Source organism: Pseudomonas sp. CNPSo 3701 (genome assembly GCF_028674975.1).
In the GTDB taxonomy this organism is placed as follows: domain Bacteria; phylum Pseudomonadota; class Gammaproteobacteria; order Pseudomonadales; family Pseudomonadaceae; genus Aquipseudomonas; species Aquipseudomonas straminea.
Map to the genome: position 1 here is coordinate 1 of NZ_JAQZSI010000005.1, position 56,293 is coordinate 56,293.

The following is a 56,293-nucleotide window of genomic DNA, read 5'->3' on the forward strand; positions in this document are numbered from 1 at the left end:
CGAGTGTTACTTGTGATGCTGATAATCTTGCGATCAGTCAGTCTTAACTCACAAGCACCCACACGAATTGCTTGATTCAGTTGTTAAAGAACGTTTGGCCGAGGCTTTCTTCTCAACCGAGGCGCGCATCTTACAGCACCCTCATTTGCTGTCAAGTTGTTTTTGAAGAATTTTTTCTTTCTTCTCAACACCTTGCAGCGCCCGACCAGATCATCTTCTCTCCAGCGGGAGGCGCATTCTACAGCGTTACAAACCGCTGTCAACACCCTCTTTTACCGCCTTCGATCAACCTGACCGAACCATCAACAGAACCACTCAAACCACCCTGTCAATGCCGGCGCATTCTACTCGAATTCGCCGCCCGTGCAACCTTTATTTTCGTCTAACTCGTTGATCTACAAGGAGTTTTCAGATCAGGCTGCGCCGGAAGTGGTGCGCATTATAGGCCCCCACAAACTCAGGTCAAGGGGTTATTTCATTTTCCCTGAACTTTCTGCCCTACCCCGCCGATGCGCGGGATTCTGCGCATCAAAGCGGGAATGCGCAGTAGCAGCAACAGCGCACCGATGACGGCGTAAACCGTCCACTCCTCCAGATCCGCGCGGACGATCCACAACATATGCAGCAGAGCGAGCGGCAGAATCAGGTAAACAAGGCGGTGCAGCTTCTTCCAGGACTTACCCAGGCGCCGCTGGCTATAACGGTTTGAAGTCAGAGCGAGGAGCAGCAAGCCGAACAACGCGATAGCCCCAACAATAATGTAAGGCCGCTTGCGCAGCTCCACGGCCAACTGTGACCAATCCAACCCCAGGATGAATACCGCATACGCCGCCAGGTGCAAAACTCCATAGGCGAAACACCACAGGCCAAGCTGCCGGCGCACCGCCATCCAACCCGACCAGCCACTGAGCTTCTGCAAAGGCGTCATGCTCAGGGTGATCAATAGAAGGATGAGCGCGCCCAACCCGAGGCGCTCGACCAACACCTTGCCTGGATCGGGCCCCAGGGCAAACGACCAGGCCTGATACAGCCAATACAGCGGCCATACGGCGACCAGCACGAAAACGAAAAGACGCCAGAACGGATGCCGCATCAATAGTTCTTCCGCAGATCGAGATTGCTATAAAGACTAGCGACCTCATCGGCATAGCCGTTGAACATCTGGGTCTCGCGCACGTTGGGGCTGAACAGCCCACTAGGCAGACGGCGCTCGCGCGCCTGGCTCCAGCGCGGATGGTCGACGGTGGGGTTTACGTTGGCATAGAAGCCGTACTCCTGGGCCGCAATGCTTTGCCAGGTGGTCTTCGGCTGTTCGCTGACCAGGCTGATGCGCACGATCGACTTGATGCTCTTGAAGCCGTACTTCCATGGCACCACTAGCCGCAGCGGCGCACCGTTCTGATTGGGCAGTTCGCGGCCGTACATACCAACGGCGAGGATTGCAAGCGGATGCATGGCCTCATCCAGACGCAGCCCCTCCACATATGGCCAGTCGATCAACGCGAAGTTCGAGCGCTGCCCCGGCATGCTCTCGGGATCCTTAAGGGTTTCGAAACGGATGTATTTGGCTGCCGAGGTCGGCTCGACCTTATCAAGCAGCGCAGAGATGGGAAAGCCGATCCACGGAATCACCATCGACCAAGCCTCGACACATCGCAGCCGGTAGATGCGCTCCTCGAGCTGATATGGTTTGAGGAAGTCCTCCAGCGCATAACGCCCCGGCTTACCAACCTCACCATCGATCACCACGGACCAGGGCTCGGTTTTCAAGCTGCCGGCGTTCGCCGCCGGATCGGACTTGTCGGCGCCGAACTCGTAGAAGTTGTTGTAGTGGGTCGCATCCTGGAATGGCGTGATCGCCTCATCCTTGACGGCGACCGCATTCCACTTGGTCGCAGCGATACGCTTGCCCAACCAGTCCGGCGCGTTGCCGACCTCGACTTCGGCATAACGCTCGCCGCCAGCAGATTGCGCCCAGGCGGGCATGCTGCTCAGCGCCACCCCGGCTACGGCAGCGCCCATAAAGGTGCGACGGGAGAGATAGATGGATTCGGGGGTGACATCCGATTCATTGCATTCGGATGACTGACGCAGCTTGATCAGCATAGTGACTCCGCAGTATCGGGACAGGCCTGCCCAATAGACTACGGAGTCTGCAGGAAATTACATCACTCCACTGGCTTGCGACGACGCAAACGCAGCAAATACTGAATCGGGCCCGAAGCGGCATAGGCCAGGAAGATCAGCAGCAGGATGCGCGGAGGATCGCTGAACACCACGGCGAACACCAGTACCACGGCCAGAATGGCCACGAATGGCACACGGCCTTTAAGATCGAGGTTCTTGAAGCTGTTGTACTTGATGTTGCTGACCATCAGCATGCCGGCAGCCGCAACCAGAATGGCGACCACGAACGACATGTTCGAGCCCTGAATACCGAAGTCGCTGAAGGCCCACACGGTACCTGCGACGACACCAGCAGCGGCCGGGCTGGCCAGGCCGATGAAGTAGCGCTTGTCGACACTGCCGATCTGCGTATTGAAGCGCGCCAGGCGCAGTGCTGCACCGGCCACATAGATGAAGGCGACCATCCAGCCGACCTTGCCCATGCTACCCAGCGCCCATTCGAACGCCAGCAGCGCCGGCGCGACACCGAAGGCAACCATGTCGGACAGCGAATCGTACTCGGCGCCAAAGGCGCTCTGGGTATTGGTCAGACGGGCGACGCGGCCGTCCAGACCATCCAGCACCATGGCCACGAACACCGTGGCAGCCGCCACGTAGAAGTTGCCGTTCATGGCATTGATGATGGAATAGAAGCCGGCGAACAGGTTCGCGGTGGTGAACAGATTGGGCAGCAGGTAGATACCGCGATGGCGCACCTTGCGCCCCTCGTCGTCATGCCCTTCCTCAATATGCTCGTCGATGGGCAGTAAGCTGTCATCGTCCCGGGACGAATTGGGCTCTTGCGGACGCTCGCTCATGAACAACACCTTGCATCGGATTTAAATTTTCGACCGGGCCACCGGGCAAGTGTTCGCCCTACATTGGCCTGGCTACAGGGCTTTATACCAGAAGCCCCGTTCCAGAACGAAAAAACGCGGCCAGGGCCGCGTTCTTCGTGGATCGATGCGACTCAGTTCTTGGCTTTGTCGACGATCTTGTTGGCAGCGATCCACGGCATCATGGAACGCAGTTGCTCACCGATCACTTCGATACCGTGGGCAGCGTTGTTACGACGCTTGGCGGTCATCGACGGATAGCCGGTGGCGCCTTCGCTGATGAACATCTTGGCGTACTCACCGTCCTGAATGCGCTTGAGGGCATTGCGCATGGCCTGACGGGATTCGGCGTTGATGACTTCCGGGCCGGTCACGTACTCGCCGTATTCGGCGTTGTTGGAGATCGAGTAGTTCATGTTGGCGATACCGCCTTCGTACATGAGGTCAACGATCAGCTTCAGTTCGTGCAGGCACTCGAAGTAGGCCATTTCCGGCGCGTAGCCCGCTTCGACCAAGGTTTCGAAACCGGCTTTGACCAGCTCGACGGTACCGCCACAGAGAACAGCCTGCTCGCCGAACAGGTCGGTTTCGGTCTCGTCCTTGAAGGTGGTTTCGATGATGCCGGTGCGGCCGCCGCCAACGCCCGAAGCGTAAGACAGGGCGACGTTCTTGGCATTGCCCGAAGCGTCTTGGTAAACGGCGATCAGGTCAGGGATGCCGCCGCCTTTGACGAACTCGGTGCGAACGGTGTGGCCCGGAGCCTTCGGCGCGATCATGATCACGTCGAGGTCGGCACGCGGAACGACTTGGTTGTAGTGGATCGAGAAGCCGTGGGAGAACGCCAGGGTGGCGCCCTTCTTGATGTTCGGCTCGATTTCGTTCTTGTACAGAGCGCCCTGGAATTCGTCCGGGGTCAGGATCATTACCAGGTCGGCAGCGGCGACGGCGGAAGCCACGTCGGCAACTTTCAGGCCGTGAGCTTCAGCCTTGGCAACGGTAGCAGAGCCTTTACGCAGACCGACGGTGACGTCGACACCGGAGTCCTTCAGGTTGCACGCCTGAGCGTGGCCCTGGGAGCCGTAACCGATGATGGCAACTTTCTTGCCTTGGATGATCGAGAGGTCACAGTCTTTGTCGTAATAAACTTTCATGTTCTTGGCTCTTGTGTATCGAAAGGGATGGGGTGCCAGAGCACCGCGACAGAGCCACCTTAAGTGATTCGCCCCATTGCGTAAAATGATATATTCGCAATACTGCATGCCGGTATATGAAACACAAATGGATACTCACGCACTCAGCCTTTTTCTCTCACTCGCTGACAACCTGCACTTCGGCAAGACCAGCCGCGAGCAGCATGTCAGCCCTTCTGCTCTGAGCCGCAGCATCAAACAGCTCGAGGATGAAGTCGGAGCACCGCTGTTCGTGCGCGACAACCGCTCGGTGCGCTTGACCCGCGAAGGCCAGCAATTTCGCGAATACGCCAGCGACGTCATGAATGGCTGGCAGGCCATCCGCCAGACCTTCAAGCAGGATCAGCTGGTGCTGCACGGTGAGCTGTCGCTGTACTGCTCGGTGACGGCGAGTTACAGCTTCCTTTATGAAATTCTCAGCAGTTTCCGCCAGGACTACCCGCGCATCGAAATGAAGCTGCACACCGGCGACCCGGCCAAGGCCGTCGAGCGAGTGCAGCAAGGCCTGGAAGACTTGGCCATCGGCGCCCGTCCGGACAATTTGCCTGCTGGCGTTGAATTCCAGTCGATCACCCGCTCGGCGCTGCGCTTCATCGGCCCGCAATCACCGCAGTTGCTCAGCGAAGAACAGCTGAAGAATCCCGGCGCAGACACCTGGCAGGACGTGCCACTGATTCTCTCGGAGGAAGGCCTGGCACGAACACGCACCGACCGCTGGCTGAAGCACCACAACATCAAGCCACGTATCTATGCCCAGGTCAGCGGCAACGAAGCCATCGTCAGCATGGTCAGTCTGGGCTTCGGTATCGGCGTGGTGCCGCAAATCGTGTTGGACAACAGCCTACTGGCCGCACGCATCCGGCTCTACGACATCCAGCCGCCGCTGACCGAATACGACATCGGTCTGTTTGCCCTGCAAAAGCGCCTCAAAGATCCGCTGATCGCTGCCTTCTGGAACCGTCAGTAACGAAATCCAGGCATAAAAAACCCCGCACGTGGCGGGGTTCTTGGTTGGAGCGATGCGATCAGATGCTCAGCACCTTGTCGCCGCGGGCGATACCGGTGACACCACTGCGTACGGTTTCCAGGATCAACGCAGTGCCGATGGCCTGGATGAAGCTGTCCAGCTTGTCGCTGGTACCAGCCAGTTGGATGGTGTACACGCTCGGCGTCACGTCGACGATCTGCCCACGGAAGATGTCGGTGGTGCGCTTGACCTCGGCGCGCTGGGCGCCAGTGGCCTTGACCTTGACCAGCATCAGCTCGCGCTCGATGTGGGCGTTTTCCGACAGGTCCACCAGTTTGACCACCTCGATCAGCTTGTTGAGGTTCTTGGTGATCTGCTCGATGGTGTCGTCATGACCGATGGTGGTCAGCGTCAGACGCGACAGGGTCGGGTCCTCGGTTGGCGCCACGGTCAGGCTTTCGATGTTGTAGTTGCGTTGGGAGAACAGGCCGACCACGCGTGACAGGGCTCCCGGTTCGTTTTCCAGCAGCAGGGAAATGATATGACGCATGTCAGGTACGCTCCGTCTTGCTCAGCCACATGTCGCGCATCGCGCCACCACGAATCTGCATCGGGTAGACGTGCTCACTGGTATCCACGGCGATGTCGAGGAACACCAGGCGATCCTTGATCGCGAACGCCTCTTCCATCTTCGACTTGAGATCCTTGAGGTCGGTGATGCGCATGCCCACGTGACCATAGGACTCGGCCAGTTTGACGAAGTCAGGCAGCGATTCCATGTAGGAGTGCGAGTAACGGCTGCTGTACTGCATGTCCTGCCACTGGCGAACCATGCCCAGCGCGCCATTGTTAAGGTTGATGATCTTCACCGGCAGGTCGTACTGCAGGCAGGTCGACAGCTCCTGAATGTTCATCTGGATACTGCCCTCGCCGGTCACGCAGGCGACATCGGCATCCGGGAAGTTCAGCTTGACACCCATGGCGGCCGGGAAGCCGAAGCCCATGGTGCCCAGACCACCGGAGTTGATCCAGCGATTCGGTTTGTTGAAGCGATAGTACTGGGCTGCGAACATCTGGTGCTGGCCCACGTCGGAGCTGACGTACGCCTCGCCCTTGGTGACTTCGCACAGCGTCTCGATCACGGTCTGCGGCTTGATGATGCTGCCGTCGCCCTCGTTATAAGGGAACAGGCGGCCGCCACCGCGCCACTCGTCGATCTGCTTCCACCAAATGGCCTGGGATTCCTTGTCCGGTGCCTGTTCGATTTCCTTGAGGGCGGCGACCATTTCGGTCAACACGCTGTCCACCGGGCCAACGATCGGGATGTCGGCCTTGACGGTCTTGGAGATCGACGCCGGGTCGATGTCGATATGGATGATCTTGGCGTTCGGGCAGAACTTGGCAGCGGTCTCGCCGTTGATAACGCGGTCATCGAAGCGCGCGCCGACGGCCACGATCACATCGGCGTGATGCATGGCTAGGTTGGCGGTGTAGCTGCCGTGCATGCCGAGCATGCCGACGAACTGACGGTCATCGCCCGGGTAGGCACCCAGCCCCATAAGGGTATTGGTGACCGGCACGTTGAGGGCACGGGCCAGTTCGGTCAGTTGCGCCGACGCGCCGCCGAGGATCACGCCACCGCCGGAATAGATGATCGGGCGCTTGGCCGCAACGAGCATTTCCGCCGCCTTGCGAATCTGCCCCGAATGGCCACGCGCGGCCGGGCTGTAAGAGCGCAGCTTGACCTTCTTCGGGTAGCTGTATTCGAACTTCTGGGTCGGATCGCCCATGTCCTTGGGGATATCGACGACCACCGGGCCCGGACGGCCGGACTCGGCCAGGTAGAAGGCCTTCTTGATCACTTCGGGGATTTCCGAAGGATGCTTGATGATGAAGCTGTGCTTCACGATCGGGCGGGAGATGCCGACCATGTCGACTTCCTGGAAGGCGTCGGTGCCGACCACGGTGCTGGCCACCTGACCGGAGATGATCACCATCGGGATCGAATCCATGTAGGCGGTGGCGATACCGGTCACGGCGTTGGTCGCACCCGGGCCGGAGGTCACCAGTACCACGCCGGCCTTGCCGGTGGCACGGGCATAGCCGTCCGCCATATGAGTCGCAGCCTGCTCATGACGAACCAGGATGTGGGTCACTTCCGGCTCTTTGAACAAGGCATCATAGATGTGCAGGAGGGCACCGCCCGGGTACCCATAGATGTACTTAACGCCTTCGTCACGCAACGAGCGGACGACCATTTCAGCGCCGGATAAAAGCTCCACGTTGTTCACCTCTATTACGCCAGAAAACCGCCCTTTTGCAGGGTCGGCCCGAGTAGGTTTACTGCCAGCAGAGCATGAGCGACTGTGGTCGCCGACTACGTCAGCTACTACTGAGCAAGTATTGGGACTGCCCCAGATGTGTTGCGGGGCTTTCCCACCCAGCGCGAGGTAACGCGTTGCGGGTGTAACGAAAGGTCGGCGCGGGTAGCGCCTCATGTCTACTGAGCTGAAGCCAGCTTGCGGCTGGCCCCACTACAGCGAGCAGCCGATTGTTGATATTCGCTGACGGCAAGTCAAGCGATGCGTGCCGGAATATGCAATATCCGGCAACAACGCCGCCCGCGTGCACGCCGATGCGAAAGCGGCGCCGATGTGAAACAGACCAGACTGTGCCGAACACCGATTGGTTATAGTGGCGGCCTGCGTTGCATCTTCACGCTGCCCGCACTTCAATCAGTCGATGTACCCTGCATAAGGAAACGCCATGCGCCGCATGATTCTCACCAGCAGTCTGCTGCTCGCCCTGAGTGCGAGCGCCATGGCAGCACCGATCTACAAATGGGTCGACGCTCAGGGCGTTACCCACTTTGGCGAGCAGCCGCCACAGGGCCAGCAATCGACCACGGTCAATCCGTCGGCAGCGCCACCTGCCTCCGCCACGCCAGAAGCGAAACCGGCGCCGACCTTCGACGCTATCGCCGACCCCGAGCAGGCCGCGGCCGATGCCAAGGTGAAGCAGGAAGTGGCGGCTCAGGAAGCCCAGCGCAAGAAGTACTGCGAGACCCAGCGCAACAACCTGGCGCAGCTAGAGAATAACCCACGAGTGCGGGTGGAAGACGGCGGGGAAATGCGTCGCCTGGGCGAGGACGAGCGCCAGAAGCGCATCGCCAACGCCAAGCAGGCGATCAAGGATAATTGCCAGTAAACAGTAGCGGGCCCTAACGGCCCGCGCTGATCAGCCGGTCGAAGTCGCCCAGCGCCTTGAGCAGCGCGGCGGCCTCGTAATTGTCGGCACCATAGACCTGTTCGGCCATGGGCAGGATGCCCGACACGGCCGGCAGGTCAGCGCCCGCTTCGATGATGACCTTCATGCGGGGCAGGAATATCCACTGCAGCCACTGGGAAAAATCCAGGGTGTCGACGCAGAACGGCTGCTCGCTGGACAGCGCTTCCACGCTCGGCGCGCAAGCTTCCCACAAACCCTGAACTCGCAGCGCCCGCTCGATCAGCAACAGCTGATCGGCAACCAGGGCAGACGACGCAGCACTCACAGATTGACCCGAGCCCGCTCGCGAGCCTGGGAAGCACCAGCGGCGTCGCCTTGCTGCTCACGGGACTTGGCGATCAGCTGCCACAGGCTGGCTTGCAGCGCCGGGCGGCCATTGGCGTAGCTCAGGCCACGACGGGCGAACTGCTCGGCCTGGGCAGCGTCACCCTGGGCCAGACGCACTTCAGCCAACCGATACAGAACCTGCGGCTCACGTGGGGCGATACGCTGGGCGCGCTCCAGACTGGACGCGGCGCCATTGAGGTCACCACCGGTCTGTTGCTGCTGGGCGCTGGTCAGCAGCGCCAGCACAGGGCCATCGAGCTGCTCGTCGGCCGCCAGACCGCCACCAGCGTTACCGCTGGGAATGCCGCTTGGCGTCGATGACTGGGATGGTGCCGAGTTGCCGTAATTGGGCGAACCCAGCGGCTCGCTGCTCAGCGGTGGCTCGTCGAAGGTCAGGCCACCGCTGTTGGCAGGCGCACCGGCCGGGGCCGAGTAGGTGTCGATCGGCGCCGACGAAGGCGCGCCGCCGCCCGGCACCATCACCACCACGCCGGAATCCTCAGGCATGGACTGCGCCTGCTGCTGTTGCTGCGGCGCATTGTTGTAACCACCGCCTGGGCGGTCGTCCTGCTCGTAAGCCGAACTACCGGAATCCACAACCGGGATGGAACCACGCGGAACGCTGGCACAGCCACCCAGAACCACCGAGGCGGTCAAAACGGGAATCAACCACTTGCTCACGGCAAACCTCTCTTATTCCAACCAGCCTTTCACCCAGTCCATCACCGAGTCGACGGGCGCCTGAATACCACAACCTGTGCCCGGTGCCGGTTCGCTGCCGCGAATATACGGCATCTGTACGGCACCCGGACAATTCTGCGCCGAGCCCTGCCCGGTCGCTGCATCCACCCAAGCCATCACCACGTTATCCGGCACCGGCATGTCCAGCGGCAGCGGGTCAGCGCGCCGCATGAAACCGGTCCAAGCCTGCAGCGCGCCGGTCGCGCCGGTGAACGGCGTCGGGCCGTTGTCGTCACGGCCCATCCACACCACGGCCAGCAGATCCTGGCTGAAGCCAGCGAACCAGCTGTCACGCGAGTCATTACTGGTACCAGTCTTGCCTGCCAGGGTCAGCGAACTTGGCAATTGGCTGTAGACCGAGCGGCCGGTGCCTTCGCGCATGGTGCGCTGCATGGCGTTCTGCAGCAGGTAGATGGCACCAGCGTCGAAACGCTGTTGAATCTGATACGGATAACGCTTGAGCGGTTCGCCCTCGGCGGTCAGCACGCTGCGGATACCGCGCAGCGGCGTATTGAAGCCGCCACTGGCGATGGTCTGGTACATACCCGTGACTTCCATCGGGGTCAGCGCACCAGCACCCAGCAACATCGACGGATAAGCCGGCCACTGGCGAGACACGCCCAGGCGCTCGAGGGTTTTGAGCACATTTGGCACGCCCAGTTCCAGGCCGAGTTTGGCGGTGGAAAGGTTGTAGGAATGCGCCAGGCCCTGATACAGGTAAATGCTGCCGTGGGCCTTGCGATCGTAGTTCTGCGGCTTCCATACCTGGCCGTCCTGGCCCTTCACCGAGAAGGGTTCATCCTGCACGCGAGTGGTCAGGGTGTACTGGCTCGGACGCTCCAGGGCCGTCAGGTAGATGGCCGGTTTGATCAGCGAGCCAATCGGACGAACAGCGTCCAAAGCGCGGTTGAAGCCGGCGAAGCGTGCCTGACGGCTGCCGATCAGCGCCTGGATCTCGCCGGTTTCCGGATTGGTCACCACCATGCCGGCTTCCACCTCGTCGGCGCCCTTGCGGCCGGCCTGACGCTTGAAGGTATCGGCCAGGGCCTCTTCGGCCTTGATCTGCAGGATCGGATCGAAACTGGTGAAGATGCGCAGGCCTTCCTCGGTCAAGTCTTCGTCGCGGTAGTCCTGGCGCAGCTGACGTTTGACCAGATCCAGGAACGCCGGGAACGAGCCATTGGCCATGCTGCCGCGTTGGGTCACGCCCAATGGACGTGCCTTGGCGGCGGCCGCCTCTTCGGGCGATACCACACCCTGCTCGGCCAGCAGGTCGAGGATCATGTTACGGCGATTCAGCGCCCGCTCCGGGTTGCGGCGCGGGTTGTAGTAGGTCGGCCCCTTGACCATACCGACCAGCAGCGCCACCTGATCGAGCTTGAGCTCGGACAGCGGCTGGCTGAAGAAATACTGGCTGGCCAGACCGAAACCATGCACGGCGCGCTGGCCGTCCTGACCGAGGAACACCTCGTTTAGGTAGGCTTCGAGGATTTCGCGCTTGTCGTAGTGTAGCTCCAGCAGCACCGCCATCATCGCTTCGGTGATCTTGCGGGTCAGGCTGCGCTCGTTGGTCAGGTAGAAGTTCTTAACCAGTTGCTGGGTCAGGGTGCTGCCACCCTGACGCAGCTGGCCGGCCGAGGCGTTGATCCAGATGGCCCGGGCGATGCCCTTGGGCGATACGCCGAAGTGTTCGAAGAAGTCGCGGTCCTCGACCGCCACCAGGGTTTCCACCAGATAGGCCGGCACCTGATCGAGCTTGATCAGCACGCGGTCTTCCTGATGCGCCGGATACAGGCCGCCAATCAGCATGGGTTCCAGGCGTGCCACGGCCAGGTCCTTGCCGTCGGATTTGGTCAGCGAGGCGACGTAGTCACCGGAGAAGCGCACATTGACCTGTTGGGCCGGCTCGGCACTCTCGTAGAACTGGAAGCCGCGCGAATAAAGCGACACGTTATTGCCGGAAACGGCCACGCCGCCAGGACCATCCACGGCACTTTCACGGCGATAGCCCAAGGCGTCGACTTCCTTGAGCAGGTCGTCCTTGGCCAGCTTCTGGCCGACGAACAGCTCAAGTGGCCGGGCGTAGACCTTGGCCGGAACGGTCCAGCGTTTGCCGGAGAATTTCTCCTGGACGATGGCATCGAGGTAAACCGCAAAACCGGCGAACAGCACCAGGCCGACCAGGCCGAGCTTTACAGCCCAGCCCAGCAAGGGGCGCATGCCACGGGGGCGGCGTTTGGAACGGGAGCGGGAAGATCGGGTACGAGTCATGGCGCGGCATTATACGCACTTTGCGAAGCGCCGGCAGCGACCGCCAGCGGTTTGCAGTCCGCAAGCTAGGGCCCATAATGCGCGCCTGTTCCCACTTCTAGAAGCCAAGGATCGCCCGTGAGCCAAGCCCTCATTACCGCCTTGCAGAACCCGGCCCTTTATCCGCATCCGGTGAGCGGTTTCAGTGTCATCGAGACCCATATTTCCTGGGTCGTGCTGACCGGTCCCTTCGCCTACAAGATCAAGAAGCCGGTGAATTTCGGCTTTCTCGACTTCACCTCGCTCGAAGCACGCAAACACTTCTGCGAGGAGGAGCTGCGCCTCAATCAGCGTTTGACTCAGGACCTGTATCTGGAGGTTTTGCCGATCAGCGGTAGCGCCGAGGCCCCGCTGATGGGCGGCGCCGGCCCAGCATTCGAATACGCCCTGAAGATGCGCCAGTTCCCTCAGGAACAATTACTGGCCCAGGTGCAGGCGCGCGGCGAGCTCAATGAGTCGCATATCGACGCCCTGGCCAAGCAGATCGCCGACTTTCACGCTGACACCCCCGTGGTCGCGGCCGACCACGAGTTGTGCAACGCCACCGCCATCGTCGCCCCGCTGCGCCAGAACTTCGAGCAGATCCGCCCGATGCTCAGCGACAAAGCCGACCTGCAGCAGCTCGATGCCCTGGAAGCCTGGACCGAGAGCAGCCTGGAGCGCCTGTGGCCCGAGCTGGAAGCGCGGGCGCGTGACGGCTTCATCCGCGAGTGCCACGGCGACATCCACCTGGGTAACGCCACCCTGCTGGACGGTCGCGCCACGCTGTTCGACTGCATCGAGTTCAACGAGCCCTTCCGCTTCACCGACATCGCTCTGGACACTGCCTTCCTGGTCATGGACCTTGAAGACCGCGGCCTCAAATGCCTGGCCCGCCGCCTGCTCAATGGCTGGCTGGAGCACACCGGCGATTACGGTTCGCTCAAGCTATTCAACCTCTACAAGACCCACCGCGCCCTGGTGCGTGCCAAGGTCGCGCTGTTCCGCCTCGGCCAGGAGCAGGACGCCGTGCAGCGCGCGGTGATCCTGCGCCAGTACCGCGCCTACGCCAGCCTCGCCGAAAGCTACAGCGCCATCCCCTCGCGCCTGCTGGCGATCACACGTGGCGTCTCGGCTGTCGGCAAGAGCCAGGTGGCGCTGCGTTTGGTCGAGGCTCTGGGTGCGATTCGCATCCGCTCCGATGTCGAGCGCAAGCGCATGCTCGGTCAGCAAATCGGAAACGAGCTCAATGGCGGCATCTACAGCCAGGACGCCAGCGAGGCGGTATATCAACGCCTTAACGACTTGGCCGAACTGACCCTGCACGCCGGCTATCCGGTGGTGCTCGACGCCACCTTCCTGAAGCGCCCACAGCGCCAGGCGGCGCAGCGCATTGCAGATGAAACCGGCGTACCTTTCCTGATCGTCGACTGCCAGGCGCCGGATGCTGTGCTCGCCAGCTGGTTGCAGCAGCGTCAGGAGGAAGGCAGCGATCCGTCGGATGCCACCCTGGCGGTGATCGAGGCGCAACGCGCTAGTCAGGATCCACTGGAAGACGCCGAACTCCCCTACTGCAAGCGCGTCGACACGCCGGATGCCGCCAGCCTGGCGGAGCTGGTCAGCGCGGTGCGCCAGCGCTTTCCGAGCCTCTGACGGCCGGCCAGCGGCGCGGTAAAGCTCTTCTATACTGGCAGTAAGCCTCCCTCGGATGACTGCCACCATGAGCCAACCGCACCAGCTGGACACCCCGCTCTACCGCCTGCTGCACAACGACGACGTCGCCGCCTTCAACCAGCAACGCCCCCTGGGCGAGCCCATCGACCTGCGCGGCGGTGACTTCCGGGGCCTCGACCTGCGCACCCTCGACGCCACGGGCATCGACTTCACCGACGCCTATTTCCGCGGCGCCGACCTGCGCGGCGTGGACTTTCGCAACGCGCAGCTCGAAGGCGCCAGCATCGCCCATGCGCAGATCTCGGGGGCCTATTTCCCGATCGAACTCAGTGCGGACGAAATCCTCATGTCGATGAATTTCGGCACCCGGCTGCGCTACCGCACCCATCCCAACCATCAGTAGCAGCCTGTAACGCGCTGCCTGCGGCAGCACGGTCAGACAGCACTACACTTTGCGGGAGCGGCCAGCGACAGGCCGCCGAGGAGGCGGTGTGAACGACGAATTACAGACCCTCAAGAACCTCGGCAAGACTTCCTCGCAATGGTTGCATGCGGTGGGCATCCACAATGCCAGCGACCTGCGCCGCCACGGTGCGGTCGAGGCCTATCGGGCGGTGCGCGCCCGCGGCTTTCGGGCTTCCAAGGTGCTGCTGTATTCCATCGAGGGCGCGCTGCTCGACATTCACTGGAGCGAGCTGCCGATCACCCGCAAGGAAAGCCTCAATTTGCAACTGCAAGCTATCGCCAGCGATGGTTGAATCAATCGACTTCGCAGGGTCAACCTGCTCTGGAACAGGCGCTGGTTCACAAGCCCCAGCGAGACCGATTTACCTGGAACGCGGCGGGTATTATCGTTTCAGGGATTTTCGTGCGCACCCAGCATGAGCCGCCCAAGGAACCGTCATGTATCTACTCGGGGAACAACCGGCCTACGCCGACCAACTGATCAGCCGCTTGCAAAGCATCCCCGGAAAACTCCTCGACGGGCTCACCCCCTGCGGTGAGCCGCTGCAGATCGAGCGCAGCGAGAACCTGGCGGCGGACCTGCCTAGCAATCAACTGTTCATCATCGACAACGGCCTCCTGCATGCACTGGTTGACGAGCGCCCGCTGTTCTACCTCCAGGAGGGTGATCTGGTAGGGCTGCGTCAGGGCATCGACCTGCCGAGTTGCCGCTATACCAGCGACGAGCCGCTGACCTTGATCCCCTACTCGCGCAGTGACGTGTTCAAGCACATCTATGCCGAAGAAGCGCGCCAGGAGCTGTTCATCCAGTACCTGGTCGGGCATACCGCGCTGCTGTCCGATGCCCTGGCGCGCATCAAGCAGCCCGAGATCCGTCCGGCCACCGGCTTCAAGCATTTCGCCCAGGGCGACGCGCTAATCAATCAGGGCGACGAAGCCGACCACGTATTCATCATCATCGACGGCCATGCCGAGGCTTTCGTCGACGATGTGAAGGTCGGTGATGTACAGAAGGACGAGATCTTCGGCGCCATGGCGGTGTTCACCAACGAGAAACGCAGCGCCACCGTGCTGGCCAGCCAGCCCTGCACCGTGATGGTAATTCCCAAGGATCAGTTCCTCAGCCTCATGGAAAGCAACCCGCGCATCGCCCACAGCCTGGTGGAAAGCATGGCGCGGCGCATCGACCTGCTGAACAAGGAAATCACCGGGCTACGCCAGCCGAGCTGACAATCAATGCGTTTATCGAGAACCCGGCCATGCGCCGGGTTCTGTCTTTTGGAGCGCCGGAAACGCTATGGCGGTGATCGCCGAAAATAATTTCCAATCAGCGATTGACTATGTAATGAGAATTGCTATTATTTACATCAGCTGATCGCGAGATCGGCAGATAAGCTAAAGAGACCTTAGGTCGGACTCTTCAGGTTATCTCCTCATCAGGCTAATCACGGTTATTGACCCGGCACTTTGCCGGGTCTTTTTTTGCCTGGTGTTTTCTCAGGAATCTCATTGGCGGCAACCCGTCGCCTAATTGAGCGGCGACATGGCAACCACAGGAACACTGGCTAGACTGCTCCCACGCCCACTGGGAGGGGCATCCAGATTTGCACGATGCAAGGCCCGCTTGGCGCCTGCTGGCAGATGCGCCTGGGCAAACATCAGATCAGTTTTCGTAGCGAAGAAGAAGCGCGCCAGTTCGTGGCGACCTTGCAGGCGCGGGTGCAGGCGCCGCACCCGCTTCCGGCCGAACAGCGCCTGACGTGCCGGGCCTCAGCCGTTCGGGTGGCCGGCGCTTCGCTCCGCCCAACGGGTGAACAGCGAAGCACTGACCGCCAGCACGCCGCACCCCGAGATGACCAGGGCCATAGGCACTGCGCTGCCGTCATGCAGTGCGCCAACCAACGAGGCCGCGCTCGCCGCGATGGTGAACTGCAAACTGCCCATCAGCGCGGATGCGCTGCCAGCGTGACGGCCTTGCCCGGCCATCGCGCAGGCCGAGGTATTGGGCAGCAGAATGCCCAGCGAAGCGATGCAGCCGAACAGCGGGACCATCAATGGCCACAGCGCCTTTGGCCCGATCCACGCCAGCACCAGCAAAGTGGCGCCGCAGGCCAGGTAGAACCAGACGATCCGCCGCGCCCAGTAGGCAGGCCCGTGCCGCGCCACCAGCCAGGCATTCACCTGGGCGGCGAGAATGAAACCTGCGGCGTTGGTGCCGAACAGCCAGCCGTAATGCTCGGCCGGTACGCCATAAAGCTGGATGAACACGAAAGGCGAGCCGGCGATGTAAGCGAACATGCCGGCAATCGCCAGGCCGCCGGTCAGTGCATGACCGATAAAGGGCAGGTCGCCGAACAGCCGCCGGTACTCGCGCAGAGCGCCGCTCAACGGCGGCGGCTGAATGCTCGGGCTGAGGGTTTCCGGTAGCCAGCGGCCGAGGGCGAACAGGCAGGCGGCGCTGAACAATGTCAGGCAGATGAAGATCGACGGCCAGCCGAACAGGTTCAGTAACAGCCCACCGGCTACCGGCGCAAGGATCGGCGCCAGGCCCATCACCAGCATCAGTTGCGAGAACACCTTGGCGGAGCTGATCGGGTCGCACAGGTCGCGCACCACCGCGCGGGAAATCACCATCCCCGCGCAACCGCCCAGGGCCTGGACGAAACGTGCAGCGATCAGCCATTCAAGGCTCGGTGCCAGGGCGCAGGCCAGTGACGCCAGGGTGAACAGCGACACGCCGACCAGAAGCGGCGTGCGCCGGCCAAAACGGTCGGCCAGCGGCCCGTAGACCAATTGCCCGATGGCAAGGCCGGCGAAATAGGAGGCTAGCGAGAGCTGTACATGTTCGGTGTCAGTGGCAAACGCTTGCGCCAGCGCGGGGAAGCTGGGCAGGTAGAAATCGATGGCCAGTGGGCCGAAGGCGCTGAGCGCGCCAAGAATCAGTAACAGGCGAAGCGGCATTGGCAAGGTACTCGACAGGTGTCCCACCTCGGGATGAATGGAAAGCGAACGCGGCGCGCGTCGAAAGCAGGTGAGACGTGCGCAATTACATACAAGTTCGTCTGTAAAACAAACATCGGCTGCAAAAAATAATTACACTCGCAGCTTCCTGAACCGATTGATCCCTGTCGTATGCGCCGAACCAAAGAGCAAGCCGAGCAGACCCGCACCTCCATCCTGGCCTCCGCCGAAGTGCTGTTTCTGGAGAAAGGCGTCGCTCATACCAGCCTCGAACACATCGCCAAGCACGCCGGTGTCACCCGCGGCGCGGTGTACTGGCATTTCCAGAACAAGGCCCACCTGTTCCACGACATGCTCAGTCAGGTCCGCCTGCCACCTGAACAACTGGCCGGCCGCCTGCAGGAAGACCAGGCCAATGGCCTGCAATCCCTGCATGCGCTATGCGTCGAAGGTATCGCCGGCATCGCTAAAGATGAGCAGAAGCGGCGCATCTTCACCATCCTGCTGCATCGCTGCGAATTCACCGAAGAACTGCGCGAAGCCGAAGAGCGGCACGATGCCTTCGTCAATCAGTTCATCGCCCTGTGTGAAGGCATCTTCGCGCAGCCCGCCACCATGAGGAGGCTGCGCCCTGGCATGACGCCGCGGCTGGCAGCCCGTACCCTGCACGCGCTGATCGTCGGCATGCTCAGCGACTGGCTGCGCGACGACAAGCTGTTCGATCCGGTGCAGGACGGCCCGGTGATGTTCGACGGGCTGTTCCGCGGCCTGATCAGTGACTGGTCTTAGCCGCTGGTACCGCTTCGGCCTTGTAGCCTTCGTTAATGATTGCCTCGAGTACCTGATCGACCGGGTGCGTGGTATGCACGCGCACCTCGCCGGCAGCCAGGTCCACCTGCACCTGCGCCGCACCATCGACTGCCTGGACGGCGCCGGTGATCGCCCGCTCGCAGTGCGCGCACGTCATGCCTTCAACCTTGAATATCTGCATCGTCTTCTCCTCAGCCCGTAGGCGCTGATTGGGGGTGCCGGCGAGTATCGAGCTTGCCCTCGTGGCAAGGTCAACACGCGGCTTGTTGAACCCGCCAACCTCAGCCAAGCTCAGATCACTCAACCATCCTATGGTCTGACCATGCGCCACCTTCTGTTCTCACTATTTCTCGCCCTACCCCTGCAGGCACTCGCCCAGGTACTGCCGTCGCACACCACCATGGGCGACGGCTACGCCGTGCTGATCATTTCCCGCGAACGCCTGGAGGTCGCCTCGCCCTGCGAATTCGGCGTGTACCTGCAGGATCAGCTCGCCGCCCGCCTGTTCCAGGGCCAGTCGGTATCGTTCAACCTGCCGCCCGGCGATGTCTCCGTGCGCCTGGCCATGATCGGCACGGAAAGCTGCCAGGCCGGCATCACGCCTCTGGACAGCCAGCGCCTGGTTCTGCAGGCCGGCGAAATCCGCCGCTACCGCATCGCCCTCAATACTTCCGGCCCCTACTTGACGCCTGCGCCCTCCAGCCAGTGATCCAAGAGCCTGCTCAAAGTCTCGCGAGCTAGAGCAATGCAAGGCCTAGGCGGCCCCGCAAAAACAGGCGAGGACCATTCGGAGTCGCGCTCGACTTTACGAGCTGTAAATGAGCAGTCCGACTGGGCTGGCATTCCAGCCTGTTTTTAACGCCGCAGTGCCGACGCGCAGCAGGCTTTGAACAGGTTCTAAGACAGTTGCAGCAGGGCTTGACCTTGCCCATATGGCAAGGTTGATCCTGTAGGCATCTGTCAGGCATCACGGAGGCCACCATGTCCAGCTTCGATCTGCCGATTCGCGGCATGACCTGCGCCAGCTGCGCCGGCCGGGTCGAGCGCGCCCTGCGCGGCGTGGCCCAGGTCAGCGACGCCAGCGTCAACCTGGCCAGCGAGCGGGCACGGGTACAAGCACCGGCAGAGCAACTGCCGGCGCTGGTGGCTGCGGTGGAAAAGGCTGGCTACGAAGTACCAGGACAGACACTGGATCTGGCCATCACCGGCATGACCTGCGCCAGCTGCGTAGGGCGCGTCGAGCGGGCACTGAGCAGGCAGCCCGGCGTGCTCTCGGCGAGCGTCAACCTGGCTACCGAACGCGCGCGACTGCAAGTGCTGCCGGGCACCGATACCCAGGCGTTGCTGAAGGCAGTGGATGCCGCGGGCTATTCGGCCAGTACGCAGGAAATGAACACCGACAAAGACGACAGCGCCGAGCGCCAGTTACGCAAGGAACGCTGGCGGCTGGCACTGGCCCTGCTGCTGGCCGCGCCGCTGGTGCTACCCATGCTCCTCACGCCCCTTGGCGTGCACCTGATGCTGCCGGCCTGGGCGCAGTTCCTGCTGGCCACGCCAGTGCAGTTCATCCTCGGAGCCCGGTTTTATCGCGCCGCCTGGCACGCGTTGCGCAGCGGCGCCGGCAATATGGATCAGCTGGTCGCCCTCGGCACCAGTGCCGGGTATGGCCTGAGCCTCTATCAATGGACGATCACCCCGCCCGGGCAGATGCCGCACCTGTACTTCGAAGCCTCGGCAGTGATCATCGCCCTGATCCTGCTCGGCAAATACCTGGAGAGCCGCGCCAAGCGCCAGACCACGGGTGCCATTCGCGCCCTGCAGGCGCTGCGCCCGGACGAGGCGACGCGCCTGCAAGGCGGTGTCGAACAGCGGATCGCGGTCAGTACGCTGAGCATCGGCGACCAGATCGTAGTCCGGCCCGGCGAGCGCTTCGCAGTCGACGGCAAGGTGTTGGAAGGCCACAGCCACGCCGACGAGGCACTGATCAGCGGCGAAAGCCTGCCTCAAGCCAAGGCGCCGGGCGATCAGGTGACCGCCGGTGCGATCAATGGCGAAGGCCGCCTGCTGATCGAGACCACCGCCCTCGGTGCGGAAACCGTGCTGGCGCGCATCATCCGCCTGGTCGAAGACGCCCAGGCCGCCAAGGCGCCGATCCAGAAACTGGTGGATCGGGTCAGCCGGGTATTCGTGCCGGTGGTCCTGCTGATCGCCCTGCTCACCCTGATCACCTGGCTGGCCATCGGGGCAGGTATCGAGCAGGCGCTGCTTAACGCCGTCGCCGTACTGGTGATCGCCTGCCCTTGCGCCCTGGGCCTGGCGACGCCCACGGCGATCATGGCAGGCACCGGTGTGGCCGCCCGCCACGGCATTCTGATCAAGGACGCCGAAACCCTGGAAGTTGCCCATGGCGTGACCGTGGTGGCCTTCGACAAGACCGGCACCCTGACCTCCGGCACACCGCGGATCGCGCACCTGCAAGCCGTCGGGATCGATGACCAACAAGCGCTGCGCCTGGCCGGCACGCTGCAACAAGGCAGTGAACACCCACTGGCCAAGGCCGTACTGCTGAGTTGCCAGGAGGCTGGCCTGGCACTGACCACGCTCGGCAACAGCCAGGCTCTGGCCGGCCGCGGCATTGCTGGAGAAGTGGAAGGTCGCAAGCTGCTGCTCGGTAACCGCCGTCTACTGGAGGAAAGTGGCGCCGCCGAGCCAACTGAACTGGCAGAATCCGCACGGCGTTGGGAGGCAGAAGGACGCACGCTCTCATGGCTGATCGAACAAGGCGACGCTCCACGGGTGCGGGCCTTGTTCGCCTTCGGCGATACCCTCAAGGACGGTGCCCAGGACGCTATCGCCTCTCTCAAGGTCCGGCATATCGACAGCCACCTGATCAGCGGCGACAACCCGGGCAGCGCCGGGGCGGTTGCCCGCCAGCTGGGTATCGAGTCGGTGCATGCTCAGGTGCTACCAGCGGACAAGGCGCGTATCGTCCGCGAGCTGAAGGCCAATGGCGTGGTGGCCATGGTCGGCGACGGCATCAATGACGCCCCGGCGCTAGCAGCGGCGCATGTCGGCATCGCCATGGGTGGCGGTACCGACGTAGCCATGCAGGCGGCCGGCATCACCCTGATGCGCGGCGACCCGCGCCTGGTGCCCGCGGCCTTGGATATCGCCAGGCGCACCTATGCCAAGATCCGCCAGAATCTGTTCTGGGCATTCATCTACAACCTGGTGGGTATTCCCCTGGCGGCTTTCGGGCTGCTCGACCCGATGCTCGCCGGCGCGGCCATGGCGCTGTCGAGCGTCAGCGTGGTGAGCAATGCCCTGCTCTTGAAAACCTGGCGCCCGCATTTCGAGGAGTAACGCGATGAATATCGGTCAGGCGGCCAAGCACACCGGACTCAGCGCCAAGATGATCCGCTACTACGAAGCCATCGGCCTGCTGCCCAGTGCCGGGCGCACAGAGAGCGGCTATCGCCAGTACGGCGACGACGACCTGCAGCGCCTGCGCTTCATCCGCCGCGCCCGCGATCTGGGTTTCTCGCTTGCCGAGTCCGGCCGGCTGCTAGCCCTGTGGCACGACCGCGAGCGCGCCAGCGCCGATGTGAAGGCCCTGGCGGTGGAGCATATCGAGGCACTCAACGGCAAGATCGCCGAACTCGAAGCGCTGCGTGACACCCTGCAAACCCTGGTCGATCACTGCCAGGGCGACAATCGCCCCGACTGCCCGATCCTCGAAGACCTGCAGGCAGGCAGCAGCTGCTGTCAGCCTGCTGCTGCGGCGCCCAGCGCCAGACGCTGAAGCGCCGCGCAATCGGCGACGAAGTGATCGGTCAGCTCCGGCCAGGGATTGCTCGGCAGGTTGACCAGCACCGTAGCAGTGCCGGCGGCGCGGCCGCTGGCCAGGTCGTGGCGGTGATCGCCGACCATCACCATGTCCTGGGGGGCGACCTGCCAGCGGTCGGCCAGGTGCAGCAGGCCGCCGGGGTCGGGCTTGGGCGGCGCCTCGTCCCGGCCGAGGATGTCGGCCGGCGCGAAGCAGTCGTCCACGCCGATGGCCTGCAAGGTCAGCAGTGCCAGCTCACGGGCGTTACGAGTGAGAATGCCCAGGCGCAGACCGCGGGCATGCAGGCCACGCACCAGCGCCACGGCACCAGCCGCCGGGCGTGAGGCCACGGCCAGCTCGCGCTCGTGCTCCAGCAACCAGGCGTGCTTGGCCTTCGACACCTCGGGCGGCAAGGCGGCCAGGTGATGGAGGATGTCGTCTTCGGGCGGGATGTCCAGCGCCGCGCGGATGGCGGCGAAATCGTGCACGGCAATGGTCAGGGTGCCGTCCATGTCAAACACCCAATGGGTATAGCGCTGCAGGCTCATCGCCCCTCCGGCAAGCGTGGAATCGAGGCCGCAGCATACCTGCTCGCTAGCGGTTGATCACACCTACACCTCAGCGCCAGTCTTCACGCAGGCGGATCAAACCTTCCTGGGCGACCGAGGCGACCAGTTGGCCCTGGCGGTTGAATACGCTGCCACGCGAGAAACCGCGGGCATTGCCAGCCCATGGGCTGTCCATGGCATAGAGCAGCCAGTCGTCCATGCGCAGGTTGCCGTGGAACCAGATGGAATGATCGAGGCTGGCGACCTGCATGAACTTCTGCCACACCGACACGCCGTGGGGCAGCATCGAGGTGGTCAGCAGGTTGAAGTCCGAGGCGTAGCCCAGCAGGTACTTGTGAATCGCCGGCGTGTCCGGCAGTTCACCGTCGGCGCGGAACCACACGTACTTGGCCGGCTCGCTGACCTGGGGTGAAAACGGATTGTCCACGGTGACCGGACGGATCTCGATGGGCTTGTCGAACAGCACGCGCTCGCGCACCCGTGGTGGCAGCGAGTCGGCCACCAGGCTGGCCAGTTCGGTCTCCGAGCGCAGGCTTTCGGGACCCGGCACGTCGGGCATCTGCACCTGGTGGTGAAAGCCATCTTCCTGGTTCTGGAACGAGGCACTGCAGGTGAAGATCGCCTTGCCCTTCTGCACCGCCGTTACCCGGCGCGTGCTGAAACTGCCGCCGTCACGCACGCGGTCGACCTGGTAAACCACCGGCAGCGTGGCATCGCCTGGGCGCAGGAAGTAACCGTGCAGCGAATGCACATGGCGGTCGGCCTCGACCGTCTGGGTGGCCGCCGACACGCACTGGCCAAGTACCTGACCGCCAAAGAGCTGGCGAAAGCCCAGATCCTGGCTGACGCCGCGGAACAGGTTTTCCTCGATGGCTTCCAGGCTCAGCAGTGCCACCAACTCATTCAGGACTTGACTCATAAGCGATCTCCACGGGCCCTATCCAGGGCAATGCTGCGACACGCGCGGGCTGCGCGGATGCTGAATGGTAATGCCTTTGCCGCCGCTCAGGAATCGCGCCGTGGTGTCACTGACGACAGGCTCAGTCCTGCTTCGGCCATTCGCTGCGAGGCATTTCGTACAGCACGTGGCGGCGCAGCGGGTGCCCAGTCGCCAGCGACGGGTGTTCGAATTCGCCGGCCGCCTGCATGCCGAGTCCCTGCATCACCCGCTGCGACGGCGCGTTGCTCAGTGTGGTGAACGCTACCACGCGATCCACCGCCAGCTGCGTGAAGGCAAAATCCAGCGCGGCCCGTGCCGCTTCCTGGGCCAGGCCCTGGCCCCAGAATGCTGGCGACAGGCGCCAGCCGATCTCCACCGCCGGCGTGAAGCGTGTCTCGAATCCGACATGGGCCAGCCCGGTCATGCCGACGAAGCGGCCATCCTCGCGGTGCCACAGTGACCAGAAGGTAAAGCCATGATCCGCGAAGTGCTGTTGCAGGCGAATGAGCAACGCCTGGCTCTGCTCGCGGCCCAGGAGCGCCGGAAAATAGCGCATCACCGCCGGGTCCGCGCACAGCGTGGCCAACTCGTCCAGGTCCTCGTCACGCCAGGCGCGCAGGAGCAGGCGCGGCGTCTGCAGCGCGACCCCATCCCTTTCGCTTCTCATGCATACTGCCTCAGGTTCACCCGATGACCGCCATTGTATGCCCCTGCCGCTGATCTACCACGATGACTACAGCCCGCCGTTTCCCAACGGCCACCGCTTCCCGATGGAAAAATTCCGCCTGCTGCGCGACCACTTGGTGGAAAGCGGCCTGACCCGGGACGAGGACCTGTTGCGCCCCGAGATCTGCCCAGCCGATATCCTTGCCCTCTGCCACTGCCCCGCCTATATCGAGCGCTACCTGAGCGGTGAGCTGAGCTATGAAGATCAGCGCCGCCTCGGCCTGCCCTGGAGCCCGGAACTGGCGCGGCGTACCGTGCGGGCCGTCGGCGGCTCGCTGCTGGCCACCGAGCAGGCACTGCAGCACGGCCTGTCCTGCCACCTGGCCGGCGGCACCCACCATGCCCATTACGATTACCCGGCGGGCTTCTGCATCTTCAACGACTTGGCGGTGATCGCCCGCTACCTGCTGGAAAGCGGCAAGGCAGGACGCGTGCTGATCTTCGACTGCGACGTGCACCAGGGCGATGGCACCGCACGCCTGCTCGAGCACGTGCCCGAGGCGGTCACCGTGTCCCTGCACTGCGAGCAGAACTACCCGGCGCGCAAGGCCAGCAGCGACTGGGACATCCCCCTGCCACGCGGCATGGGCGATGCCGATTACCTCAAAGTGGTCGACGACACCCTCAATTACCTGCTGGCCCTGTACCAGCCGGATATCGTGCTCTACGACGCTGGCGTCGACGTGCACAAGGATGACGCCCTGGGCTACCTGCAACTCACCGACGCTGGCGTCGCCGCCCGCGACGAGGCCGTGCTCAACCACTGCCTGGGCCGCGACATTCCCGTGGTCGGGGTGATCGGCGGCGGCTACAGCAAGGACCGCCACGCCCTCGCCCGCCGCCACGGCATCCTTCACCATAGCGCCGCGCGGGTATGGCAGCAGCGAGGGCTCGGGTAGCGCCGCTGCGAGCAGACCTTCCCACAACAAAAAGGTGCTCACAGAATAATGGCTGACTGCTAGCAGCCTCCTCTGCCCGCTGCTAGAGTCGCCGCCTCACACACAAGGATGTTTACATGCAAGCTAATGCCTACCAGGCGCCCAGCGCCAACCTCGAAGTAGAAAGCGTGTACTGCCGTCAATGCGGCTCGCCCATTACCGCCACCGCGCAGACCTGTTCGAACTGTAATGCCAACCAGAACCTCAACCCTCGAAGCAAGATCACCGCAGGCCTGCTCGCACTGTTCCTCGGCGGTCTCGGCTTCCATCGCTTCTATCTGGGCCAGTGGTGGGGGCTGTTCTATCTGCTGTTCTGGGGTACTGGTATTCCAAGCCTGATTTCGCTGATTGAGGCCATCGTGTTCTTCTGCACCAATGACCAGAAATGGAATGCCAAGTATGGCCGCAGCAAAGGCAGTGCCTGGCTGCTGGGCCTGGGCGGTGTCTTCGCCATACTGGTCATGATCGGTACCCTCTCTGCCATTGCCATCCCCGCTTACCAAAAATATGTTGAGCGGGCCAAGGCCGCACAAGCCAGCATGCAACAGCAGGCCGAACCGCAGTTGCGTCAGCAGCAGTAAGCATCGCGGGTGCCGCACTGAGCGGCGCCCATACTCGACGGTGAAGCCTGCGTTAGAATGCGCGCCTGCTCAACTTCGCCAAGTCTTATGACCCAGAAATCCCCATCCGTCGCCATCATCGGCGGCGGCCCTGCCGGCCTGATGGCCGCCGAAACCTTGGCGCTCGCTGGCGTGCGGGTCGACCTCTACGACGCCATGCCCTCGGTAGGCCGCAAGTTTCTGCTCGCTGGCGTCGGTGGCATGAACATCACCCACTCCGAAGCCTATCCGGCCTTCGTTGGCCGCTACGGCGAGCGCGAGGGGGAAATCCACGCCCTGCTGCAAGGCTTCGATGCCGACGCACTGCGCGAATGGATCCATGGCCTGGGCATCGACACCTTCGTTGGCACCTCGGGCCGCGTATTTCCTACCGACATGAAGGCCGCGCCGCTGCTGCGTGCCTGGCTCAAGCGCCTGCGCGAGGCCGGTGTGCAGTTGCACACCCGGCACCGCTGGCTGGGCTGGAATGCCGCCGGCAGCCTGCGTGTGGCGGGCCCCGAAGGTGAACAGGTGATCTGCGTCGACGCGGTGCTGCTGGCCCTGGGCGGCGGCAGTTGGCCGCGGCTCGGCTCCGACGGCAGCTGGGTGGCGCATCTGCAGCAGGCTGGCGTGCCCGTCGCGCCATTACAACCGAGCAACTGCGGGTTCGACGTGGCTGCCTGGAGCCCGCTGCTGCGCGAAAAATTCGCCGGTGCGCCACTGAAGAACGTCGCCCTCGGCTTGCCGGATGAAGCGCCGCGCCCCGGCGAATTCGTGCTGACCGCCACTGGTATCGAAGGCAGCCTGGTGTATGCGTTGTCCGCCGGCATTCGCCAGCGCATCACTCGCGACGGCAGCTGTACCGTCTACCTCGACCTGCTGCCACAGCGCAGCGAAGCGGCCCTTGGCAACGCCTTGAGCAAACCTCGCGGCTCGAACTCCATGGCCAAACACCTGCATCGCCAGGCGGGCCTGGATGGTGTGAAGGCCGCGCTGCTGCGCGAGGTGACGCCCGCCGAGCACTTCACCGATCCGCAGCGGTTGGCTGCCGCCATCAAGGCGCTGCCGATCACGCTATGCCAGGCGCGCCCGATCGAGGAAGCGATCAGCAGCGCCGGCGGCGTGCCGTTCGAAGCCCTTGACGACAATCTGATGCTGACGCAACTGCCCGGCACTTTCTGCGCCGGTGAAATGCTCGACTGGGAAGCGCCCACTGGCGGCTACCTGCTCACCGCCTGCTTCGCCAGCGGCCGTGTGGCCGGTCAGGGCATGCTGCGCTGGCTCAAGGCGCAAAACCGATAATCCAGGGAAGAGGAAAATCCATGCTCACCTGCCTGCAACTCAAGACCTTCGTTCCAGCCAGGGACTACCCGCTCAGCCAGGCCTTCTACACCGCCCTGGGCTTCAAGCCGGCCTGGCAGACGGACGAGATGAGCTACTTCAGCCACGGCGAGCGCTGCGCCTTTCTGCTGCAGAATTTCTACGTGAAGGAGCAGGCGGAGAATTTTGTCATGCACCTGATGGTCGATGACGTGCAGGCCTGGTGGAGCCATGTGCAGGCAGAAAACATCGCCGAGCGCTTCGGCGTACGCACCATCGCCCCAGAGGATCAGCCCTGGGGCATTCGCGAATTTATCGTCTTCGACCCCAGCGGCGTGCTGTGGAAAATCGGCCAGGAAATCTGAGCCCGGCCGCTTCCGTCGCCATTGCTAACGCTTCCCCTTCGGCTTACCACCGAAACTCGGCACCTTGCGGATAGCCTTGACCGGCGGCTCGGCCGGCTCGTCGCTTTCCATCCAGCGGCCCAGACCACCGGCTTTACCGCCGCCCACCACCTTGGGCTTTTTCGGTTTCTTGGGCTTTTTCACCACCAGGCCACCAGCGACCGTCTGCGGCACGCGGTGATCGGGGATGAAGTCCGGTTCGTCGACGCGCGGCAGGATCTGCTGGATAAGCGCTTCGATGGCCGACAGCAGTTGCACCTCGTCGGCGCAGACCAGCGATACCGCCTGACCAGTGGCGCCGGCACGGCCGGTGCGGCCGATGCGGTGCACGTAGTCTTCGGCGACGATTGGCAGGTCAAAGTTGACTACCAGCGGCAGGTCGTCGATATCCAGGCCACGGGCGGCCACGTCGGTGGCGACCAACACGTCGACTTCGCCAGCCTTGAAGCGCTGCAGGGCACGCAGGCGCGTCGGCTGCGGTTTGTCACCGTGGATCGAGTCGGCGCGAATGCCTTCGGCCAGCAGCGCCTGCTCGAGCTCGTCGACGCCCTTGCGGGTCTTGGCGAACACCAGCACTTGCGACCATTTCTTGCTGCGATACAGGTGCAGGAACAGCTCGGCCTTGCGCTTCTTGTCCACCGGAATCAGCCACTGCTTGACCGACTTGGCGGCGGCGTTGCGCGGGCTGACTTCGATGCTCAGCGGGTCGCGCAGCATTTCCTTGGCCAAACCGCGGATGGCGTCGGAAAAGGTCGCGGAGAACAGCAGGGTCTGGCGCTTCTTCGGCAGGGCAGCGAAGAGGTCATCCAGCTCGCGGGCAAAGCCCAGGTCGAGCATGCGGTCGGCTTCGTCGAGCACCAGCACCTGCAGCTGGGAAAACTTCACCGCGTTCTGACGGTACAGGTCGAGCAAACGGCCCGGCGTGGCGACCAGCACGTCAAGGCCCTTGCGCAGCTTCATCATCTGCGGGTTGATGCTGACCCCGCCGTACACCGCGTAACTGCGCAGGGGCAGGAACTGAGAGTAGGTCTGCACGCTCTGCTGCACCTGCTCAGCCAGCTCGCGGGTCGGCACCAGCACCAGGGCACGCACCGAATTGCTGGCCACCACCGGGCCTTCCATCATCAGGCGCTGCAGGATCGGCAGGGTAAAAGCGGCGGTCTTGCCGGTGCCGGTCTGCGCCGCCGCCATGATATCGCGGCCCTTGATGATCGGGCCGATGGCCTGGGCCTGAACGGGCGTCGGGGTCTTGTAGTCGAGGCCGTCGAGACAGCGCAGCAGGGGTTCGATCAGGCCGAGGGAAGCGAAGGTCATGGCGGGCACATGGTGAGCTAAGGAAATGGCGCGCAGTTTAGCGCGTCCGGGTGGCTATCGCTCGGCCGTTGCTGCCCGAGGGAAGTAGCCTTCGAGCGCAGCGACACCCGGCAAAGACAAACCTGGGTATCGCTGCGCTCAACCCAGGCTACGCGGCAGCGAGCAGCGCGCGCACCTTGGCGGCGGACATGCCCTGCAGCTGACGCAGGAAGTCGTGATCGACAGCGCTGCGCCCGTGCTGTTCGCGCAGCACCTTGCACAGGTGCAGGGTCAGGTTGGCAGCCATTTCCGCATCGGCCAGCGCCCGGTGCGCCTTGCCGGTATCGGGCAGCCGCGCCCAGCGGTTGAGGTTGCCGAGCTTGTGGCTCGGCGCACCCGGCAGCAGACGCCGCGACAACAGCAGCGAACAGGCGAAATGCTGCACGCGGGTACGGCCGATCAGGCCCAGCTCGGCGTCCCAGAATTTCTGGTCGAAGGACGCGTTGTGCGCCAGCATCGGAATGTCACCGACGAACTCGGCGACCTCGTGCATCACCTCGGCCGCCGGTGGCGCGCTGCGCACCATGGCGTTGCTGATGCCGGTCAGTTGCTCGATGAAGGGCGGCACCCAGGCGCCGGCGTTCATCAGGCTCTGGTAGCGGGCGGTGATCTGCCCGCCTTCGATGATCACCACACCGATTTCGGTGGCGCGCGCCTGTTGGGCCGGCGACATGCCGGTGGTTTCGAAGTCGATGACAGCGATGGGTTTCACAGGAACCTCAGTGTTTGAGCAACAGATGGCCCTCGATGGGCACGTAACGGCTGGCTGCGCGCACCAGCGACTGCGCGGTCAGCCCGGGCACGCCGTAAGCCACGGCTTCGACGCCATGACGCTGGCGAATGCGCTCGAGCAGCAGGTCGAAATCACCGTCTCCGGAGGCCAGCACCACGCTGTCGACATTCGCCGCGGCGTCCATCACGTCGATGGTGATGCCCACGTCCCAGTCGCCCTTGGCCGAGCCGTCGCTACGCTGGATGTAGGGTTTGAGCTTCACGGTGAAGCCCAGGTTGCGGAGGATCTGCTGGAACTGCTGCTGCTTGGGATCCCCGCGGTCGATGGCATAAGCGTACGCCTCGACGATCTCGCCGCCCGCCGCCAGCTCGTTCCACAACGCTGTGTAGTTGAAGTGGCAGCCATAGGCCTGGCGCACGGTGTAGTAGAGATTCTGTACGTCGGCGAACACGGCAATTTTCTTCACCGGACATCCTCACAAGGGCTCGCGCAGGTTGCACGGGCGGCCAGTATGCCAGCCCTGGCCCCTAGAGGTCGAAGGCAGCGCCACGGCGGCGACGAACGTGATCACTGGTGGCAGGCCGGCCACGCTCGTATCATGGCCGCCTGTTTTTCTGGCTGCGACCATTCATGAATCCCCTCGACGCCCTGCGTGACGCCTGGTTCTTCTTCCGGCAAAACCTCTTGCACATCCTTGTGCTGTGCCTGCCCTTCCTGCTCCTCGAAGCCTTCCTGAGCCTGCACCTCGAAGACCTGGTCGGCGCCGCCAAGGTACCGCTCTATGAAGTGCTGCTCGGCCTGTTCTTCTATCCGCTGTACAGCGCCGCGCTGATCCTGTTTATCGATGCGCGCAGCCGCGGCGAAGCGCCGGGCAAGGGCGCGCTGGTGGCAATGAGCCTGAGCCTGTGGCCGCGCTTCGTGCTGCTGGCCGGCATCGGTACCCTGGCGATCATGCTCGGCTTGTCGCTGTTCATCCTGCCCGGGCTGTGGCTGATGGTGCGGCTGGTATTCGCCGACTACCTGCTGGTGCTGCGCGGCCTCACGCCGTTGCAGGCACTGCATGCAAGCCTGCAGCTGACCGACGGGCACTTCTGGCCGATTTGCACCTGCGTGATGCTGGTGATGGTGCCGCCATGGGTCGCCAGCTTCTGGGCCGGCGATATCGCCAGCGAGCCAGCCGCGCGCCTGCTGCTGGATATGCTGTTCGGCCTCTGCCAGCTGTTCACCACGGTGGTGGTGTTCCGCCTTTATATGCTGCGTGCGGGCGACAGCACGACGCGCCTGCCGTAACCTTCGGCTCTTTTACTGCACTCTAATCGAGGCCAGCCCGTGGCAAGAAAATCGCGCAGAGAACTGGCCAAAGACCGCGGCGACCTCGGCGATCTGCCGGTGACGGTCAAGGACGTGGCCCTCAAGGCCGGCGTATCGCCGATTACCGTGTCGCGGGCCATCCAGCGCCCCGAGCTGGTCAGCGACGCCACCCGCGAGCACGTGCTGGAAGTGGTGCGCGCCATGGGCTACGTACCCAACCTGATGGCCGGCGCCCTGGCCACCAGCAAGAGCCGCCTGGTGGCCATCGTGCTGCCGACCATCGCCAACTCGATCTACGCCAGCGTGGTGCAGGCGATCATGGATCGCCTCGCCGAAGCCGGCTACCACACCCTGGTCGGGCCCAGCGGCTACGTGCCCGAACAGGAAGAAGCCCTGCTGGCCGCCATCCTTGGCCGCCGCCCGGACGGCATCGTGCTGACCGGCACCTTCCATACCCAGGCCAGCCGCGAGCGCCTGTCGTCCGCCGGCATCCCGGTAGTGGAAGCCTGGGACCTGAGCGACGACGGCCTGGACATGCAGGTGGGCTTTTCCCACGAACATGTCGGCGCCGCCGTGGCCGAGCACTTCTTCGCCAAGGGTTACCGCCGCTGGGCGCTGGTCGGCGTCGACGATCCGCGGGCGCTGCGTCGCAGCAACGCGGTGACCGGCCGCCTCGCTGAGCTGGGTGTGGATAAGGTGGCAGTACAGACCTTACCGCTGCCCGCCACCTGGGAAGTCGGCCGCAAGGGCCTGGCCAACCTGCTCGATGCCGGCGAGCGACCCGACTTCATCTTCTGCAGCTCCGACACCGTGGCCCTCGGCGTACTCGCCGAAGCCTCCACTCGCGGGCTGAACGTTCCCGCCGACATTGCCGTGCTTGGCTTCGGCGACACCCTCAACGGCCAGTTCGCCAACCCGGCGCTGTCGACCGTCAGCGTCAATGCCTCGGAGATGGGCCAGCAGGTCGCTGAAGCCCTGCTGCGCCGCTTCGATGGACAACCGACCGAATCCCGCGTCGATACGCAGTTCGCCATCATCGAGCGGGGCAGCACGGCCTAGCCCTGACCGTAGGAGGGGTCGGGCCGCGTACTCGAATCGTGTGAACTGTGGGAGCGGGCCATGCCCGCGAATGAGATCGTAGGATGGGTGAAACCCATCGGCAACTGACGGGTTCACCTACGCGGCCCGCCCCATCCTACGTCCTACCTTTAAGGACCACATGCGCGTCCACCGTGCCGTAAATTTTCGCTTGAATGATAACGTTATCTGAATATGATGATAACGTTATCTTTCAGCACTGCCCGCCAAGGCAGCCAGGCCCACCGCAACGCCTTCAACGGCACAGGAACCACGCGATGAACAATAACAACACCCATGCAGGTACCCCGGTCATCACTGCTCTGGAAGTCATCCCAGTCGCCGGGCACGACAGCTTTCTGCTCAACCTCAGCGGCGGCCACGCCCCCTTCTTCACCCGCAACCTGCTGATCCTGCGCGACAACGCCGGCCACGTCGGCGTTGGTGAAGTGCCGGGCGGCGAAGCCATTCGCCAGACCCTGGAAGACGCCCGCCAACTGCTGGTCGGCCAGCCCATCGGCCAGTACCAGAAACTGCTCGGCCAGGTTCGTCAGGCCTTCGCTGACCGGGACTCCGGCGGCCGCGGCCTGCAGACCTTCGACCTGCGTATCACCATCCATGCTGTCACCGCTATCGAATCCGCCCTGCTCGACCTGCTCGGCCAGTACCTGGACGTGCCGGTCGCCGCCCTGCTCGGCGAAGGCCAGCAGCGCGATGCCGTGGAAATGCTCGGCTACCTGTTCTACGTCGGCGACCGCAAGAAAACCGACCTGCCCTATCGCCAGGAAGCCGATGCCGACAACGCCTGGTTCCGCGTGCGTAACGAAGAAGCGCTGGACGCCCAGGGTGTGGTTCGCCTGGCCGAGGCGGCCTACGAGCGTTACGGCTTCAAGGACTTCAAACTCAAGGGCGGCGTGCTGCGCGGCGACGAGGAAATCGAAGCGGTCACCGCCCTGGCCGAGCGCTTCCCGGAGGCGCGCATCACTCTGGACCCGAACGGTGCCTGGTCCCTGGCCGAAGCCATTCGCCTGTGCCGTGACCAGCACCATGTGCTCGCCTACGCCGAAGACCCATGCGGCGCCGAGAACGGCTATTCAGGTCGTGAGGTGATGGCCGAATTCCGCCGCGCCACCGGCCTGCCGACCGCCACCAACATGATCGCCACCGACTGGCGCCAGATGGGCCATGCGATCCAGCTGCAATCGGTGGACATTCCCCTGGCCGATCCGCACTTCTGGACCATGCAGGGTTCGGTGCGCGTGGCGCAGATGTGCAACGACTGGGGCCTGACCTGGGGTTCGCACTCCAACAACCACTTCGACGTGTCCCTGGCCATGTTCACCCACGTGGCAGCGGCCGCGCCGGGCAAGATCACCGCCATCGACACCCACTGGATCTGGCAGGATGGCCAGCACCTGACCAAGGAGCCGCTGCGTATCGAAGGCGGTCTCGTGCAGGTGCCGAAAAAGCCCGGCCTGGGCGTGGAGCTGGACATGGACGCCGTGGCCAAGGCCCACGAGTGCTACAAGGGCATGGGCCTGGGCGCGCGCAACGATGCGGTGGCCATGCAGTATCTGATCAGCGGCTGGACCTTCGATAACAAGAAGCCCTGCCTGGTGCGCTGAGCACGTTTAGTCAATTGGTGGGCTAGCGCCCACCCTGCAAAACTGTGGGAGGGCGCCATGCGCCCGAATCGCGAGTATGAGCTAGGCAGCCCCGCCCACTCCCACGGCCCGACGCTGATCTGGCTACAGTGGTTGACCTAACTGTGATTCAACTGCGCCTTGAGCCGATCACGAAAGCTCTGGATCAGCGGTTCCCGTGATCGACCACGGCGCAGCGCCAGGGTGAAGGGCGCCTGGTAGCCGAAGGTGGTGGGCAGCAGCACTTTCAGACGTTTCTGATCGGCCCACTGCTGGGCGTAATGCTCGGGCAGATAGCCAATATAGGCGCCGGACAGCACCAGAATCAGCTGCGCCTCCATCGACTCCACCGTAGCCGCGCTGTGCTTGAAACCATGGCGCGCCAGCTCGGTCTGGCTCCAATAGCCGCGGCCGACCATACGCTGCTGGGTGATCACTTCCGCCGGAATCTGCCGCTGGGTATACAGCGGGTGCCTATCGCTGCAGTAAAGCCAGTGCTGCTCGCGGTACAGCGCCTGGTAGATCAGCCCGTTGGTGCGCACCGAAAAGGCGCCGATGGCCAGGTCCAGCCGGTTCTCCAACACCCCCAGTTGCAACTCCGCCGGACTGAGCACTGCCAGGTGCAGGTGCACCGCCGGGTGTTCCTGGCTGTAGGCGCCGATCACCTCGGCCAACGGCAGGGACGGATCGCTCACCGTCGAATCCAGTACGCCCAGATTCAGGGTGCCGCGTAGCTCACCCTTGAGCGCCGCCGAATAGCGCTCGAACCCCTCCAGCTCGGCCAGCAGCCGCAGTGCCTCCTGATGGAACAGCTCGCCCTTGCTGGTCAGGCTGAAGCCGCCGCGCCCGCGATGGCAGAGCACGAAGCCGAGCTGCGCTTCGAGCTGGCTCATATAGGTGCTGATCGCCGAAGTAGAAAGATTCAGCTCCTGCTGCGCCGCAGCGAAACCCTGGTGGCGCACGACGCAGATGAACAGGCGCAGCAGCTTGAGATCAGGCATTGGCGAACCATGACGGTGGAGGAACTCGGTACATGCTAAAGCCTGCCCGTTAGTTTAGGAATTTCTGAACTGATTATTTGCCCTGCCCGATTCCTCCCGCCGCCAACCCTGACCAGAATCGGGCTCACGACAACCACAAGAACTGCGAGGCCCCCGTGGACAACTCCCTCCACCAGCCCCTGGGCGGCAACGAAATGCCCCGTTTCGGCGGGATCGCCACCATGCTGCGCCTGCCCCACGTGCAGGCACCTGAAGAGCTGGACAAGCTCGACGCCGCCTTCATCGGCATCCCCCTGGACATCGGCACCTCCCTGCGCTCCGGCACCCGCTTCGGGCCGCGGCAGATCCGCGCCGAGTCGGTGATGATCCGCCCGTACAACATGGCTACCGGCGCTGCCCCCTTCGACTCGCTGAACGTGGCCGACATCGGCGACGTGGCGATCAATACCTTCAACCTGCTCGACGCCGTGCGCATCATCGAAGAGCACTATGACCGCGTGCTGGCCCACGACATCATCCCGCTGACCCTCGGTGGCGACCACACCCTGACCCTGCCGATCCTGCGCGCCATGCACAAGAAATACGGCAAGGTCGGCCTGGTGCACATCGACGCCCATGCGGACGTGAACGATCACATGTTCGGCGAGAAGATCGCCCACGGCACCACCTTCCGCCGCGCTCAGGAAGAAGGCCTGCTCGACAGCCAGCGCGTGGTGCAGATCGGCCTGCGCGCCCAGGGTTACACCGCTGACGACTTCAACTGGAGCCGCAACCAGGGCTTTCGTGTGGTGCAGGCCGAAGAGTGCTGGCACAAATCCCTGGCCCAGCTGATGGAAGAAGTGCGCGCCAAGGTCGACGGCGGCCCGGTGTACCTGTCCTTCGACATCGACGGCATCGACCCGGCCTGGGCGCCCGGCACCGGCACTCCGGAAGTCGGCGGCCTGACCACCATCCAGGCGCTGGAAATCATCCGCGGCTGCCAGGGCCTGAACCTGATCGGCGGCGACCTTGTCGAGGTCTCCCCGCCCTACGACACCACCGGCAACACCTCGCTGCTGGGCGCCAACCTGCTCTACGAAATGCTCTGCGTGCTGCCGGGCGTGGTGCGTCGATGAGCCGCAAAGCCGAAGTGCTGAAGGCGGCTGCCGAGCTGGTGGACGCCTTCGCCCATAACGATACGCCGCGCTATTTTGGCTGTTTCAGCGAGGACGCCACCTTCGTGTTCCACACCCTGGCGCAGCCGCTGCTGTCGCGCGCGGCCTACCAGGCGGTGTGGCAGCAATGGCAGGCCGAAGGCTTCGCGGTGCTCGACTGCCGCTCCAGCAACGGCCACGTCAGCCTGCACGGCGACGTCGCGATCTTCATCCACGACGTCGCCACACATTTGCGCGTAGCCGGCGAGGAACAACACCTCAACGAACGGGAAACCATCGTGTTTCGTCACCAGTACGGCCGCTGGCTGGCCTGCCACGAGCACCTGTCGGCGTAGCGAAACACAGGCACCTAGGCGCGAGCGAGCCGCTGAAGTTCGCCGCGCCCGATACACCTTGCGACTTGGAACCCCTTGGGTTCCCCGCGGCCTTGCCGCACTGCCAAAACACCACCACCCGATGACTGTCGGGGGTGCATAACAGGATCAGCGTGCCTGCGCTGCCCCTATAAAAACCGTGAAAAGGCGCTGGAGAACACCATGAGTAACGCGACGCGTATCGAGACCTTCGGTGTCGAGCAGATTCCCGACAACCAACGCAGTGCTACCCCCACCGATCTGTTCCGCCTGATCTTCGGCGGCGCCAACACGTTCTCCACCGCCGTGCTGGGCAGCTTCCCGGTGCTGTTCGGTCTGTCGTTTCAGGCTGGTGCCTGGGCGATCATTCTCGGCGTCGCGGTCGGCGCGCTGATCCTCGCGCCGATGGGCCTGTTCGGCGCGCTCAACGGCACCAACAACGCGGTGTCCTCCGGTGCCCACTTCGGCGTGCACGGGCGCATAGTCGGCTCGTTCCTGTCGCTGCTCACCGCCGTGGCGTTCTTCTCGCTGTCGGTATGGAGCTCCGGTGATGCGCTGATCGGCGGCGCCAAGCGGCTGATCGGCCTGCCCGAGAACGACCTGACCCTGGGTCTGGCCTACGGCCTGTTCGCCGTACTGGTGCTGGTGGTGTGCATCTACGGCTTTCGCTTCATGCTGTGGGTCAACAAGATCGCCGTGTGGGCCTCCAGCCTGCTGTTTCTGCTCGGCATCCTGGCGTTCGCCGGGCCGTTCGATGCCAATTACGCCGGCACCGTCAGCCTGGAGCAACCGGGCTTCTGGGCCGCCTTTATCGGCGCGGCGCTGCTGGCGATGAGCAACCCGGTGTCGTTTGGTGCCTTTCTCGGCGACTGGTCGCGCTATATCCCCAAGCACACGCCCAAGCGCCGCATCATGCTGGCGGTGCTCGCCGCCCAGGCCGGCACGCTGATTCCCTTCCTGTTCGGCCTGTGCACCGCCACCCTGGTGGCCACTCAGGCGCCGGATTACATCGCCGCCAACAATTATGTGGGTGGCCTGCTGGCCATCTCGCCGGCCTGGTTCTTCCTGCCGGTGTGCCTGATCGCGGTGATCGGTGGCATGTCCACCGGCACCACCGCGCTGTATGGCACCGGGCTGGACATGTCGAGCCTGTTCCCGCGGCTGATGAGCCGCGCTGGCGCCACGCTGCTGATCGGCGTGGCGGCCATCGCCTTCATCTTCATCGGCCGCTTCGCCTTCAACCTGGTGCAGAGCGTGTCGACCTTCGCGGTGCTGATCGTGACCTGCACCAGCCCGTGGATGGTGATCATGATCCTCGGCCTGATCGTGCGCCGCGGCTTCTACCACGCCGATGACCTGCAGGTGTTCACCCGCGGCGAGCGCGGCGGGCGCTACTGGTTCCACAACGGCTGGAACTGGCGCGGCCTCGGTGCATGGATTCCCAGCGCGGCTGTGGGTTTGTGCTTCGTCAACCTGCCCGGCCAGTTCGTCGGCCCGCTGGGCGAGCTGGCTGGCGGCATCGACGTCAGCCTGCCGATCACCCTGGGCATGGCCGCGGTGTTCTATCTCACTCTGCTCAATCTGTTCCCCGAGCCGGCCAGCGTGTACGGCCCCGCCGGCCCGCGCTGGGTGCGGCTGAAACCTGATACCAGTGCCCCGGTGAAAGGTGCCGGGCTCGCCTGACCGCTTCGCACCGGGCGCGCTGCGCCCGGATACCCAAAAACAATGAGAACAGCACCATGATCCTCGATATTTCCGTCGTCATTCTCTACATCGCCGCCATGCTCGCGCTTGGCTGGTACGGCATGCGCCGCGCGAAAACCCGTGAAGATTATCTGGTTGCCGGCCGCAACCTCGGCCCTGGCTTCTACCTCGGCACCATGGCCGCCACCGTACTCGGCGGTGCATCCACCATAGGCACCGTACGCCTGGGCTACGTGTACGGCATTTCCGGTTTCTGGCTGTGCGCAGCACTGGGCCTGGGCATCGTCGGCATCAGCCTGCTGCTGGCCAAGCCATTGCTGAAACTGAAGATCTACACCGTCACCCAGGTGCTGGAACGCCGCTACAACCCGACCGCGCGCCACGCCAGCGCCTTGATCATGCTGGTCTACGCGCTGATGATCGCGGCCACCTCGACCATCGCCATCGGCACCGTGATGCAGGTGCTGTTCGGCATGCCGTTCTGGGTCGCCATCCTGGTCGGCGGCGGCATCGTGGTCGCCTACTCCACCATCGGCGGCATGTGGTCGCTGACGCTCACCGATATCGTCCAGTTCCTGATCATGACCGTCGGCCTGGTGTTCATCCTCATGCCACTGTCGATCAGCGATGCCGGCGGCTGGGATGCCCTGGTCGCCACTCTGCCGGCCAGCTACTTCTCCTTCACCAGCATCGGCTGGGACACCATCGTCACCTACTTCCTGATCTACTTCCTCGGCATCTTCATCGGCCAGGACATCTGGCAACGCGTGTTCACCGCTCGTAGCGAACGCGTCGCGCGCATCGCAGGCACCACCGCGGGCCTGTACTGCGTGCTTTATGGCCTGGCCGCCGCGCTGATCGGCATGGCCGCCAAGGTGCTGCTGCCTGAGCTGGACAACGTCAATAACGCCTTCGCCAGCATCGTCCAGCACAGCCTGCCGGACGGCGTCCGTGGCCTGGTCATCGCTGCTGCCCTGGCCGCCCTGATGTCCACCGCCAGTGCCGGCCTGCTGGCCGCCTCGACTACCGCCGCGCAAGACCTGTGGCCGCTGCTCGGCGGCAAGGACGAAGACGGCGACGTGCACAAGAACCGCCTGTTCACCCTGCTGCTCGGCGTCATCGTGCTGGCCATCGCCCTGGTCGTCAGTGACGTGATCAGCGCCCTGACCCTGGCCTACAACCTGCTGGTCGGCGGCATGCTGGTGCCTCTGCTGGGCGCGATCTACTTCAAGCGTGCAAGCACCTTCGCCGCCATCCTCAGCATGCTGTGCGGCAGCCTGACCGCCGCGCTGTTCATGTTCCTCGACGGCCTGGATGCCAATACGCCGATCTACTACAGCCTGGCCGTCGGCACCGCGACATTCTTCGTCGCCAGCCTGCTGTCGCCTCGTAGCGCTGCAGTCAGCCATGCGCTCTGAAACGCCTCATGCAATGCCCGCCTTCGGGCGGGTTTCGGCGAAGGTGACGCACTCACCTTCGCCCCTTTATCTGTCCCATGCGGAAGGAAGCAGCCCATGACCACCTGCGGCGAATTTCTCGTCAGACAACTCGAAGCCTGGGGTGTCGACACCGTGTTCGGCATTCCCGGCGTGCATACCGTGGAGCTCTACCGTGGCCTGCCGACCAGCGGCATCCGCCATGTCACCCCACGCCACGAACAGGGCGCCGGCTTTATGGCCGACGGCTACGCGCGCGTCTCAGGCAAGCCGGGTGTGTGCTTCATCATCACCGGGCCGGGGATGACCAATATCCTCACCGCCATGGGCCAGGCCTACGCCGACTCGATCCCGATGCTGGTGATTTCCAGCGTCAACGAGCGGTCGCGCCTGGGCCTGGGCAAGGGCTACCTGCACGAATTGCCCAACCAGCGCGCCATGGTGGCCGGCGTCAGTGCCTTCAGCCATACCCTGATGAGCGTCGAGGAACTGCCCGGTGTGCTGGCCCGTGCCTTCGCCGTATTCGAGGGTGAGCGGCCGCGCCCGGTGCATATCGAGCTGCCGCTGGACATCATCACCGCCGACGCTACGCACATGCCTCTGGCGCCGCGACCGACGCTGCGCCGCCCGGCACCGAACCGCACGCTGATTCGCGAAGCCGCCGAGCTGCTCAAGCAAGCCGAACGTCCTCTGCTCCTGCTCGGCGGTGGCTGCGTCGCGGCAGAAGCCGAAGCCCGCGCCCTGGCCGCCGCACTGGACGCCCCCACCGCGCTGACCATCAATGCCAAGGGCCTGCTACCGCCGGGCCATCCGCTGCTGCTGGGCAGCAACCAGTCGCTGCGCCCGGTACGCGATCTGGCGCGGGAGGCCGACGTGGTGCTGGCCATCGGCACCGAGCTGGGCGAGACCGACTACGACGTGGTGTTCGACGGCGACTTCCGCCTGCCTGGCCGGCTGATCCGCATCGACATCGACGCTCAGCAGTTGCAGCGCAACTTCACCCCGCACATGGCCATTCAGGGCGATGCGCGGGTGGCCATGCGCATGCTGCTGGCCGAGTTCGATCCGCGCGGCCCCAACGCAGAAAGTCCTGGCGCCCAGCGTACGGCCGCCGTACAGGCGCGGCTCGATGAAGGATTCGCTGGCTGGACGCACTACCGGCAGTTGTTCGACTGCATCCTCGATGCGCTGCCCGATGCCCGCTTCGTCGGCGACTCGACGCAAACCGTGTACAGCGGCAATCATCTGGTCGAGCTGGATGGCGCGCGGCGCTGGTTCAACGCCTCCACCGGCTATGGCACCCTCGGCTACGGCCTGCCGGCGGCCATCGGCGCCAAGCTGGCCGAACCAACGCGACCGGTGATCAGCCTGATGGGCGACGGCGGCATCCAGTTCACCATCGCCGAGCTGGCCAGCGCCGTGGAAGCGCGGGTCGGCGTCATCGTCCTGCTGTGGAACAACGCCGGTTATGGCGAGATCAAGCGCTACATGCAGCGCCGCGATATCACCCCGATTGCCGTCGACATCTACACGCCGGATCTGCTGGCCATCGCCCGTGGCTTTGGCTGCGCCGCCGAGCGTGCGCGTGACCATGCGCATCTGCAAACCCTGTTGCGTGAGGCACCAGATGACCGACCACTGCTGATCGAGCTGGCCGAGGCACCACCGTTCGCGCCGTGAGGCGACCGACTTTTCTTTCCTGCGCCACCCGCGCCCCGGAGCATAACCATGAACACGCCTCACTACATCGCCGGCCACTGGGTGGCCGGCGAAGGCAGCGATACGCTCAATCCCTTCGACCCGTGCCTCGCCCAGCCTTTCGCCGAACTGCGCGCCGCCAGCGCAGCGCAGGTCGACCTGGCCGTGGCCGCCGCCCGCCAGGCGCTGGGCGGTTGGAAAACCACCGCGCCGACCGAGCGCGCCCTCTACTTGCGCGGCTTCGCCAATGCCATCGCCGCCCGTCGCGACACGCTGATCGAGCTGCAGATGCGTAACAACGGCAAGCCGCGTCACGAGGCCGAGGTGGATCTCGACGACTCTGTGGCGACCTTCAGCTATTACGCCGACCTCGCCGAGGGCCTGGCTGAACGACAAAATCGGCCGGTGACGCTGGCAGCGCCGGGCTTCAGCTCACACACCCGGCTGGAAGCCATCGGCGTGGTAGGCCTGATCGTGCCCTGGAACTTCCCCCTGGTGACCAGCGCCTGGAAGATCGCTCCGGCCCTGGCCGCCGGTTGCACCCTGGTGCTCAAACCCTCGGAAGTCACCCCGCTGATTGAACTGGCCTACGGCGAGATCGCCAGCGAACTCGGCCTGCCCGCCGGTGTGCTGAACATCGTTGGCGGCAAGGCGCAAGTTGGCGCGGCGCTAAGCGCTCACCCTGGCCTCGACAAACTGTCGTTCACCGGCAGCAACGCCGTAGGCAGCCGCGTGATGCACAGCGCCGCCGACCACTGCAGGCCGCTAACCCTGGAGCTGGGTGGCAAGTCGGCGATCATCGTGTTCGACGACTGCGATATCGATCAGGCCATCGAGTGGATCATCGCTGGTATCTGCTGGAATGCCGGACAAATGTGCTCGGCAACCTCGCGCCTGCTGGTGCAGAACGGCATCGCCGACGCCCTGCTGCCGCGCCTGGCCGACGCCATGCAGGCGCTGCGCGTCGGCAACCCGTTGGGCGAGGAAGTCGACATGGGCCCGCTGAGCAGCGAAGCGCAATGGCACAAGGTCGGCGAGTACCTCGCCACCGGCCAGCAGGAACAGCTGAATTGCCTGGCCGGCGGCGCGCTGCTGGAGCGGCGGGGCTGGTTCGTGGCGCCGACGCTGTATACCGATGTGCCCACCGACAGCCGGCTCTGGAACGAGGAAATCTTCGGCCCGGTGCTCTGCGCGCGGCGCTTCGCCAGCGAAGACGAGGCCATCGCCCTGGCCAACGACAGCCGCTTCGGTCTCGTCGCGACCGTGGCCAGCGCAGACCTGCAGCGTGCCGAACGGGTTGCTGAAGCACTGGAGGTTGGCCACGTATGGATCAACTCGGTGCAGGCTGTGTTTGTGGAAACCTCCTGGGGAGGCAGCAAGGGCAGCGGCATCGGCCGTGAACTCGGCCCCTGGGGCCTGGCCACCTACCAGTCGGTGAAACACGTGACCCACTGCCTGGGCTGAGCCAGCTTTCGCGCGCTACTTGCGCGGCTTGGCCCGCGCCGTCGGCTCGGCGATCAGCGGATCGTCGGGCCAGTAGTGTTTCGGGTAGCGGCCTTTCAGATCCTTTTTCACCTCGGCGTAGGTGGTGCGCCAGAAGTTGGCCAGGTCCTGGGTCACCTGCACTGGCCGCCGCGCCGGGGACAACAAGTGCAGCAGCACCTGCTGACGACCATTGGCAATGCGCGGCGTCTCGGCCAGGCCGAACAGCTCCTGCAGGCGCACCGCCAGCACCGGCGGATGCTCGCTGTAATCGACACCGATACGTGAGCCGGACGGCACGGCGATGCTGCGCGGTGCCCACTCATCCAGGCGCTGGGGCAGCGGCCAGGGCAACAGAGTTTGCAGCATCGCGTGCAGGTCAAGATTGCCGAAGTGGCTCAGCCGGGTGACCTTGCCCAGGTAAGGCGCCAGCCAGGTTTCCAGCGTGGCCAGCAGCGCCGCATCCGATACATCCGGCCATTCGCTGCCGGCCTGGGTTTGCAGATCGAGCCCGCGCAGCAGCATCACCCGCGCCTGCCACTGGCGCAGCTCTGGCGTCCACGGCAGCAGCGCCAGGCCCTTGCGCCGCACCAGACCGAGCAGCGCCGTAGTGCGCGCCTCGGCATCCAGCCCTGGGAGCGCCTCGCTGCTGAGCACAAGATCACCGACCTTGTGCTGTCGCTCGGCGCGCAGCACGCCTTCGCGCTCGTCCCATTCGAGCAGATCCAGGCTGCTCACCTGCTCGACCAGCACCGACTCGAACAGCGCCGGCTCCAGCTCCGCGGCCAGGTAGATGCGCTCCTCGCGCTGGCCGTGGCGGCTGCCCAGGTCGGCAACCACCAGCCAGCTGTGCTTCATCAGAGCATCGGCTTCGCCAAACTGCGCGGCACGCCCGTTGGCCAGGCGATATTCGGCGCCGCCCTCGCGGCGCTGGCGGGCGATGCGGTCCGGGTAGGCGAATGCCAGCAACGCGCCCAACCAGCGGCCGTGTTCGGGATCGCCCACCGGCTCGCTGACCGGCACCCGGCGCAGATACCCCTGAAACTGTTTGGCCAATTGCCGAGCCCGTTGCACGCCACCCTGAGCACCGCGCGCAGCCCGGCTCTCACCCGACAGCAGCGCTAGGCGGCTATGCAGGTCGGCACCGGCGCCACGCAAGATGTCGCGTTCGCCCAACAGTGCCGCCAGGTCACTGGCCAACTCGCCGAGGCCCAAGGCCTGGCCACGTAATAACAGATGAGCGATACGCGGATGGGCCGGCAGCTCGGCCATGGCCTGGCCGTGAGCAGTCAACACGCCACGTTCGTCGAGGGCGCCGAGGCGCTGCAACAGGTCACGCGCCTGGGCGTAGGCGGCAGCGGGCGGCGGGTCGAGCCAGACCAGCTCGTCCACCTCGACGCCCCATCGGGCCAACTGCAGCGCCAGGCCGGCCAGGTCGGCCTGCAGAATTTCCGCCGCGGAATACGCTGGCAATTGTTCGTGCTGTGCCTGGGACCACAGCCGGTAACACGCCCCGGGTTGCAGACGCCCCGCACGGCCAGCCCGCTGAGTGGCCGAGGCGCGGGAAATACGCGCGGTATCCAGGCGCGTCATGCCGCTGCCAAGGTCGAAACGCGGCACGCGCGCCAGGCCGGCGTCGACCACTACGCGCACGCCATCGATGGTCAGGCTGGTCTCGGCGATGTTGGTGGCCAGCACCACCTTGCGCAGCCCGGCCGGCGCCGGCTCGATGGCCGCGCGCTGGGCCGACAGTTCCAGCTCGCCATGCAGCGGGCAGACGCGCACGTCGCTGCGCCCGGCCAGCGCTTCGTCCAGTTGTTCGGCCACGCGGCGAATCTCCGCCTGGCCGGGCAGGAACACCAGCAGGCTGCCGGGCTCGTCGTCCAGCGCCTGCAAAACGGTTTGCAGCACCCTCGGCTCGAGCCACTCGCCGGCCTGCCAGGGCGCGCCCCAGCGAATGTCCACCGGGTACATGCCCCCTTCGCTGCGCAGCACCGGCGCGTCACCGAGCAAACCAGCCAGGCGCTCGCCTTCCAGGGTCGCGGACATCAGCAACACCTTGAGCGGCGCCTCGCCACTGTCAGCGCCGCGAAACATCGCCCGGCCATTTAGGGTCAGCGCCAGGGCCAGATCGGCATCCAGGCTGCGTTCGTGGAATTCGTCGAAGATTACCAACCCGACACCGTCCAGCGCCGGGTCGCCCTGCAGGAGCCGAGCGAGGATGCCCTCGGTGACAACCTCGATGCGCGTGCTGGGGCCGACTTTGCTGTCCAGGCGGATGCGATAGCCCACCGTCTCGCCGACCTTCTCACCCAGCTCGCTGGCCAGCCGCTCGGCAGCGGCGCGGGCGGCCAGGCGCCGCGGTTCGAGCATCATGATGCGTTGCCCGGCCAGCCACGGCTGGTCGAGCACAGCCAGCGGCACGCGGGTGGTTTTGCCGGCGCCGGGCGGCGCTTCGAGCACCACCTCATCACGTGTGGCCAAGGCGCGGCACAGGTCAGGCAGCAGGGAATCGATCGGCAGGCTGTTCATCGGGGCTCCAGTTCAGGCCGGCGATTATAACGGCGAACCGCCGCCCTGCTTGCCCGGTCATATGCCGTCGAAAGCTGCGTATTGCTGCGCCACAGCAGCTTTGCCATGCTCGCCTTGCTATAGTGGCGTCCACTTTTTCTGGAGGTGCTCGATGCGCACGAAATCCCGCGTTATCGGCGGCGTTCTCGCCGTTACATTGGTCACTCAACTGTCTGCCTGCGGCACCATCTTCTTCCCCGACCGGCGCGGTCAGATCGAAGGCCGTGTCGACCCCCTGGTCGTCGGTCTGGACGCCATCGGCATTCTCTTTTACGTGATTCCCGGCCTGATCGCCTTTGGTATCGACTTCGCCACCGGCGCCATCTACCTGCCAGGCGGCACCACCGCGCAGGTGGACACCCAGTCGCTCAAGGACGTAGTGGACGCCGACGGCAAGGTCGACAATGCCAAGCTCAAGGCGCTGATCGAAACCCAGACTGGCCACAACCTGCCGCTCGACGACCCGCGCCTGATCCAGCACAGCGGTAGCGCTGAACAGCTGGCGGCTTACGGTCTGCGCCCTTCCGCCTAACGCCCCCGCGGCCCGTCAGCAATGACGGGCTCAGCTTAACCCCATGGATCGCCCATGACCCTCGACCGCCAGCACGCCCGCCTGATGCGCCAGGCCACCGCTGCAGCGCTCTGCGTGGCACTGACCCTGGTGCTCTGCAAGGCCATCGCCTGGTGGGCCAGCGGCTCGGTCAGCCTGCTCGCCGGCCTGACCGACTCGCTGCTCGACAGCGCCGCCTCGCTGCTCAACCTGATCGCCGTGAATATCGCCCTGCGCCCTGCCGACGATGATCACCGTTACGGCCATGGCAAGGCCGAAGCTCTTGCTGGTTTGGGCCAAGCGCTGTTCATCGGTGCCAGTGCCATCCTGGTTGCCGTGCAGGGTTTCGAGCGCTTGCGCCAGCCCGAGCCATTGACCGCCCAGGCACTCGGTATCGCAGTTATGCTGCTGTCCATGGTGCTGACCGTCGCCCTGCTGATGTTCCAGCATCACGTGGTACGCAAGACCGGCTCCACCGCGATCCACGCTGACTCGCTGCACTACCGCTCCGACCTGCTGCTCAACGGCGGCATCCTCCTCGCCCTGCTGCTCGCCTACCTGGGCTGGCAACAGGGCGACGCGCTGTTCGCCATCGGCATCGCCGCCTACATTCTATGGAGCGCGGTGAGCATTGCCCGCCAGTCGGTCAGCGTGCTGATGGACCAGGAACTGGCCCCCGACGTCAGCACCCGCATGAGCGCGCTGGCCTGCGCCGTACCTGGCGTCATCGGCATCCACGACCTGCGTACACGCCTCTCCGGTACCCGCTGGTTCGTGCAACTGCACGTCGATCTGCCCGGCAACCTCACCCTCACCGAAGCCCACGCGCTGTGTGAACAGGTGGAAGACGCCATCCGTGGCGAATTCACCCAGGCCGAAGTACTGGTGCATGCCGACCCGGTGTAAGCCGCACCGTTTTGAGGCAGGCGATGCGCCATCAGAAAAACTCTGAACCGTCATCGCGAAAGGCCAGTCAGCTTCACTAAGCCCGAATGATTTGGGCGGGACGCTCCCGGCTCCCCTAACCCTCAACCAGGGCGGCACCGGGAATCTATTCGTGATGAGAGGATTACCACATGAAGCGCGTATCCATGTTCGTCATCGCCGTCGTACTGGCCGCACCGGCTTTCGCAGCTGATGACCTGTGCACCGTCAACCTGCAGAAACTCGACAACGCCATGACCACCAAACCAATGGTGGCCGATCCGCTCAAGCAGCAGGTCGAAGAAGCCAAGAAACAAGCTACCGACGCGCAGGCCGCTGGCGACCTGAAAGCCTGTGGCACCCACGCTCAACGTGCGCTGCAATTGCTCAATGCACCGAGCGAAGACGGCAACAGCTCCGATAGCTGACCGTGATGCAGGCCGGCGCTGCGCCGGCCTGTTTGCGAGCGCGCTGTTTCGCCCGGGTCGACGCCACGAACCCTTTTGGCGTACACTGCGCGTCTCGCAAGTTTCGGGGCCGATTAGGATTCGACGCCGGTAGCGAAGCTCGAGGTGCATGCCGACTTGGTAACAGAAGTCGTAAATCCACTGTTGCAACTTTCTATAGTTGCCAATGACGAAAACTACGAGGGCTACGCTCTCGCTGCGTAAGCGGCGCGACTAGTCCTTCTGGTAGCTTCGGCTCCAGCGATCACTAGAGGATGCCTGTAAACTCGAAGTGATTGTCATGCAGAACAGGATCGCCGCGTAGTACGTTGTGGACGAAGTGGCTAAAACTTACACAACTCGCCCAATGCACCCTGCCCGTCGGGCGGCTGAGGGTTAACTCAATAGACACGGCTAAGCATGTAGTACCGACAGTGGAGAACTGGCGGACGGGGGTTCAAATCCCCCCGGCTCCACCAAACCCAAAACCCCTGACTTCCTAGCGGAAGTCAGGGGTTTTTATTTGTGGAGTCAAAAGCCTCCGGTGCCCAAGCTCTAACTGCTACACCTGAAAACGGCTTGCTGCCAAAGCCATCCATGGCTTCAAACGTGATCACTCCCCTGCCGCCACCACATTCCTCACGCACTCCCCAATCACATCCAGGCCATAACCGCCCTCCAGAACGAACATGTGTGGGATATCCAGCTCGGCTATGGCGCGGCCGATGTGTTTGAAGTCCTCGGTGTGCAGGTCGATTCGCCCGGCGGGGTCGTTGATGTGGGCGTCGGCGCCAAGGGCGATGACGAGGTAGTCGGGGGCGAAGTGGCGGATCTTTTCGAGGGCGGCTGTCAGCGCCTGCGAATAGCCTGACGACCAGCTGCTTCCTGGCGCGACGGGCAGGTTGAGGTTGAAACCTTCGCCGCTGCCCTCGCCGATTTCATCGGCATAGCCGGAGAAATAAGGGTAATCCACTGCCGGGTCGGTGTGGATCGAGATCGTCAGCACATCGCTGCGGGTCCAGAAAATGTCCTGGGTGCCATTGCCGTGGTGGGCATCGATGTCGAGAACGGCGACGCGGGCGCCGCCTGCGCTGAGGGTGTGCGCCGCGAGCGCCGTATGGTTGGTGTAGCTGGTGCCGCCACCCATGTCCTTGCAGGCGTGGTGACCTGGTGGGCGGGCCAGGACGATGCCTCCCGAGCCGCTGCGTTTGAGGTCATTGGCGGCCTGCAGCGCAGCTCCGGCAGCGCCCAGTGTGGCGGCCCACATGCCCGGCGTTATGGTGCTCACGCCATCGAACATGTAGTAGGCGATCTTGCCCTCAATGGCGGTGGGGCAGCGCGCTGGCCGGTTGCGGTGGGGCCACACGAAGCCCACGCCGTCCAGATCCGCGCTGTACGTGGCGGCCCATTGCGCCCAGGCGCTGCTCAGAAAATCCAGATAGTCCTGAGAATGGATGCACAGCAGGTCCTGCAACGTTGCCGGTGGGCAGTCGATCACCTCGGCATCGCTGGCACGCTGCAGAGTCTCCAGTACAGCGCCGGTGCGCTCACGCACATCGAGCGTCGGGATGAATTTGCCGGGCACCAGCTCCAGCCGTGATTGGTGTTCCAGATGCGCGTCGTTCTTGTAGATTTTCATAAGGATCCCAACCTTGGATGAATCTGAAATTCCGCCGTGGCAGAGCCAGTTGAGCGCTACGCCGTCATTGCTGCGGTAAGCGCATCACCAATGTCCTGGCGGCGCATGAAGCCGACCGTGCCGCCTGCGGCACTGTCGAAGGCGATAACGTTCGCGCCGCTTTGGAAGGCCTGCGCCACTTCCCTCAGGGTCGAGTCGACGCTGAGTTTCTGATCGAAACCTTGCGGGTCGCCGGCCTGCATGAAGTTTTCTGCGGTCAGAATGCGGCTGCGCTCGGCGCTGGCGGTGAACGCGCTGACGTAGTCGTCGGCCGGCTTGAGGATCAGCTCGGCGGGCGTGCCGACCTGGACGATCTGCCCGTTGCGCAGCAAAACGATGCGGTCGCCCACGCGAGCAGCCTCGTTGAAGTCGTGTGTCACGAAGATCACGGTCTTTTCCAGGCTCTTCTGCAGCCTGAGCACTTCGTCCTGCATCTCTTCACGGATAAGCGGGTCGAGCGCCGAGAAAGGTTCGTCGAGCAGCCAGAGCGTGGGGTTGGTGGACAGGCTGCGGGCGATGCCCACACGCTGCTGCTGCCCGCCGGACAGCTCGATCGGGTAATGGTCTTCCTTGCCGGAGAGCCCCACCACGCCGATGATTTCCAGCGCCTTCTGGCGCCGCTCGGCGGCGCGCACACCCTGAATTTCCAACGGCAGTTCCACGTTGCCGAGCACCGTACGGTGCGGCAGCAGTGCGAAGTTCTGGAACACCATGCTCATGTGGTTGCGGCGCAGCTCCTGCAGGTTCTTGTCGCGCATGGCGAGCAGATCCTGGTCGTTGAAGCGCAGCTCGCCCAGGGTCGGCTCCACCAGACGGGTCAGGCACCTGAGCAGCGTGGACTTGCCCGAGCCGGACAAGCCCATGATGACCAGCACCTCGCCTTTCTTGACCGACAGATCGATATCGGCCAGTGCGACGAAGCCGCCTTCACGCTGAATGGCCGCGATGGTCTCGGCGACCGGCAATGACGGCTTGGCCTGTGCGGCTTTCGAGGGGCCGTAAATCTTCCAAAGGTTCTTGCACTCAAGCATCGTCGATACGCCTCTTCTCTGGCCCACTTTGTGGGTACATTCGCCAGTGCCGCTGGCCTCGCCGTGCATGGCGGCGTCTATTCGGGCAACCGAACCAGCCCGCGCACCCAAATTGGGCAGTGGCTGGCGCCTGCATCAGCGTTCGCTGGGTGTGCCCGACTCGGCCCGGAAGATGCATTCCCCCTTAGGCCCACCTCGCCCGGCTAGCGCATTCGCCTGCAGCCGGCAACTCCTGCTCACCGCCTGGGCCGCGACCCCGACGCAGATTTTCTGCCTCGGCACTCGCTCTAAATTTTGTGATTATTTTGAGATACATAACTCATGCCACGCTTTTAATAAGCGCCACAAAATTGAGTTTTGCAAGCTCAATATCTTCATTTGTGCTTGACATGTGATAACAGCAGTTCTCTACTCGAAGCCAACAAAAAGCCAGAGAAGGGAGTTGGAACTGATGAATCACCTGCACTCGAAATCCTCATACGCGGCGCTGCTTTTTTGCTGCGCCGCGCTGCAGTTCCAACTCGCCTTCGCTGCCGCGGAGACCCAGGAGCCAGTAAGGCTGGCGGTCTCCAGCGCGACGGATGCCGACTTCATCACCAACGTTTACGGCTCGGCGCTGAAGAAGGCCGGCTACAACGTCAACTACATCAAGACCGATTACACGGCCCAGTTCACTGCGATGGAGTTCGGTGACATCGATGTCAGCCCGGCCATCTGGTCCTCGTCGCCGGAGCTGATCGCTGCCGCGCTGGAGTCGGGTTCGGTGTCGAAAGCTGGCGTGACCGGCGTGAAGATCAAGGAAACCTGGTGGTACCCCAGCTATGTCGCCGAGCTGTGCCCGGGCCTGCCGGACTGGAAGGCGCTCAAGGAGCCAGCCTGTATCAAGGCGCTGTCCAACCCCGAGACCGACGGCAAGATCAACTATCTGGGCACCCCGGCAGACTTCGATTCCGATGACACCCGGCGTATCGAAGCCCTCGGCCTGGACGTACACATGACGCTGCCCGGCACCATGGCCGCTATGGTCGCGACCATGGAGGGCGCCATCGCCAAGAAGAAGCCGATCATCGGTTTCGGCTTCGTGCCCCACTGGCTGTACGGCTCAGACAAGGGCAGTTTCGTCGACTTCCCGGCCTACGAAGATGCCTGTCGCAGCGATCCGGCCTGGGGCCCGAACCCCAATGCCGTCGGCGACTGCGCGCTGCCGGACGGCGACATCATCAAGCTGGTCAACGACGATTTCGCCAAACGTGCGCCGGGCGCGGTGCGCATCCTGAAGAGCTTCGTGCTCACCAACGACGATGTGGCGTGGGGCATTCTGCGTCAGGAAAAAGATGGCCTGACCGCTGAAGCCGCCGCCAAAGAATGGATGGAGAAAAACGAGAAAACCTGGTCGTCCTGGTTATGAGCACGATGGCCAGCACCGCCGCAACCTTGCCGGTTTCCGGCCTCAAGCGGCTGCCCAGCAGCCGCCTCTGGCTCGCGCTTGGCATCGCCGTGCTCATCATCGCCATCCTCGGTCAGCAGTGGCTCCCCAAGGAGCTTTATGCCTGGCCGAAGGACTGGATCATGCCGTGGCTGAAGGCCTCCAACGACGCGCTCAACCAGTTGCTGCGCCGTTCGGAAATTGCCGGCGAGCCGCTGCGGGTGTGGACGCGCATGGCCGGTGACGTACTCGCCCTGCCCATGCAGGGCCTGCAGAATTTGCTCGCCTCCGGGTGGTTCATCCCAGGGCGCAGCGCTGAAGAATCAGTCACCCTGCCGCCGCTGTCATGGCTCTCGGTGGTGCTGGCCGCCAGCTACCTCGGCTGGCTGGCCGGCGGTCGGCGCCTGGCGCTGCTGGCCTTCTCGACCTTCGCCTACTTCCTGGTCTTCAATCTGTGGGCCGAAGCCTCGCTGACGCTGGCGTCGGTAAGTTTCGCCATCGTGCTCGGTACCCTGCTCGGCCTGGCCTTCGGCGTCCTGCTGTTTCGCCACCCGCGCCTGGAGACGCTGCTCAACCCCGTTTTCGACGTGATGCAGACGATCCCGCCGTTCAGTTATCTGGTGCCGGTGTTGATCCTCTTCGGCTTCGGCCCGGTAGCCGCGCTGGTGGCGACGCTGATCTTCGCCCTGCCGCCGATGATTCGTGCGGTGGTGCTCGGCTTGCGCCGCCTACCAGAACACGCCTTCGAACTGGCCGGCATGACTGGCGCCTCGAAATGGCAGGCGATCTCCAAGATCCTCGTGCCCAGCACGCGCAACGACCTGCTGCTGGGCGTCAACCAGCTGGTCATGATGTCGCTGGCCATGGTCATTCTCGCCTCCATGATCGGCGCCGGCGGCCTGGGTGCCGAGGTGCTGCGCGCCATCCAGTCGCTACGCTTCGGCCGCGGGCTGGAAGCGGGCATCGCCATCAGCCTACTCGCCGTGCTGCTTTATGGTTACGGGCACGCGGTCGCGGTGCGGCGGCCCACCCACGCCACGCGGCCCAGGCCGCTGCGCCACCTGGCCATCCTCGCTGCACTGCTGATCATTCCCACCCTCGGCGGCAGCGTGTTCGAAATCCTGGTGAAATTTCCGGTCGAGCTGACCTTCTCTACTGCAGATTTCTGGGCGCGCATCATGGCCTGGCTGAACGCCAACTGGGGTGCCGGCTTCGAGAGCCTGCGTCTGTTCATGACGCTCGACATCATCCGCCCAATGCTGGAGATGCTGCGCGGCCTGGGCTGGGCGCCGATTGTCCTGTCGCTGCTGTGCTTCGGCTTCGCCCTGGGGCGGCCGATGCTGGGGCTGCTGTCCAGCGCCACACTGGTGCTGATTGCCGCAGTCGGTTATTGGGACAAGCTGCTGATCACCTTCAACCTGGTGATAATCGGCACCTTCTTCTCCCTGCTCGTCGGCGGCCCAGTCGGTATCTGGGCGGGCTCGTCGAAGCGGGTTCATGCCGTGTCGGAAGTCATCGTCACCACGCTGCAGACCCTGCCGTCGTTCGTTTATCTGGTGCCCATCGTCATGCTGCTCGGCCCAGGCGATGCCACCGCGGTGATCGCGATTGCGGCCTACTCCGTCGCCACCACCATTCGTTATACCGACCACGCCATGCGCAGCGTCGACCCCAGCACCGTCGAGGCCGCTGTGTCGTTCGGCGCAACGCCGTTGCAGAGCTTCTGGAAGATCCGCCTGCCGCTGGCCCGCGCGGGCCTGCTGCTGGGCCTGAACCAGACGATCCTGATGTGCGTGGGCATGGTGGTGATCACCGCGCTGGTCGGCAGCCAGGGCCTGGAGCTGGAAACCATCGACGCCATCGCCCGGGTCGAACCGGGCCGCGGTCTGCTGGCCGGGCTGGCCATCTCCGCGCTGGCGATCATCATCGACCGCTACATGGGTGCGATTGCCCAGAAGATGGGCGGCGCCACACCGCGCCGAGGTCGGCACTGAGCCAGGTACGCCGGGCGCTATCAGGCTGCTTAGCCAGATAGCGCCCGGTGCCGCTAGATCGATTGCGCCCGATCCCATCGCGTCAATCAGCCTTGCCAAGGCCTGGCTGATTTACCCTGACGGCCATTCAAGGTGTGGATGCGACAGCGCACAGGGATTTCTAACCTTTGCGCTGTTACGCTTTGCCGCCCGACGGGCACAACCGCGCCAAATCCATGCGCTTGCTGCTAAAGCCTCAAGGCTGATCGGGCTATGCACTCAATACACCTAAAGGGACTTTCATGATTCGAATCCAGCTTTGCCTCATTTCCTTGGCCTTGCTCGCCGGCTGCGCGAGCCAGTCATCAACTGCGCCTTATGCCTCAGCCAAGCCTGGTTGCCAGAGCGAGAATCGGCAGGTGAACGGGCAGTCGGTCAAAACCGATTTCTGCATTCGCAGCATCCCCTTCAAGCCTTCTCAGTATCTGGTGAAGGTCAATGGAGAGGACGCCTTCAAAGGCGATGATTTCAAACGCGTCGCCTTTCAGAACAAGCTTTCGGCAGGCATGGTCAGCGGCGGCTGCAATGAGCTTATCGAGTTGCAATCCAGCGCCTCGGAAGAAAACGTCGCGCTCGACAAGCTCTCTGCCGAGCTGATCCAAGGTTGTGCGATCAAAGCGGACGCCAAAGGCAATGCCAGCGCATTCGAGAAAACCGAAGCCTGCGACAAGGTCTTCTACAAAGGTTTGGCGTCTCTGCTCGGCAAGGTTATGCCAGTGGAAACCGCCAGGCAGTGCTCGGTAACGCTGAACGGTCAGCAGGTCTTCAGTGGCCGCTTCGTTTTCGACTGAGCACTTCAAAACCAAGAAAAAACCACGCCAGGCGTGGTTTTTTTATGCCGCCCGACTCAGGCAGTGGCTCTTTTCTGCAGCGGCGCGGTGGCGCGGTTGACCCGCGTCTTGGCGCCGAAGAAGGCCACGCTGAGAAAATGCAGCGGGCCGATACGCTCCAGCACCAGCTTGAACGCCACCGGCAGCAGCAGCCCCATCGCCATGCTGACGGTGAAGACCAGCAGGTCCTCCTGCACCTGCAGCTTATTCAGTACGATGCGCGCACCCGCCGTGCCGAAGACGTGGAACAGGTAAATCTCGAAGGAGAAGTACCCCAGCCAGGCCAGCGGCATGAAGTAGAAGCGCCGGGCGATCAGCAGGCTGATGGCGGCCAGGCCCAGCGCCGTTCCTACCAGAGCGAGGTTGGCGTCGTCGAGATCAAGCAGCGCGAACAGATAGGCCTGGTCGATCCCCACCAGGATCACCAACGCCATGGCCATGGTGATGACGCTGCTGCGGGTGATCAACTGCGCGCTGAAGCGATAGAGCCCCAGGCCCAGCAGGAAGAACGGCAACAGCTCCACCGCCCGGTCGAGGCTGAACAGGTTCGGGAAACTCTCCGACGCGAAGGACGCCGCCAGGGCCGCGGCGAACACCAGCCCATAGTTGCGCAACGTCAGCAGCAGGCCAGCCTTCTCCAGCAGCGAAATCACCACGAAGATGCAGAAGATCGCCTGCAGGAACCAGAAGTGCGCGTAGCTGAAGAAGTAGATGCTGAAAATATCGCCCAGCTGCGGCTTGTCGTTGGTGTTGGGCACGATCATCTGCATGACGAAGAACAGCGTCGAGACCGTCAGTAGCGGTATGCCGACGCGTTTGAACTTGCCCTGGTAGAAGCGCGACAGATCACAGTCGGCGTTCACCGGCCGCAGCGCGTAGACGTAGCCCGAGATAGCGGTGAACAGCGGCATACGAATATAAACGAGGGAATCGTAGAGGTAGCGCAACACCGAGTCGTCCGGCACTTTCATGCCCAGGTCGGACGAACTGCCGATGACATGGCCCGCTACCATCAGAAACAGCGCCAGTCCGCGAATCGTCTCTATTCGCAGATCCTTCTCGGGCGTGGTCTTGGTCATGCTGAGTCCTCTGTACTAGCTAAGCGAGACAGCGTTTCCCCGAAGATGGGAACGGATGTCGACGAATCGATCATCTGAGCGCATGGAGCTTCGACTAGTTCAGCGGTGAGGCACTAAAAGCGGGCGGTTCTCTAAACAGGCGACGATCAAGGTAACAACCGGGAAATGCCATAGTGCCATCACCATTCTTTGGTTAAAATCCGGCTCAATCAGGATTACCCGATGGTTGAGAAATGGACTTCACACCGATCATTGCCCAGGTCTGGGGCACGCTCTGCTGGTTTATCCCCGTTTTCATTCTGCTTGGCCTGCTCAAATCGCCATGGGCCAAAGGCCATATCGGCGAGCTACTGGTGCGTTTCGTCGCCCACCGGCAACTGGATGAACACACCTACCGCCGCCTGCACAACGTCACCCTGAACACCCCGGATGGCACCACGCAGATCGACCACGTGTTTCTGTCGATTTACGGCATCTTCGTGCTGGAAACCAAGAACATGGGCGGCTGGATCTTCGGCGGCGAGCGCCAGGCGCAGTGGACGCAACGCTTCAGGCGGCGCAGCTTCAAGTTCCAGAACCCATTGCGCCAGAACTACAAACACCTCAAGGCCCTGGAAGCAGCGCTTGGCATCGCGCCCGAGCACCTGCATTCGGTGATCAGCTTTATCGGCAGCAGCACCTTCAAGACCGAGATGCCAGCCAACGTCACCCAGGGCGGCGGCTTTGTTCGCTATATCCGCTCGTTCCAGCAGCCGGTATTCACCGAAGCGCAAATCGAAGCCATGCTGCAAACCCTGCAAAGCGGCCGCAGCGCTCCTACCCTCGCCACCCACCGCGAGCACGTGCAGAACCTCAAGCGACGCAGCGACCCCACCGCCGAACGCCAATGCCCGAAATGCGGCAACGCCCTGCTGATTCGCACCGTGAAATCCGGGGCGAAAGCCGGGCAGCAGTTTTGGGGATGCTCGGGGTTTCCGAAGTGCAGGATTGTGCAGGCGCTTTGAAGCATAGCGCCGTGGGCGCCCCGACAAATAAAGAACTCTCTTGGGAAACCACTCCATGGAACTGGAAGACGCACGCACCCTGCTGGCGAAAGCCGCCCACTACCGACAGCCCGATTACGAGCTGAGCATCTTCGCGCTTGGTGGCCGTGGCTATTTCGAAAACCCCACTACCGACTTGCTGGCCTTCTTCCTCGACCCTTCCCAGGTGCACGGTCAGGGAGACTGCTTTCTCCAGGCGCTGCTCAATTGCCTGCCTGATGTGGACGAACTGCAGGCCACCTTGCGTGCACCACCTCAGCGTGAGGTGAGTACACAGAACGGCAACCGTATCGACCTGCTGTTGCTCGGTGATGGCTGGGATCTGCTGCTCGAGAACAAGATCCTGCACAGCCAGATCAATCCGTTTTCCGACTACGAGGAATATGCCAACGGCCTGAAGGACGATAAACATCGCCGGCGGCTGTGCGTGATGCTCTCGCCATCGGGCAAGAGCGAAGCCAAGAACTGGATAGGCGTGAGCTATGCCAGGTTGATCGCCGCCATCCATGACGAAATGGCGCGCCAGCTGCAAACCCAACCTCTGAATAAATGGCGGGTGTTAGCCGAAGAGTTCGTGCTGCACCTGAAAAACATCGCCGTGGAGCGCCGCATGGACGCCAATACCCTGGATTTCGTCTTCACCCACCTGCCGCAGATCAGCGCCCTCAACAAGCTGCGCGACAAGGCCATCGATGAACTCG

At 63.6% G+C, this 56,293-nt stretch carries 53 protein-coding genes and 1 other RNA gene (1 of these 54 cut by a window edge); 32 read left to right on the plus strand and 22 right to left on the minus strand.

Annotated elements, in window-relative coordinates:
• Positions 1-475: 475 nt before the first annotated feature.
• The 4 genes from msrQ to ilvC all read right to left on the minus strand — a co-directional run bounded on the left by msrQ (position 476) and on the right by ilvC (position 4,153).
• The gene (gene msrQ / locus PVA39_RS16620) at positions 476-1,093 is read right to left on the minus strand and encodes a protein-methionine-sulfoxide reductase heme-binding subunit MsrQ (RefSeq protein WP_274125004.1); all 618 of its coding nucleotides are present in this window, start codon (positions 1,091-1,093) and stop codon (positions 476-478) included.
• The gene (msrP, locus tag PVA39_RS16625; protein WP_274125005.1) at positions 1,093-2,106 is read right to left on the minus strand and encodes a protein-methionine-sulfoxide reductase catalytic subunit MsrP; all 1,014 of its coding nucleotides are present in this window, start codon (positions 2,104-2,106) and stop codon (positions 1,093-1,095) included. The genes msrQ and msrP overlap by 1 nt, the downstream gene beginning before the upstream one ends.
• A 62-nt stretch (positions 2,107-2,168) precedes the next feature.
• Positions 2,169-2,984 carry a CDP-diacylglycerol--serine O-phosphatidyltransferase gene (gene pssA / locus PVA39_RS16630; RefSeq protein WP_274125007.1) on the minus strand — a complete coding sequence of 272 codons (816 nt, stop codon included), beginning with the start codon at positions 2,982-2,984 and terminating at the stop codon, positions 2,169-2,171.
• Between the two features lie 152 nt (positions 2,985-3,136).
• A complete protein-coding gene (gene ilvC / locus PVA39_RS16635; RefSeq protein ID WP_013789974.1) occupies positions 3,137-4,153 on the minus strand; it encodes a ketol-acid reductoisomerase in 1,017 nt (338 codons plus the stop codon).
• Positions 4,154-4,280: 127 nt separating this feature from the next.
• On the opposite strand from ilvC, the gene ilvY reads away from it, so the two are divergent.
• A complete protein-coding gene (gene ilvY / locus PVA39_RS16640; RefSeq protein WP_274125008.1) occupies positions 4,281-5,159 on the plus strand; it encodes an HTH-type transcriptional activator IlvY in 879 nt (292 codons plus the stop codon).
• A 58-nt stretch (positions 5,160-5,217) separates the two neighbouring features.
• On the opposite strand, the gene ilvN is transcribed toward ilvY, so the two are convergent.
• Positions 5,218-5,709, minus strand: coding sequence for an acetolactate synthase small subunit (gene ilvN / locus PVA39_RS16645; RefSeq protein ID WP_013789972.1), 492 nt, complete (start codon positions 5,707-5,709; stop codon positions 5,218-5,220).
• A 1-nt stretch (position 5,710) separates the two neighbouring features.
• Positions 5,711-7,441, minus strand: coding sequence for an acetolactate synthase 3 large subunit (locus PVA39_RS16650; protein WP_274125009.1), 1,731 nt, complete (start codon positions 7,439-7,441; stop codon positions 5,711-5,713).
• A 484-nt stretch (positions 7,442-7,925) separates the two neighbouring features.
• Here PVA39_RS16650 and PVA39_RS16655 point away from each other — a divergent pair, with 484 nt between their 5' ends.
• Entirely contained in the window at positions 7,926-8,366 is a 441-nt protein-coding gene (locus tag PVA39_RS16655; protein WP_274125010.1) for a DUF4124 domain-containing protein, read from the plus strand.
• A 13-nt stretch (positions 8,367-8,379) separates the two neighbouring features.
• Here the strand turns inward: PVA39_RS16655 and PVA39_RS16660 are convergent, their stop codons facing one another.
• Genes PVA39_RS16660 through mrcB form a run of 3 tightly spaced genes read right to left on the minus strand, consistent with a single transcriptional unit; the run spans position 8,380 to position 11,786 of the window.
• Complete coding sequence (locus tag PVA39_RS16660) at positions 8,380-8,712, minus strand: YqcC family protein (protein ID WP_093505135.1); 333 nt, start codon at positions 8,710-8,712, stop codon at positions 8,380-8,382.
• A complete protein-coding gene (locus PVA39_RS16665; protein ID WP_093505137.1) occupies positions 8,709-9,455 on the minus strand; it encodes a tetratricopeptide repeat protein in 747 nt (248 codons plus the stop codon). The genes PVA39_RS16660 and PVA39_RS16665 overlap by 4 nt, the downstream gene beginning before the upstream one ends.
• Before the next feature lie 12 nt (positions 9,456-9,467).
• Complete coding sequence (gene mrcB / locus PVA39_RS16670; protein WP_274125011.1) at positions 9,468-11,786, minus strand: penicillin-binding protein 1B; 2,319 nt, start codon at positions 11,784-11,786, stop codon at positions 9,468-9,470.
• Between the two features lie 117 nt (positions 11,787-11,903).
• Between mrcB and PVA39_RS16675 the strand changes: the two genes are divergently transcribed.
• From PVA39_RS16675 to PVA39_RS16690, 4 genes are all read left to right on the plus strand, one after another.
• Positions 11,904-13,457, plus strand: coding sequence for a bifunctional aminoglycoside phosphotransferase/ATP-binding protein (locus PVA39_RS16675; RefSeq protein WP_274125012.1), 1,554 nt, complete (start codon positions 11,904-11,906; stop codon positions 13,455-13,457).
• Between the two features lie 67 nt (positions 13,458-13,524).
• Positions 13,525-13,881, plus strand: coding sequence for a pentapeptide repeat-containing protein (locus tag PVA39_RS16680; protein ID WP_274125013.1), 357 nt, complete (start codon positions 13,525-13,527; stop codon positions 13,879-13,881).
• 88 nt (positions 13,882-13,969) lie between these two features.
• Positions 13,970-14,236, plus strand: a complete 267-nt coding sequence (locus PVA39_RS16685; protein ID WP_274125014.1) for a TfoX/Sxy family protein — start codon at positions 13,970-13,972, stop codon at positions 14,234-14,236.
• A 145-nt stretch (positions 14,237-14,381) separates the two neighbouring features.
• Positions 14,382-15,173 carry a Crp/Fnr family transcriptional regulator gene (locus PVA39_RS16690; protein WP_274125015.1) on the plus strand — a complete coding sequence of 264 codons (792 nt, stop codon included), beginning with the start codon at positions 14,382-14,384 and terminating at the stop codon, positions 15,171-15,173.
• Between the two features lie 540 nt (positions 15,174-15,713).
• Here the strand turns inward: PVA39_RS16690 and PVA39_RS16695 are convergent.
• Positions 15,714-16,904 (minus strand): multidrug effflux MFS transporter, encoded by a 1,191-nt coding sequence (locus tag PVA39_RS16695; RefSeq protein ID WP_147176817.1) that lies wholly within the window; start codon positions 16,902-16,904, stop codon positions 15,714-15,716.
• A gap of 171 nt (positions 16,905-17,075) precedes the next feature.
• Between PVA39_RS16695 and PVA39_RS16700 the strand changes: the two genes are divergently transcribed.
• The gene (locus PVA39_RS16700; protein ID WP_274125016.1) at positions 17,076-17,693 is read left to right on the plus strand and encodes a TetR family transcriptional regulator; all 618 of its coding nucleotides are present in this window, start codon (positions 17,076-17,078) and stop codon (positions 17,691-17,693) included.
• Here PVA39_RS16700 and PVA39_RS16705 read toward each other — a convergent pair.
• A complete protein-coding gene (locus tag PVA39_RS16705) occupies positions 17,677-17,895 on the minus strand; it encodes a heavy-metal-associated domain-containing protein (protein ID WP_093505151.1) in 219 nt (72 codons plus the stop codon). The two genes, PVA39_RS16700 and PVA39_RS16705, sit on opposite strands and share 17 nt — an antisense overlap.
• Positions 17,896-18,036: 141 nt before the next feature.
• On the opposite strand from PVA39_RS16705, the gene PVA39_RS16710 reads away from it, so the two are divergent.
• From PVA39_RS16710 to cueR, 3 genes are all read left to right on the plus strand, one after another.
• Entirely contained in the window at positions 18,037-18,423 is a 387-nt protein-coding gene (locus PVA39_RS16710; RefSeq protein WP_274125017.1) for a hypothetical protein, read from the plus strand.
• Positions 18,424-18,695: 272 nt separating this feature from the next.
• Complete coding sequence (locus PVA39_RS16715) at positions 18,696-21,077, plus strand: heavy metal translocating P-type ATPase (RefSeq protein WP_274125018.1); 2,382 nt, start codon at positions 18,696-18,698, stop codon at positions 21,075-21,077.
• A gap of 4 nt (positions 21,078-21,081) precedes the next feature.
• Positions 21,082-21,516: a Cu(I)-responsive transcriptional regulator gene (gene cueR / locus PVA39_RS16720; RefSeq protein ID WP_274125019.1), complete on the plus strand. Its 435-nt coding sequence runs from the start codon at positions 21,082-21,084 to the stop codon at positions 21,514-21,516.
• Here cueR and PVA39_RS16725 read toward each other — a convergent pair.
• The 3 genes from PVA39_RS16725 to PVA39_RS16735 all read right to left on the minus strand — a co-directional run bounded on the left by PVA39_RS16725 (position 21,480) and on the right by PVA39_RS16735 (position 23,716).
• The gene (locus tag PVA39_RS16725) at positions 21,480-22,088 is read right to left on the minus strand and encodes an HAD family hydrolase (protein ID WP_274125020.1); all 609 of its coding nucleotides are present in this window, start codon (positions 22,086-22,088) and stop codon (positions 21,480-21,482) included. The two genes, cueR and PVA39_RS16725, sit on opposite strands and share 37 nt — an antisense overlap.
• Positions 22,089-22,158: 70 nt before the next feature.
• The gene (gene tesB, locus PVA39_RS16730; protein WP_274125021.1) at positions 22,159-23,028 is read right to left on the minus strand and encodes an acyl-CoA thioesterase II; all 870 of its coding nucleotides are present in this window, start codon (positions 23,026-23,028) and stop codon (positions 22,159-22,161) included.
• Between the two features lie 121 nt (positions 23,029-23,149).
• Positions 23,150-23,716: a GNAT family N-acetyltransferase gene (locus tag PVA39_RS16735; protein WP_274125022.1), complete on the minus strand. Its 567-nt coding sequence runs from the start codon at positions 23,714-23,716 to the stop codon at positions 23,150-23,152.
• Between the two features lie 37 nt (positions 23,717-23,753).
• Between PVA39_RS16735 and PVA39_RS16740 the strand changes: the two genes are divergently transcribed.
• The 4 genes from PVA39_RS16740 to PVA39_RS16755 all read left to right on the plus strand — a co-directional run bounded on the left by PVA39_RS16740 (position 23,754) and on the right by PVA39_RS16755 (position 26,997).
• Entirely contained in the window at positions 23,754-24,674 is a 921-nt protein-coding gene (locus PVA39_RS16740) for a histone deacetylase family protein (RefSeq protein WP_274125024.1), read from the plus strand.
• A gap of 116 nt (positions 24,675-24,790) precedes the next feature.
• Entirely contained in the window at positions 24,791-25,294 is a 504-nt protein-coding gene (locus PVA39_RS16745; protein WP_274125025.1) for a TM2 domain-containing protein, read from the plus strand.
• An 87-nt stretch (positions 25,295-25,381) separates the two neighbouring features.
• Positions 25,382-26,614, plus strand: a complete 1,233-nt coding sequence (locus tag PVA39_RS16750) for a TIGR03862 family flavoprotein (RefSeq protein WP_274125026.1) — start codon at positions 25,382-25,384, stop codon at positions 26,612-26,614.
• A 20-nt stretch (positions 26,615-26,634) separates the two neighbouring features.
• Positions 26,635-26,997, plus strand: coding sequence for a VOC family protein (locus PVA39_RS16755; protein ID WP_274125027.1), 363 nt, complete (start codon positions 26,635-26,637; stop codon positions 26,995-26,997).
• A gap of 24 nt (positions 26,998-27,021) precedes the next feature.
• Here PVA39_RS16755 and PVA39_RS16760 read toward each other — a convergent pair whose 3' ends face one another.
• From PVA39_RS16760 to PVA39_RS16770, 3 genes are all read right to left on the minus strand, one after another.
• On the minus strand, positions 27,022-28,350 hold the full coding sequence (locus PVA39_RS16760; RefSeq protein WP_274125028.1) for a DEAD/DEAH box helicase: 1,329 nt from the start codon (positions 28,348-28,350) through the stop codon (positions 27,022-27,024).
• Positions 28,351-28,498: 148 nt separating this feature from the next.
• The gene (locus PVA39_RS16765; protein WP_192294495.1) at positions 28,499-29,101 is read right to left on the minus strand and encodes a 3'-5' exonuclease; all 603 of its coding nucleotides are present in this window, start codon (positions 29,099-29,101) and stop codon (positions 28,499-28,501) included.
• Between the two features lie 7 nt (positions 29,102-29,108).
• Entirely contained in the window at positions 29,109-29,588 is a 480-nt protein-coding gene (locus tag PVA39_RS16770; protein WP_075931845.1) for an NYN domain-containing protein, read from the minus strand.
• A 164-nt stretch (positions 29,589-29,752) separates the two neighbouring features.
• On the opposite strand from PVA39_RS16770, the gene PVA39_RS16775 reads away from it, so the two are divergent.
• From PVA39_RS16775 to gudD, 3 genes are all read left to right on the plus strand, one after another.
• Complete coding sequence (locus tag PVA39_RS16775; protein WP_147176828.1) at positions 29,753-30,412, plus strand: YciC family protein; 660 nt, start codon at positions 29,753-29,755, stop codon at positions 30,410-30,412.
• Between the two features lie 39 nt (positions 30,413-30,451).
• Entirely contained in the window at positions 30,452-31,492 is a 1,041-nt protein-coding gene (locus PVA39_RS16780; RefSeq protein WP_274125031.1) for a LacI family DNA-binding transcriptional regulator, read from the plus strand.
• A gap of 296 nt (positions 31,493-31,788) precedes the next feature.
• On the plus strand, positions 31,789-33,135 hold the full coding sequence (gene gudD / locus PVA39_RS16785) for a glucarate dehydratase (protein WP_274125032.1): 1,347 nt from the start codon (positions 31,789-31,791) through the stop codon (positions 33,133-33,135).
• A gap of 137 nt (positions 33,136-33,272) precedes the next feature.
• Here gudD and PVA39_RS16790 read toward each other — a convergent pair whose 3' ends face one another.
• Positions 33,273-34,154, minus strand: a complete 882-nt coding sequence (locus PVA39_RS16790) for a LysR family transcriptional regulator (protein ID WP_274125033.1) — start codon at positions 34,152-34,154, stop codon at positions 33,273-33,275.
• Between the two features lie 155 nt (positions 34,155-34,309).
• Between PVA39_RS16790 and speB the strand changes: the two genes are divergently transcribed.
• From speB to PVA39_RS16820, 6 genes are all read left to right on the plus strand, one after another.
• Positions 34,310-35,269 (plus strand): agmatinase, encoded by a 960-nt coding sequence (gene speB, locus PVA39_RS16795; protein ID WP_274125035.1) that lies wholly within the window; start codon positions 34,310-34,312, stop codon positions 35,267-35,269.
• A complete protein-coding gene (locus PVA39_RS16800; RefSeq protein ID WP_274125036.1) occupies positions 35,266-35,643 on the plus strand; it encodes a YybH family protein in 378 nt (125 codons plus the stop codon). Before speB ends, PVA39_RS16800 begins: the two co-directional genes overlap by 4 nt.
• A 201-nt stretch (positions 35,644-35,844) precedes the next feature.
• Positions 35,845-37,344 (plus strand): purine-cytosine permease family protein, encoded by a 1,500-nt coding sequence (locus PVA39_RS16805; RefSeq protein WP_274125037.1) that lies wholly within the window; start codon positions 35,845-35,847, stop codon positions 37,342-37,344.
• Positions 37,345-37,400: 56 nt separating this feature from the next.
• Positions 37,401-38,783: a sodium:solute symporter gene (locus tag PVA39_RS16810; RefSeq protein ID WP_274125038.1), complete on the plus strand. Its 1,383-nt coding sequence runs from the start codon at positions 37,401-37,403 to the stop codon at positions 38,781-38,783.
• A gap of 96 nt (positions 38,784-38,879) precedes the next feature.
• Positions 38,880-40,481, plus strand: coding sequence for a 5-guanidino-2-oxopentanoate decarboxylase (locus PVA39_RS16815; protein WP_274125039.1), 1,602 nt, complete (start codon positions 38,880-38,882; stop codon positions 40,479-40,481).
• A 48-nt stretch (positions 40,482-40,529) separates the two neighbouring features.
• Entirely contained in the window at positions 40,530-41,963 is a 1,434-nt protein-coding gene (locus tag PVA39_RS16820; protein ID WP_274125040.1) for an aldehyde dehydrogenase family protein, read from the plus strand.
• Positions 41,964-41,978: 15 nt separating this feature from the next.
• Here the strand turns inward: PVA39_RS16820 and hrpB are convergent, their stop codons facing one another.
• On the minus strand, positions 41,979-44,513 hold the full coding sequence (gene hrpB, locus PVA39_RS16825) for an ATP-dependent helicase HrpB (protein WP_274125041.1): 2,535 nt from the start codon (positions 44,511-44,513) through the stop codon (positions 41,979-41,981).
• A 151-nt stretch (positions 44,514-44,664) separates the two neighbouring features.
• On the opposite strand from hrpB, the gene PVA39_RS16830 reads away from it, so the two are divergent.
• From PVA39_RS16830 to ssrA, 4 genes are all read left to right on the plus strand, one after another.
• Positions 44,665-45,084: a hypothetical protein gene (locus tag PVA39_RS16830; RefSeq protein ID WP_013789937.1), complete on the plus strand. Its 420-nt coding sequence runs from the start codon at positions 44,665-44,667 to the stop codon at positions 45,082-45,084.
• A 54-nt stretch (positions 45,085-45,138) separates the two neighbouring features.
• Entirely contained in the window at positions 45,139-46,008 is an 870-nt protein-coding gene (locus PVA39_RS16835) for a cation diffusion facilitator family transporter (RefSeq protein WP_274125043.1), read from the plus strand.
• A 170-nt stretch (positions 46,009-46,178) separates the two neighbouring features.
• Positions 46,179-46,454 (plus strand): hypothetical protein, encoded by a 276-nt coding sequence (locus PVA39_RS16840; RefSeq protein WP_274125044.1) that lies wholly within the window; start codon positions 46,179-46,181, stop codon positions 46,452-46,454.
• A 105-nt stretch (positions 46,455-46,559) separates the two neighbouring features.
• Positions 46,560-46,951, plus strand: a transfer-messenger RNA (tmRNA) gene (gene ssrA / locus PVA39_RS16845).
• Between the two features lie 134 nt (positions 46,952-47,085).
• Here ssrA and PVA39_RS16850 read toward each other — a convergent pair.
• Together PVA39_RS16850 and PVA39_RS16855 are read right to left on the minus strand one after the other, a co-directional pair.
• Positions 47,086-48,111, minus strand: coding sequence for a histone deacetylase family protein (locus tag PVA39_RS16850; protein WP_274125045.1), 1,026 nt, complete (start codon positions 48,109-48,111; stop codon positions 47,086-47,088).
• A gap of 56 nt (positions 48,112-48,167) precedes the next feature.
• Complete coding sequence (locus PVA39_RS16855; RefSeq protein ID WP_274125046.1) at positions 48,168-49,181, minus strand: ATP-binding cassette domain-containing protein; 1,014 nt, start codon at positions 49,179-49,181, stop codon at positions 48,168-48,170.
• Between the two features lie 451 nt (positions 49,182-49,632).
• Here PVA39_RS16855 and PVA39_RS16860 point away from each other — a divergent pair, with 451 nt between their 5' ends.
• The 3 genes from PVA39_RS16860 (at position 49,633) to PVA39_RS16870 (ending at position 53,431) form a co-directional block, all read left to right on the plus strand.
• Positions 49,633-50,589 carry an ABC transporter substrate-binding protein gene (locus PVA39_RS16860; protein ID WP_274125048.1) on the plus strand — a complete coding sequence of 319 codons (957 nt, stop codon included), beginning with the start codon at positions 49,633-49,635 and terminating at the stop codon, positions 50,587-50,589.
• Between the two features lie 5 nt (positions 50,590-50,594).
• Positions 50,595-52,601, plus strand: coding sequence for an ABC transporter permease (locus tag PVA39_RS16865; protein WP_274125049.1), 2,007 nt, complete (start codon positions 50,595-50,597; stop codon positions 52,599-52,601).
• Between the two features lie 281 nt (positions 52,602-52,882).
• Positions 52,883-53,431 (plus strand): hypothetical protein, encoded by a 549-nt coding sequence (locus PVA39_RS16870; protein ID WP_274125050.1) that lies wholly within the window; start codon positions 52,883-52,885, stop codon positions 53,429-53,431.
• 56 nt (positions 53,432-53,487) lie between these two features.
• On the opposite strand, the gene PVA39_RS16875 is transcribed toward PVA39_RS16870, so the two are convergent.
• Positions 53,488-54,549 (minus strand): acyltransferase family protein, encoded by a 1,062-nt coding sequence (locus PVA39_RS16875; protein ID WP_274125051.1) that lies wholly within the window; start codon positions 54,547-54,549, stop codon positions 53,488-53,490.
• 233 nt (positions 54,550-54,782) lie between these two features.
• Between PVA39_RS16875 and PVA39_RS16880 the strand changes: the two genes are divergently transcribed.
• Complete coding sequence (locus PVA39_RS16880) at positions 54,783-55,553, plus strand: nuclease-related domain-containing protein (RefSeq protein WP_274125052.1); 771 nt, start codon at positions 54,783-54,785, stop codon at positions 55,551-55,553.
• A 55-nt stretch (positions 55,554-55,608) separates the two neighbouring features.
• Positions 55,609-56,293, plus strand: partial view of a PD-(D/E)XK nuclease family protein gene (locus PVA39_RS16885; RefSeq protein WP_274125053.1) — the 5' portion only. Its footprint extends 398 nt past the window's final position; the window shows 685 of its 1,083 coding nt (coding positions 1-685); it begins with the start codon at positions 55,609-55,611; its stop codon lies beyond the right edge, outside the window.

What these genes read in the sequence shown, in the direction of transcription:
- msrQ (WP_274125004.1), bottom strand. Translation starts at nt 1,093, where the DNA reads ATGCGGCATCCGTTCTGGCGTCTTTTCGTTTTCGTGCTGGTCGCCGTA.
- msrP (WP_274125005.1), bottom strand. Translation starts at nt 2,106, where the DNA reads ATGCTGATCAAGCTGCGTCAGTCATCCGAATGCAATGAATCGGATGTC.
- pssA (WP_274125007.1), bottom strand. Translation starts at nt 2,984, where the DNA reads ATGAGCGAGCGTCCGCAAGAGCCCAATTCGTCCCGGGACGATGACAGC.
- ilvC (WP_013789974.1), bottom strand. Translation starts at nt 4,153, where the DNA reads ATGAAAGTTTATTACGACAAAGACTGTGACCTCTCGATCATCCAAGGC.
- ilvY (WP_274125008.1), top strand. Translation starts at nt 4,281, where the DNA reads ATGGATACTCACGCACTCAGCCTTTTTCTCTCACTCGCTGACAACCTG.
- ilvN (WP_013789972.1), bottom strand. Translation starts at nt 5,709, where the DNA reads ATGCGTCATATCATTTCCCTGCTGCTGGAAAACGAACCGGGAGCCCTG.
- PVA39_RS16655 (WP_274125010.1), top strand. Translation starts at nt 7,926, where the DNA reads ATGCGCCGCATGATTCTCACCAGCAGTCTGCTGCTCGCCCTGAGTGCG.
- mrcB (WP_274125011.1), bottom strand. Translation starts at nt 11,786, where the DNA reads ATGACTCGTACCCGATCTTCCCGCTCCCGTTCCAAACGCCGCCCCCGT.
- PVA39_RS16680 (WP_274125013.1), top strand. Translation starts at nt 13,525, where the DNA reads ATGAGCCAACCGCACCAGCTGGACACCCCGCTCTACCGCCTGCTGCAC.
- PVA39_RS16690 (WP_274125015.1), top strand. Translation starts at nt 14,382, where the DNA reads ATGTATCTACTCGGGGAACAACCGGCCTACGCCGACCAACTGATCAGC.
- PVA39_RS16695 (WP_147176817.1), bottom strand. Translation starts at nt 16,904, where the DNA reads ATGCCGCTTCGCCTGTTACTGATTCTTGGCGCGCTCAGCGCCTTCGGC.
- PVA39_RS16700 (WP_274125016.1), top strand. Translation starts at nt 17,076, where the DNA reads ATGCGCCGAACCAAAGAGCAAGCCGAGCAGACCCGCACCTCCATCCTG.
- PVA39_RS16705 (WP_093505151.1), bottom strand. Translation starts at nt 17,895, where the DNA reads ATGCAGATATTCAAGGTTGAAGGCATGACGTGCGCGCACTGCGAGCGG.
- PVA39_RS16710 (WP_274125017.1), top strand. Translation starts at nt 18,037, where the DNA reads ATGCGCCACCTTCTGTTCTCACTATTTCTCGCCCTACCCCTGCAGGCA.
- PVA39_RS16715 (WP_274125018.1), top strand. Translation starts at nt 18,696, where the DNA reads ATGTCCAGCTTCGATCTGCCGATTCGCGGCATGACCTGCGCCAGCTGC.
- cueR (WP_274125019.1), top strand. Translation starts at nt 21,082, where the DNA reads ATGAATATCGGTCAGGCGGCCAAGCACACCGGACTCAGCGCCAAGATG.
- PVA39_RS16725 (WP_274125020.1), bottom strand. Translation starts at nt 22,088, where the DNA reads ATGAGCCTGCAGCGCTATACCCATTGGGTGTTTGACATGGACGGCACC.
- tesB (WP_274125021.1), bottom strand. Translation starts at nt 23,028, where the DNA reads ATGAGTCAAGTCCTGAATGAGTTGGTGGCACTGCTGAGCCTGGAAGCC.
- PVA39_RS16735 (WP_274125022.1), bottom strand. Translation starts at nt 23,716, where the DNA reads ATGAGAAGCGAAAGGGATGGGGTCGCGCTGCAGACGCCGCGCCTGCTC.
- PVA39_RS16740 (WP_274125024.1), top strand. Translation starts at nt 23,754, where the DNA reads ATGCCCCTGCCGCTGATCTACCACGATGACTACAGCCCGCCGTTTCCC.
- PVA39_RS16745 (WP_274125025.1), top strand. Translation starts at nt 24,791, where the DNA reads ATGCAAGCTAATGCCTACCAGGCGCCCAGCGCCAACCTCGAAGTAGAA.
- PVA39_RS16750 (WP_274125026.1), top strand. Translation starts at nt 25,382, where the DNA reads ATGACCCAGAAATCCCCATCCGTCGCCATCATCGGCGGCGGCCCTGCC.
- PVA39_RS16755 (WP_274125027.1), top strand. Translation starts at nt 26,635, where the DNA reads ATGCTCACCTGCCTGCAACTCAAGACCTTCGTTCCAGCCAGGGACTAC.
- PVA39_RS16760 (WP_274125028.1), bottom strand. Translation starts at nt 28,350, where the DNA reads ATGACCTTCGCTTCCCTCGGCCTGATCGAACCCCTGCTGCGCTGTCTC.
- PVA39_RS16775 (WP_147176828.1), top strand. Translation starts at nt 29,753, where the DNA reads ATGAATCCCCTCGACGCCCTGCGTGACGCCTGGTTCTTCTTCCGGCAA.
- gudD (WP_274125032.1), top strand. Translation starts at nt 31,789, where the DNA reads ATGAACAATAACAACACCCATGCAGGTACCCCGGTCATCACTGCTCTG.
- PVA39_RS16790 (WP_274125033.1), bottom strand. Translation starts at nt 34,154, where the DNA reads ATGCCTGATCTCAAGCTGCTGCGCCTGTTCATCTGCGTCGTGCGCCAC.
- PVA39_RS16800 (WP_274125036.1), top strand. Translation starts at nt 35,266, where the DNA reads ATGAGCCGCAAAGCCGAAGTGCTGAAGGCGGCTGCCGAGCTGGTGGAC.
- PVA39_RS16805 (WP_274125037.1), top strand. Translation starts at nt 35,845, where the DNA reads ATGAGTAACGCGACGCGTATCGAGACCTTCGGTGTCGAGCAGATTCCC.
- PVA39_RS16810 (WP_274125038.1), top strand. Translation starts at nt 37,401, where the DNA reads ATGATCCTCGATATTTCCGTCGTCATTCTCTACATCGCCGCCATGCTC.
- PVA39_RS16815 (WP_274125039.1), top strand. Translation starts at nt 38,880, where the DNA reads ATGACCACCTGCGGCGAATTTCTCGTCAGACAACTCGAAGCCTGGGGT.
- PVA39_RS16820 (WP_274125040.1), top strand. Translation starts at nt 40,530, where the DNA reads ATGAACACGCCTCACTACATCGCCGGCCACTGGGTGGCCGGCGAAGGC.
- hrpB (WP_274125041.1), bottom strand. Translation starts at nt 44,513, where the DNA reads ATGAACAGCCTGCCGATCGATTCCCTGCTGCCTGACCTGTGCCGCGCC.
- PVA39_RS16830 (WP_013789937.1), top strand. Translation starts at nt 44,665, where the DNA reads ATGCGCACGAAATCCCGCGTTATCGGCGGCGTTCTCGCCGTTACATTG.
- PVA39_RS16835 (WP_274125043.1), top strand. Translation starts at nt 45,139, where the DNA reads ATGACCCTCGACCGCCAGCACGCCCGCCTGATGCGCCAGGCCACCGCT.
- PVA39_RS16840 (WP_274125044.1), top strand. Translation starts at nt 46,179, where the DNA reads ATGAAGCGCGTATCCATGTTCGTCATCGCCGTCGTACTGGCCGCACCG.
- PVA39_RS16850 (WP_274125045.1), bottom strand. Translation starts at nt 48,111, where the DNA reads ATGAAAATCTACAAGAACGACGCGCATCTGGAACACCAATCACGGCTG.
- PVA39_RS16855 (WP_274125046.1), bottom strand. Translation starts at nt 49,181, where the DNA reads ATGCTTGAGTGCAAGAACCTTTGGAAGATTTACGGCCCCTCGAAAGCC.
- PVA39_RS16860 (WP_274125048.1), top strand. Translation starts at nt 49,633, where the DNA reads ATGAATCACCTGCACTCGAAATCCTCATACGCGGCGCTGCTTTTTTGC.
- PVA39_RS16865 (WP_274125049.1), top strand. Translation starts at nt 50,595, where the DNA reads ATGGCCAGCACCGCCGCAACCTTGCCGGTTTCCGGCCTCAAGCGGCTG.
- PVA39_RS16870 (WP_274125050.1), top strand. Translation starts at nt 52,883, where the DNA reads ATGATTCGAATCCAGCTTTGCCTCATTTCCTTGGCCTTGCTCGCCGGC.
- PVA39_RS16875 (WP_274125051.1), bottom strand. Translation starts at nt 54,549, where the DNA reads ATGACCAAGACCACGCCCGAGAAGGATCTGCGAATAGAGACGATTCGC.
- PVA39_RS16880 (WP_274125052.1), top strand. Translation starts at nt 54,783, where the DNA reads ATGGACTTCACACCGATCATTGCCCAGGTCTGGGGCACGCTCTGCTGG.